This window comes from Paraflavitalea devenefica, from assembly GCF_011759375.1.
GTDB lineage: Bacteria > Bacteroidota > Bacteroidia > Chitinophagales > Chitinophagaceae > Paraflavitalea > Paraflavitalea devenefica.
In genome coordinates, this window is record NZ_JAARML010000002.1 from 1,153,427 (window position 1) to 1,211,097 (window position 57,671).

Annotated in this window: 45 protein-coding genes and 3 tRNA genes (2 of these 48 running past the window's edge); 30 read left to right on the forward strand and 18 right to left on the reverse strand. The window is 47.2% G+C overall.

The features are described from left to right. Together HB364_RS14090 and HB364_RS14095 are read right to left on the reverse strand one after the other, a co-directional pair. Window positions 1–572, reverse strand: partial view of a terpene synthase family protein gene (locus tag HB364_RS14090; RefSeq protein ID WP_167288666.1) — the 5' portion only. The gene continues 454 nt to the left of window position 1, outside the view; only the first 572 of its 1,026 coding nucleotides appear in the window; its start codon is at window positions 570–572; its stop codon lies beyond the left edge, outside the window. 144 nt (window positions 573–716) lie between these two features. After that, entirely contained in the window at window positions 717–2,474 is a 1,758-nt protein-coding gene (locus HB364_RS14095; protein ID WP_167288668.1) for a hybrid sensor histidine kinase/response regulator, read from the reverse strand. Window positions 2,475–2,775: 301 nt separating this feature from the next. On the opposite strand from HB364_RS14095, the gene HB364_RS14100 reads away from it, so the two are divergent. The 8 genes from HB364_RS14100 to HB364_RS14135 all read left to right on the forward strand — a co-directional run bounded on the left by HB364_RS14100 (window position 2,776) and on the right by HB364_RS14135 (window position 10,918). Continuing rightward, window positions 2,776–3,399: an RNA polymerase sigma factor gene (locus HB364_RS14100; protein ID WP_167288670.1), complete on the forward strand. Its 624-nt coding sequence runs from the start codon at window positions 2,776–2,778 to the stop codon at window positions 3,397–3,399. A 103-nt stretch (window positions 3,400–3,502) separates the two neighbouring features. Next, entirely contained in the window at window positions 3,503–4,516 is a 1,014-nt protein-coding gene (locus HB364_RS14105; protein WP_167288672.1) for a FecR family protein, read from the forward strand. A 101-nt stretch (window positions 4,517–4,617) separates the two neighbouring features. Next, entirely contained in the window at window positions 4,618–4,920 is a 303-nt protein-coding gene (locus tag HB364_RS14110; protein ID WP_167288674.1) for a hypothetical protein, read from the forward strand. Between the two features lie 282 nt (window positions 4,921–5,202). Then, window positions 5,203–5,727: a hypothetical protein gene (locus HB364_RS14115; RefSeq protein ID WP_167288676.1), complete on the forward strand. Its 525-nt coding sequence runs from the start codon at window positions 5,203–5,205 to the stop codon at window positions 5,725–5,727. Window positions 5,728–5,809: 82 nt separating this feature from the next. Continuing rightward, window positions 5,810–7,537 carry an O-antigen ligase family protein gene (locus tag HB364_RS14120; protein WP_167288678.1) on the forward strand — a complete coding sequence of 576 codons (1,728 nt, stop codon included), beginning with the start codon at window positions 5,810–5,812 and terminating at the stop codon, window positions 7,535–7,537. Further along, entirely contained in the window at window positions 7,534–8,820 is a 1,287-nt protein-coding gene (locus tag HB364_RS14125) for a hypothetical protein (protein ID WP_167288680.1), read from the forward strand. The genes HB364_RS14120 and HB364_RS14125 overlap by 4 nt, the downstream gene beginning before the upstream one ends. A gap of 21 nt (window positions 8,821–8,841) precedes the next feature. Next, window positions 8,842–9,471: a hypothetical protein gene (locus HB364_RS14130; RefSeq protein WP_167288682.1), complete on the forward strand. Its 630-nt coding sequence runs from the start codon at window positions 8,842–8,844 to the stop codon at window positions 9,469–9,471. Beyond that, entirely contained in the window at window positions 9,458–10,918 is a 1,461-nt protein-coding gene (locus HB364_RS14135) for a transglutaminase-like domain-containing protein (protein ID WP_167288684.1), read from the forward strand. Before HB364_RS14130 ends, HB364_RS14135 begins: the two co-directional genes overlap by 14 nt. Before the next feature lie 563 nt (window positions 10,919–11,481). On the opposite strand, the gene HB364_RS14140 is transcribed toward HB364_RS14135, so the two are convergent. The 4 genes from HB364_RS14140 to HB364_RS14155 form a co-directional block, all read right to left on the reverse strand. After that, window positions 11,482–11,567: transfer RNA gene (locus tag HB364_RS14140), tRNA-Leu, on the reverse strand. A 123-nt stretch (window positions 11,568–11,690) separates the two neighbouring features. Continuing rightward, window positions 11,691–11,763, reverse strand: a tRNA-Gly gene (locus tag HB364_RS14145). A 129-nt stretch (window positions 11,764–11,892) separates the two neighbouring features. Further along, window positions 11,893–12,099, reverse strand: coding sequence for a hypothetical protein (locus HB364_RS14150; RefSeq protein ID WP_167288686.1), 207 nt, complete (start codon window positions 12,097–12,099; stop codon window positions 11,893–11,895). A gap of 48 nt (window positions 12,100–12,147) precedes the next feature. Next, complete coding sequence (locus HB364_RS14155; RefSeq protein WP_167288688.1) at window positions 12,148–13,176, reverse strand: glycosyltransferase family 2 protein; 1,029 nt, start codon at window positions 13,174–13,176, stop codon at window positions 12,148–12,150. Between the two features lie 166 nt (window positions 13,177–13,342). Here HB364_RS14155 and HB364_RS14160 point away from each other — a divergent pair, with 166 nt between their 5' ends. After that, window positions 13,343–14,494 (forward strand): sensor histidine kinase, encoded by a 1,152-nt coding sequence (locus HB364_RS14160; RefSeq protein WP_167288690.1) that lies wholly within the window; start codon window positions 13,343–13,345, stop codon window positions 14,492–14,494. Between the two features lie 77 nt (window positions 14,495–14,571). On the opposite strand, the gene HB364_RS14165 is transcribed toward HB364_RS14160, so the two are convergent. Then, window positions 14,572–14,655: transfer RNA gene (locus HB364_RS14165), tRNA-Leu, on the reverse strand. Between the two features lie 321 nt (window positions 14,656–14,976). Here HB364_RS14165 and HB364_RS14170 point away from each other — a divergent pair. The 5 genes from HB364_RS14170 to HB364_RS14190 all read left to right on the forward strand — a co-directional run bounded on the left by HB364_RS14170 (window position 14,977) and on the right by HB364_RS14190 (window position 19,013). After that, a complete protein-coding gene (locus HB364_RS14170; protein ID WP_167288692.1) occupies window positions 14,977–15,570 on the forward strand; it encodes an NADPH-dependent F420 reductase in 594 nt (197 codons plus the stop codon). A gap of 101 nt (window positions 15,571–15,671) precedes the next feature. Further along, window positions 15,672–16,253: a Crp/Fnr family transcriptional regulator gene (locus HB364_RS14175; RefSeq protein ID WP_167288694.1), complete on the forward strand. Its 582-nt coding sequence runs from the start codon at window positions 15,672–15,674 to the stop codon at window positions 16,251–16,253. A gap of 238 nt (window positions 16,254–16,491) precedes the next feature. Next, the gene (locus HB364_RS14180; protein ID WP_167288696.1) at window positions 16,492–17,235 is read left to right on the forward strand and encodes an SDR family oxidoreductase; all 744 of its coding nucleotides are present in this window, start codon (window positions 16,492–16,494) and stop codon (window positions 17,233–17,235) included. A gap of 182 nt (window positions 17,236–17,417) precedes the next feature. Continuing rightward, window positions 17,418–18,152 (forward strand): glycoside hydrolase family 11 protein, encoded by a 735-nt coding sequence (locus HB364_RS14185; RefSeq protein WP_167288698.1) that lies wholly within the window; start codon window positions 17,418–17,420, stop codon window positions 18,150–18,152. 9 nt (window positions 18,153–18,161) lie between these two features. After that, complete coding sequence (locus HB364_RS14190) at window positions 18,162–19,013, forward strand: formylglycine-generating enzyme family protein (RefSeq protein ID WP_167288699.1); 852 nt, start codon at window positions 18,162–18,164, stop codon at window positions 19,011–19,013. A gap of 39 nt (window positions 19,014–19,052) precedes the next feature. On the opposite strand, the gene HB364_RS14195 is transcribed toward HB364_RS14190, so the two are convergent. The 4 genes from HB364_RS14195 to HB364_RS14210 form a co-directional block, all read right to left on the reverse strand. Further along, entirely contained in the window at window positions 19,053–19,508 is a 456-nt protein-coding gene (locus tag HB364_RS14195; protein ID WP_167288701.1) for a cold-shock protein, read from the reverse strand. Between the two features lie 52 nt (window positions 19,509–19,560). Beyond that, window positions 19,561–19,833 carry a short-chain dehydrogenase gene (locus HB364_RS14200; protein ID WP_167288703.1) on the reverse strand — a complete coding sequence of 91 codons (273 nt, stop codon included), beginning with the start codon at window positions 19,831–19,833 and terminating at the stop codon, window positions 19,561–19,563. A 181-nt stretch (window positions 19,834–20,014) separates the two neighbouring features. Continuing rightward, window positions 20,015–20,293 (reverse strand): hypothetical protein, encoded by a 279-nt coding sequence (locus HB364_RS14205; RefSeq protein WP_167288705.1) that lies wholly within the window; start codon window positions 20,291–20,293, stop codon window positions 20,015–20,017. A gap of 88 nt (window positions 20,294–20,381) precedes the next feature. Then, the gene (locus HB364_RS14210; RefSeq protein ID WP_167288707.1) at window positions 20,382–20,699 is read right to left on the reverse strand and encodes an RNA recognition motif domain-containing protein; all 318 of its coding nucleotides are present in this window, start codon (window positions 20,697–20,699) and stop codon (window positions 20,382–20,384) included. Between the two features lie 382 nt (window positions 20,700–21,081). Between HB364_RS14210 and HB364_RS14215 the strand changes: the two genes are divergently transcribed. Beyond that, the gene (locus tag HB364_RS14215; RefSeq protein WP_167288709.1) at window positions 21,082–21,894 is read left to right on the forward strand and encodes a class I SAM-dependent methyltransferase; all 813 of its coding nucleotides are present in this window, start codon (window positions 21,082–21,084) and stop codon (window positions 21,892–21,894) included. Between the two features lie 6 nt (window positions 21,895–21,900). On the opposite strand, the gene HB364_RS14220 is transcribed toward HB364_RS14215, so the two are convergent. Continuing rightward, complete coding sequence (locus tag HB364_RS14220) at window positions 21,901–23,001, reverse strand: glycoside hydrolase family 43 protein (RefSeq protein WP_167288711.1); 1,101 nt, start codon at window positions 22,999–23,001, stop codon at window positions 21,901–21,903. 189 nt (window positions 23,002–23,190) lie between these two features. On the opposite strand from HB364_RS14220, the gene HB364_RS14225 reads away from it, so the two are divergent. Together HB364_RS14225 and HB364_RS14230 are read left to right on the forward strand one after the other, a co-directional pair. Continuing rightward, window positions 23,191–24,279: a helix-turn-helix domain-containing protein gene (locus HB364_RS14225; RefSeq protein WP_167288713.1), complete on the forward strand. Its 1,089-nt coding sequence runs from the start codon at window positions 23,191–23,193 to the stop codon at window positions 24,277–24,279. Between the two features lie 92 nt (window positions 24,280–24,371). Next, window positions 24,372–25,520, forward strand: a complete 1,149-nt coding sequence (locus HB364_RS14230; protein WP_167288715.1) for a DUF4932 domain-containing protein — start codon at window positions 24,372–24,374, stop codon at window positions 25,518–25,520. Between the two features lie 127 nt (window positions 25,521–25,647). On the opposite strand, the gene HB364_RS14235 is transcribed toward HB364_RS14230, so the two are convergent. Continuing rightward, window positions 25,648–28,050: a TonB-dependent receptor gene (locus HB364_RS14235; RefSeq protein ID WP_167288717.1), complete on the reverse strand. Its 2,403-nt coding sequence runs from the start codon at window positions 28,048–28,050 to the stop codon at window positions 25,648–25,650. A gap of 472 nt (window positions 28,051–28,522) precedes the next feature. On the opposite strand from HB364_RS14235, the gene HB364_RS14240 reads away from it, so the two are divergent. Then, window positions 28,523–31,072: a TonB-dependent receptor gene (locus HB364_RS14240; protein WP_167288719.1), complete on the forward strand. Its 2,550-nt coding sequence runs from the start codon at window positions 28,523–28,525 to the stop codon at window positions 31,070–31,072. A gap of 233 nt (window positions 31,073–31,305) precedes the next feature. After that, entirely contained in the window at window positions 31,306–31,638 is a 333-nt protein-coding gene (locus HB364_RS14245; RefSeq protein WP_167288721.1) for an RNA recognition motif domain-containing protein, read from the forward strand. A 61-nt stretch (window positions 31,639–31,699) separates the two neighbouring features. Here the strand turns inward: HB364_RS14245 and HB364_RS14250 are convergent, their stop codons facing one another. After that, on the reverse strand, window positions 31,700–33,142 hold the full coding sequence (locus HB364_RS14250) for an alpha/beta fold hydrolase (protein ID WP_167288723.1): 1,443 nt from the start codon (window positions 33,140–33,142) through the stop codon (window positions 31,700–31,702). Between the two features lie 69 nt (window positions 33,143–33,211). Then, complete coding sequence (locus HB364_RS14255) at window positions 33,212–34,027, reverse strand: AraC family transcriptional regulator (RefSeq protein ID WP_208419953.1); 816 nt, start codon at window positions 34,025–34,027, stop codon at window positions 33,212–33,214. 123 nt (window positions 34,028–34,150) lie between these two features. Between HB364_RS14255 and HB364_RS14260 the strand changes: the two genes are divergently transcribed. From HB364_RS14260 to HB364_RS14300, 9 genes are all read left to right on the forward strand, one after another. Further along, entirely contained in the window at window positions 34,151–34,852 is a 702-nt protein-coding gene (locus tag HB364_RS14260; protein ID WP_167288725.1) for an RNA polymerase sigma factor, read from the forward strand. 61 nt (window positions 34,853–34,913) lie between these two features. Continuing rightward, a complete protein-coding gene (locus HB364_RS14265; RefSeq protein WP_167288727.1) occupies window positions 34,914–36,164 on the forward strand; it encodes a FecR family protein in 1,251 nt (416 codons plus the stop codon). Between the two features lie 258 nt (window positions 36,165–36,422). Further along, complete coding sequence (locus HB364_RS14270; RefSeq protein ID WP_167288729.1) at window positions 36,423–39,740, forward strand: SusC/RagA family TonB-linked outer membrane protein; 3,318 nt, start codon at window positions 36,423–36,425, stop codon at window positions 39,738–39,740. 11 nt (window positions 39,741–39,751) lie between these two features. Next, a complete protein-coding gene (locus HB364_RS14275) occupies window positions 39,752–41,197 on the forward strand; it encodes a RagB/SusD family nutrient uptake outer membrane protein (protein ID WP_167288731.1) in 1,446 nt (481 codons plus the stop codon). Window positions 41,198–41,296: 99 nt separating this feature from the next. Then, a complete protein-coding gene (locus HB364_RS14280) occupies window positions 41,297–42,055 on the forward strand; it encodes a DUF4397 domain-containing protein (RefSeq protein ID WP_167288733.1) in 759 nt (252 codons plus the stop codon). 38 nt (window positions 42,056–42,093) lie between these two features. Then, window positions 42,094–43,017 carry an ABC transporter ATP-binding protein gene (locus HB364_RS14285; protein ID WP_167288735.1) on the forward strand — a complete coding sequence of 308 codons (924 nt, stop codon included), beginning with the start codon at window positions 42,094–42,096 and terminating at the stop codon, window positions 43,015–43,017. An 18-nt stretch (window positions 43,018–43,035) separates the two neighbouring features. After that, complete coding sequence (locus HB364_RS14290; protein ID WP_167288737.1) at window positions 43,036–45,357, forward strand: Gldg family protein; 2,322 nt, start codon at window positions 43,036–43,038, stop codon at window positions 45,355–45,357. A gap of 12 nt (window positions 45,358–45,369) precedes the next feature. Beyond that, window positions 45,370–46,668: a MutS-related protein gene (locus HB364_RS14295; RefSeq protein WP_167288739.1), complete on the forward strand. Its 1,299-nt coding sequence runs from the start codon at window positions 45,370–45,372 to the stop codon at window positions 46,666–46,668. Window positions 46,669–46,696: 28 nt separating this feature from the next. Then, window positions 46,697–48,013 carry a MutS-related protein gene (locus HB364_RS14300; protein ID WP_167288741.1) on the forward strand — a complete coding sequence of 439 codons (1,317 nt, stop codon included), beginning with the start codon at window positions 46,697–46,699 and terminating at the stop codon, window positions 48,011–48,013. Window positions 48,014–48,016: 3 nt separating this feature from the next. Here HB364_RS14300 and HB364_RS14305 read toward each other — a convergent pair whose 3' ends face one another. The 3 genes from HB364_RS14305 to HB364_RS14315 form a co-directional block, all read right to left on the reverse strand. Continuing rightward, window positions 48,017–49,693: an alpha/beta hydrolase-fold protein gene (locus HB364_RS14305; protein ID WP_167288744.1), complete on the reverse strand. Its 1,677-nt coding sequence runs from the start codon at window positions 49,691–49,693 to the stop codon at window positions 48,017–48,019. Window positions 49,694–49,839: 146 nt separating this feature from the next. Then, window positions 49,840–52,500 carry a glycoside hydrolase family 3 C-terminal domain-containing protein gene (locus tag HB364_RS14310; RefSeq protein WP_167288746.1) on the reverse strand — a complete coding sequence of 887 codons (2,661 nt, stop codon included), beginning with the start codon at window positions 52,498–52,500 and terminating at the stop codon, window positions 49,840–49,842. Between the two features lie 139 nt (window positions 52,501–52,639). Then, complete coding sequence (locus HB364_RS14315) at window positions 52,640–53,422, reverse strand: DeoR/GlpR family DNA-binding transcription regulator (protein WP_167288748.1); 783 nt, start codon at window positions 53,420–53,422, stop codon at window positions 52,640–52,642. Window positions 53,423–53,640: 218 nt separating this feature from the next. On the opposite strand from HB364_RS14315, the gene HB364_RS14320 reads away from it, so the two are divergent. Next, on the forward strand, window positions 53,641–56,814 hold the full coding sequence (locus HB364_RS14320) for a SusC/RagA family TonB-linked outer membrane protein (RefSeq protein ID WP_167288750.1): 3,174 nt from the start codon (window positions 53,641–53,643) through the stop codon (window positions 56,812–56,814). A gap of 18 nt (window positions 56,815–56,832) precedes the next feature. Continuing rightward, window positions 56,833–57,671 carry the 5' portion of a SusD/RagB family nutrient-binding outer membrane lipoprotein gene (locus HB364_RS14325; protein WP_208419954.1) on the forward strand. It continues 709 nt past the right edge of the window, so the window shows 839 of its 1,548 coding nt (coding positions 1–839); it begins with the start codon at window positions 56,833–56,835; its stop codon lies off the right edge, out of view.

Here is a 57,671-nt window from a genome sequence, read left to right on the forward strand (position 1 = left end):
TTTGCGGCGCCCAAATATTGCCTTTTGTCCATGTAATCCCGGATACTTGGGCGGACCCCTTGTTGAACATTCGTGTGTTGCCATATGGCCGCATTAAAGATCTGTCGCATACTATTTCTAAAATTTTCCTGCCATGCAGGAGTACTCAATCTGATGATGCGCCCCCACAGTTCTTCCAACGCCAGGAAAACGGGATTGTTGGGTGTAGGTTGTGGATACGGATCCATAACACTTAAAAAAGTGTTGATCAACTGTTGAATCGCTTGAGGATCTTTTGCCATTTGGGGATTTATTTCCTCTGGATCCGTATGATCGAGCAAATCATCCAGCAAGAATAAAAGCGTGTTAAGGTCCGTAAATGCACACAGCGTCTTTAGGTCCGCATTGGGAAACATTCTGGCCACCATCCAGGCAAAACCCTGGTTTCGGTAGAATGACAGCTGTTGCTCAGAAAGTACAAGTTTAAAATGGCGCAGCCAATCCGCTGTATGTAGGTCAGCAAGATCTACGTTTTTGTTAATTAGGGATTGGAACGGCATAAATAGCCGTCCTGGAAGGATGACAGGTTGCATACTGTATCTTTTATTGGTTAAAAAATCGAATTATATCGTTGTAGATGTTTATACGATTCCTGCCGAAAGGGTTCAATTCAAAATATATACAAGATGCCTGCGGTAAGATTGCAGTAGAAAGGGGTAAATCTGATTAGAATAGGGCTATAATGAAACGTATAGGTCTAAGGCATGTTCACTGATGGCTGTGTGTAGTTCTGAATAGTTTAATGGTTTTTTTATAATATGAACGGCTCCGGCTTTTTCGATCGACCTGATTTCATCCTGGTAGGATTCACCTGTAATAACAATCACAGGTATGTGATTAATTTCCGGGATGGCGCGGATCCGGTCTAATATTTCAACGGCGTTTCCATCCGGGAGTTGTCCATCTAATAATATGATTTCGGGCTGCATGGAGATAATCTCCTGAATTCCCGGCAGCGCCAGCTCACTTTCTTTGAAAGTGCATCCCCATTTTGTAAGATATCTTTTAAGGTACAATGCATGCATGGCATTATCCTCCAAAATATAGACAGATTTATGCAATTCTGACGGTGGAGCCTTCACCCCATTGGTGGTCTCACTATCTTCAAAGGTTTTGTTTTCATCCACTGGTATGCAGGGTGTTCTTAAGATGAAGGCGGAGCCTTTACCCGGCATGCTTTTGACATCAATTGTTCCCCCCATTCTGTCGGCAAGATTTTGGGATATATGTAAACCAAGCCCTGTTCCAGGGATTAAATCGTTAGATTCAGTGACAAACTCTTTGAATAGATCGGCCAATTTTTCCGGGCCAATGCCAGGACCTTTATCTCTCACCCTGATATGCAGGAAATCTTCATCCACATTAATTGTAACGAATATCGGCTCATTTGCAGGGGAAAACTTTATGGCATTTACCAACAAATTGGAAACTATCTGGCGAAGTTTTGTTTTATCCGCATACAAGCAAACAGGCACGTTACCAACCATCCTGAATAGGATATTTATTGACTTCTTATCTGCCATTGGCTGATACCATTGACAGGTCTCTTTGACAAGCGACTCAATATAGACGGGTCCATTATTCAAAGGTGGAATAATTCCTTCTTCGATGGCAGATAACTCCAGTACGTTATTTGTAATTTCAACTGCATGTTGTGAGGCAGCATGTAAATGTTTATATACAACCCCACGACCTTTTTCGTCCAGGTCATTTTGATCCAAAAGAACCTGACTGATAGAATGTATGGCATTCATCGGCCCCTTCAGCTCGTGGTTAATTTCCCGCACATGGATCGTTTTGAATTTACTGACCCGCTGCAGGTTGTTATTGGATACCTCCAGTTGTTTTACTAATAATTTGTTATTGTAATCATAGAGGAAAATGACGATCACGTTCAAAAATAAAATCGCCCCTGCAGAAACTAATTGGAATAAAAGGTGGAGTTTTGGGTTAATCTCTATGGGCGCTATAAAACCATAGTAGGAATTTAGCTCCAGCGTGAGCATCGTTACAAAAGTTGCGGCTATGCATATCAGGCGGAAAGGCCAATTATTAAAGATGAGTAATGGGATTCCCACCAGAAAAACTGCCATAAACTGGGCATCTACAATAGAACCTAAAAGAGCGCCAAAGTAAATCACCGCCAGATTTTGGATGACGTGCCCCAAAAGCGCGGCGGCAAGGTATTGTTTTCTATAGTTGAGATATACAACCACCGCAAATAGACAGCCTTCAATTAATGCAGGAACGCCGATGGAGGTATCGTGAGAGAGCAGGGAGAAAAATGAGCCTACAACAAGTGCCATCATACCGGTGATGATACTCACTCCGTTAACAATCCTTATTTTTTTATTTTGTTCCAGATCCAAGCTGGTTGCGCCTAAGCCGATCAGATAGTAAATCCATTTATTCTGTCTCAAGGAGGGGAGACACATAACTCAAGGTTTTGGGTAGATAGAAGTGGGTTCAATTTGCTCTAATTTAATCATATAAACGGCTCGGTTTGTTAATTGATTGCTAATAGCAAATAAATTTTTCCCGGCTAAAGGTTTCATTAGAGTATAATAAAATATATTACAATTCTCATTTAATGTTTTATCTGAACTTGATCTTGCAGTTTACATCTTTGTCTGCCGGTATACACAAACATGTTTGTTAATAGTTTGTTGGTGGAAATTTTATATGAGCCATTCACCCTTGGACCGCCTTTTGGCATCTTCTTGTAAAAGCGGAATTATGAAACCAGGCTCCATTATTGCCTCCCCTGATTTGTCATTTACACTTGACGAGTTTAAAACAGGCGGGGATAGAGTATATCATTTATTGCACAAACAATTCAATTCATTCCTTCAGATCTTTACATTTAAGATTGTGAAAGAAACAGCTGCCGCCAATGACCTTGCCTCTGAATCCATCCTGAGTCTCTGGCGTAATCGCAGTAACATTCAAAATCTGGATCACCTGCGGAATTCCCTGCTCAAAATTGCCTACCATAAATCCCTTGACTATAAAAAGGCAAGTACTCGCAGAATTGAAAGAGAGTATAATTATAGCAATCAATTTAGCATCAACGAGGCGGGGCCCCTCGACTCGATGATCCGGGATGAGGCGATTAATGACCTGATTGGTAAAATAGATTCACTTCCGGCACAATGGAGAAATGTCGTAAGGATGGCATATATAGATGGCATGAAAAATAAGGAGATCGCCGAACAGTTAAAGATTTCTATCAATACGGTCAAATTTTACAAATACAATGGGATGCAGGAGTTGCGCGCTTTATATGGCATCGATCCGAAATTCCTATATCCTCTTCTATTTATAAAACAAATAATAAGATTTATTTTCTCATTTCTGTAATACTTTTTGTGATCGGTGTCGTAATAGGTAAACATCGCATATACCTTAGAATGGGTAATTCCTGATGTTAAATGCAAGTTGACCTTTACGAAGCACACGATCCATGGAAAAAGAATTTCAATACGAACCAGACTCAAGGAAGAAATTAGAATTCGGTAGCGCTACCCTTCAAAAGTGCATCCTTATTATATCCTCATTCATAATTGTCGCTACTATAATAATGATCATGCTCCTAAAGACCAAACGAAGGGCCGATACAGCATCAAAAATAGGAAAATCCTCTAGTCACCAAATAGACTACCCGCCAGGTGTTAGAAGCGCCACATTGAACCTTCAAGGAGGTAGATATATTGAGCTAAAATCTAATATATCGAAAGTTTATCAGATCGGGCAAGGTGTTACCGTAAAGGAAAAAAATGGGCATCTCATTTATGTCGTCAAGGGTAAGCAGACAAGCGGCATGCTGCAGGAGCTTGTCGTCCCATTTGGGAGTGAATATATCCTGGATATGGCTGATCATACCAATGTCTGGCTCAACTCCGGTTCAAAATTGAAATATTTTTCCATATACAACTTCGCGGTAAAATTTGTGTGGTTGGAAGGCCAGGCTCATTTTCGAATTAAGAACCCTGCCCGCCAGCAGATCCAGGTAATGGCCAACGGACTCTCCATTCAGGCTGATTGTTCTGAGTTTGCAGTAGATGCTTATCTGTCACAGTATACCAGGGTATATGCATATGATGGTAAAGTCAATATCGGAAGAGAAAATTACGTTACCACGATGTCGATTCACCAGGATACCATTCTTCAGGGAATAAACGGGTTATTTTCTTTTGTCGATGTGCAATTTACAGAAGACATACCAACGTCCGTTGATGGTTATTTTTCTTTTATTCGCTATTCACTCCGACAGATGACAGACGAGTTAACCAGGTGGTATAATGTCCATTTCGAATTTTCAGACGATTTTAATGTCAGCAATAGAATTCATAGTTTTATACCACGGGAGTATTCCCTACAGGAAATTTTGCAGTATTTGGCACGCGATGGGTTAGCCAGTTTCGAAGTTCAGAAGGGAAGGAAAGTAGTTGTAAAACCACTTAAGCGGCGTTGGTAGTTGAAGCGGTTCTTTTTTAAAAATAGAATGATTTCCTATCTTCTTAAAATTTACTGTAATTGTATAAAATGTAAGTTTCCCCTTCTTAAAAATATTGTAACATGGAACTAAACCCGGAAGAACAGGAAAAATATCAGCAAAAATTAGTTGGTGAATTAAGAACTTATGCCTTTGCGCGCTTAAAAAGCGTTAAAGAAGGTTCGGAAACGGAGGAACTTGCGGCTGCACTTTTGGAAAGATATGGGTTTGGATTGGCCAGAGCTTTTGAATTATTAGGTATCCCTTTAGGTGATTTTGTCAATTTAATCCAACAACTTATGCTGGAAATTGATCCCGAAGCACCTTTAAATAGACAAAAAAGATGGGAAGCAAAACCTGCCGGAATATCAATTCCTCAAAATTAGCCAAATAGTATATTGTAAGTATGAAATGAGTGTGATTTTGGAAACTCATTGTCTTATAAAATCTAATATGATTTCAAGAAGAAATGAAAGCATCCCAACAGGGGATTTGCCACTACTTTTGAGCATCATCAATTTGAGAGAGTGCGCAATTGTTGCAAGAACGATGTTTGGTATCCGAATTCCTCCAGGTTTGGTTTGTTATTGCTTCCGAAAATTAATTCACCAAATACAATTCTTTCCATATATTCGGTTGTTCATCTTAGTTAGTTAAATCCATCATATATGCTACGTACCCTTAGTCTGTTGATGTGCTGCTGGTTTTTCCCCAAATTCTCCCAAGGCCAAAACGCCAAGGTTGAGTGTCTTAATAAAGTAATTCCTCAAATGTTGAACCAGCGTTTACTACCATCCGATACACCTTTTATGACCAAACCCGCAGACAATGCCCGAACTCCGATCAGGGGCGCTATAATTTTTGAAAGTTCAGACAAAAGAAACGCGCTGCTTGACAAAACCGGAGCCATAAAAGTCGGATATAGTCTTAAAACGGATTCTACCATCGGGGGGATCTACCTGATGTTTCCGCCAACCGATGCCCAGGCCCAGGAACTGGAAGCGATAATGGGCGAACCATCAATTACTGCCACCCAAGGCATCGGGGAATCATTCGGGGTAATAGGATGGATTCAACCCGGTTGCTCCATCATCTTATCTATGTATGGTCCATATGACTGGCCAGTGAAGGTGCCCCAACAGCTTGTCTTGCGTTTTACATCTACCAGGGACATCAAGGACGCTGACCTGTAAAATTACTTCCGTGCGAAACTACGGTTCACAGAGGATAGAACTAGCCAGCGGGAAGCCCGACAATCTCGTATATGTAGCCCTTATGATTGGCATCATTATTTTGTTGGCCTCCCAACACCATGTATTTGGTGTTTACATGATGCCCTACTGCATTTTGGTGGTACTTATTTTATTAACCACGACTGCGCTTGCCCGAAAAATTACCAGATCATTTAACCTGACACTGTTAGATCTGTTTTTAGTTCTGGTATTTTTTACGATCTGCACTGCTCAAGTAAAAACAGATTTTACCAGCATAGATCAATTGAATGGCGTGATCTCCTTCCTTTTCTTATTTATGATTAGCAGGCAGGTTAATTGGAGTGCACAAGCGATATCTCATATAATATCATTTTTGACTGGCATCACCATTGTAGAATCGATTATAGGGATCATCCAATTTATCGGCGCTAAAGAGCAGCCTCATCTCCAATTGAAGGGTTGGTTCAATAGTTCTACCTTATTTGCTTCCTACCTTGCCCTAATAGTCACGCTGCTCGTTGGTGAGTTCAGGTATACTTCGTTATCCCTCCAGGCTACCTGGTGGAAATGGATAAGAGGCATGGGGGCTTCCATGGCAATGGTCCTGATTGCGCTTTCCCAAAGCCGTGCTGCCATTGCGGTGGCATTCCTCTCCATATGTTACAGTGCTGCCTTCACCTGGCGCCGGCAGAAAAGCAAACTGAACTGGAAATGGCCCCTAATTGCCTTATTGTCGGTGTTGATCTGCATTTTCGTCTTCTTCATGTATTCCAAGCAATCTTCCACCACAGGAAGGCTAGTCATCTGGCGGGTGTCAAAAGAGATCCTGCTTGATCATTGGAAAACCGGGATTGGGGTCGGGAGATTTCCTATGACCTATGCTGACTATAAAGAGCAACTTTTTGCAGGGGAGAATTTTACCCCCGAGCAGCAATACCTGGATGACGCCATATTATACCCCTATAACGAGGTATTATATGTTGGTATCACCTGGGGGGCAATTGCTTTATCGCTGCTCCTGTTGGGTGGCATATTATTATTGGCGCAGTTCCTCAGACCCCTAAAGGTGGCCCCAGGAAACACCAATTTTGGAGTGGGGCCATTTTTGATAGGGCTTACCGTATTGTCCTTAGTGGGGTTCCCGTTACATGATCTTAGGATCGCCCTTTTGTTGGCAATAGTGTTGGCGATCATTTCCAGCCGGGTGAAAATTGCCACTTTTCAACTGTCCCGTTCCGTAATTATCATCTACGTGATGATTGCGGCAGTGTCAATCTGGTTTTCTATCACCAAAGTGATCCCCATATATCAGTGGAAAACTTTTGATAACAGCCCTTTCCCTCATGCCAGCAAGGTGGCCTTTTATGAAAAGTCATATCCACAACTAAAATTCAATGGACATTTCTTATACCAGTATGCGCAGTCCCTGTATGCTGCTGGGGATTTTAAAAAGAGTATCGCCATTTTTCAGGAGGCAGGACGATATATTGAACATGATAAGGTGTTGATTTTTATCGGGAGTAGTTATGCAGAACTGAAAGACTATTTGCAGGCAGAACACTATTTCCTCCGTTCGTTGACCAGATATCCCAATCGATTAATGCCCAAATACCAATTGTTTAAGCTCTATGAAGAACAAGGCAAGATACCTCTTGCCCGGAAAATGGCTACCGCAATACTCAAACATAGATTAAAAGTATCTTCCCCTTGGTCCGACCAGGTGCAACAAAGCGCAAGAGCGTTTTTAATGGAAACGTCAATTTTTAACCCTCAAATACCACTTACATGAAAAGAGTCCTTTTGTATTTTAAAGCCCTTGCAGTACTTGCATTGCTTTTCACTAATTCCTGTACCAAAAGTGATCAGACCTCCAGCGCCAATAAGGAGGAGCTGGCATTGGCGAAGGAATGGTTTAATAATGAAATGTTGGATCAGGCGCAAAATGCTGATCGGAATTCGAGTCCTATTGTCCCTAAAAAATTATTATGGGAACAAGCAAAATTTTTTGAAAAAGGTGGTAATACCGTAATCCAGGTCCCCTACCAAACCACTAAAGCCAAAACCTTTGTTTTTGGGGCGGATAAAAATGCAAAGCTTCCACTGACCTTGCAGGACGATAGAAGTTTCCGATACGTAGTTTTAGTTAACAAAGGAAAGGAGAGAATCATGTTCCTGATGACGCTGTTACCGGATAAGAGTATGGCAAAAGGTGAGCATTCAACTTTTAATAATTATTTTTATGGTAATCTGAATGAAGGTTTTAGTGGAACTGTCATGTATCACACCTGGAACGAAGGATTCCTCAGAGGCTATAAGGCAAATAATGGTAAACTGTCTGCAAAAATCAACTACCCTGAATATAAAAGGGCAGCTAGAAGTGATAATAATGCAAGAACTACGTATTGCACAACAACAACGATCACTGAATATTGCCAGGATTGCACGAACTGGACGTTTAGCAATGGAGAATACTCCTACGAATTTTGCGGCAACTTATACTCCTGTGATTCATATAGCTATCAGGTTTGTGAAACCGTTGAGGATGATAATAACCCAGGTGGTGGTGGTTGGACGGAAGTACCTGAAGTAGATGCCTATACGCCTGCCACCAAGGCGATCCTTTGTGATGCGAACGTTTTTGCCGTGGCACATATCGGATCAAATTCCTGGACTGGAAACGCGCAGTATGTTGCCGCAGGGTTTCAGTATCATAAGGCTCCCTGGACCAGGTACGATGTTAATTTTTATGATTTATGCTTTACTGTTCCCAGAACTTACACGAATGTGTTGGGACAGCAGGAAGCTGTAACAGCGGCTACGGCATCTGAGATTTTTAGGAAAGGCTTTAACGAAGCCGTAGAATCTACCACAGTATGGCTAAATATGTATCCAGGTGTGATAAGGTCATATCCAGAAGTAAGAACCAAGTTGATGGAGCAACTCCGGATCAAAATGGTGGGTGAATCTAATACGAACAATCCAAACGGTTTTACCGCAACTGATGGCCCCTGTTTAGGTAATATCCCAAAAACGGTGGCTAAATATGGCCAGGAATGCGAACCACCGATTTGATAAGTAAAATAAAATAATAATATGCTACCAATAGAGGAAATTGTTGCAGAATTTTATCCAGTGGTTGCTGGAAATGTACAAACGAATGAAAAAGGATATGAACGCTGGAAAGAGCTAGTTACCAACAAGATCAAAGGTTTGATGGAACAAAAGTTTCCATATGGAAAGTTAGTGGAACGGTTAGCTGCGCTGGATGGCATAAGAAATTTTGTAGGCGAAGATGCTGAACAGTTTCCTGGATATTCAATTTCATTTGAACTGGATAGTAGGTATGAGGATTCTTTCAGCCGGGTGCGTACACTTTGGATCAATATTTCAATGTTGACAGATATAGTTACTTTTTTTGTCGAAGATCAATTGTACAGCAAAGAAATAGCCAAAGCAATGGGAGAAAAGGCAATTCCTCCTGCTAGATATTTGTATAACCATGCTGCCGCAGAAGGCAGCATGGTTATACTCTTAGGGAAAGTAAAGGAGATCTTGCAGGAAGAATTACCCATTCATGAGATAATTCCGCATATATTATTCTTTGAAAAGAGGTTCTCAACTGAATTATATCATAATCCCGTAAAAGCATATCCAACTGCATTTGACCTTCTGTTTAGTTACCGGTATGCATCCTCATATGATTTAGTGTATGCAACTATGTAAAAAAGGAATCATTCCTTGCACCCTTGTATTGCTATACATCTTTATTATTATTCATCAAAGTTCGGCTCAGGTAACAAGGACAGTTGCCCCTACTTTCACTTGGGCTAGGTGGTGGACAACCTGCATAGACCTTTGGTATTTATATTTCCAGAACGCTGGTGATTCCAGCTACCTGCCTGCTATCGATGATTATGTAAAGGATCCGGCATCAACGAACTCAACGGATTTTCTAAGGTATATTAGTATGGCCAGGATGGGATGCCATTCTTCTGTTTCTGATGACCTTTTTCGTGACTTTGTCCTTCCCCGTAAAATTGGCCGGGAATTTTACCACTCTTGGAGGGATTCGGTATTAAAGGATTTTCACCACATACGACTGCCTGTTGACCGAAAGGACTACCCGGCTGTGCTTAATACTGTTCATGAATTTGTTAGAAAACGTGTAAAGTTCTCTAGTATTTCGCGGTCCGGCCATACACTTGGTTATAACGAAATTCTGGAATTGGGTCAGGGAGACTGCACAGTTTTGGCTACAATCGGCACTTTTATCCTGAGAGGGTTGGGAGTGCCCGCAACAATAGATTTCACCTACTCCTGGGCAAATTTCGATGGCCAAATGCATTCTTGGGTTACCATACTGGAACCAGGAGGGAAGTTCACTCCATTTATGCCTGGCGATGGGATCCCTTTTGGTTATGATCCCTTTATCTTTATTAAGGATAAGATCGATGGAAAACACGACACTTATAAATTATGCGCGAAAGTATTTCGCCGCCGTTCTTTACCCAATTCTTTATATTGCCGGGAACCACTTTTTTCCCAACCCGCTACATCCATGCTCCAGGATGGACGATTCGAGGATGTGAGTGATTTATATGGTCCGGTATCTGATATTAGGATACCCTTGAATAATGTCGCTGACTATATCGGTGTCTACAATAACCATAAATGGAATCCGGTTTGGATAGCTCACAAACCTTCTGGTACAAAGGTTAAGGTATTTACAAAAATGCGAAGAGGTCTACTGTATTGCTTAATGCGGAAAGACTCAGAAGGATACCAACCTGTAGGTGCTCCATTTGTCCTTACCGGAGATGACCATATAAGGAAATTATCTCCACGTAAAACTTACGATGAAATAAAAGTGGCAGCCCTATGCTCAAACTTAAATTATCAATTGAAAGAATTTTCAAAAGTTTCAGGGAAAACCTTCCGAACCAGGATGCATGCAATTGCAATTGGCCGTTTGACCAGGAGGCCTGAAAAGGGGAACATCTATCGGATCAGCTATTGGGATGGCAAATGGAAGGATGCGGGTGAATCAACTGCTGATAGTCAACTAATTTTTGAAGATGTGCCCAGCGGATCCATTTATCGGTTGTTTGATATTAAAACAAATGAATTCAGTCGCCCCTTCACCATTGATAGTATATTCCAATACTGGTGAGTTACAACTGTATATTCAACTAACAAAGAATGCTGAGGAACCCCCAACTGCATAGTAGAATTACCGCATTTTATAGTGCCCAATTGGGTACCGAGGAAAATTGCCCCTGTCATCCATCAGCTGCTGCATCTACTCAGATTATCAGCAATACCCATTCATTTATCTATTGGTGCAATTAGCCGGTTTTTAATAAGGGCGATCCAGGAGTTCCATATATTTTGATTCATCCGATTGCATAGTTGCTCATTCGTACCTCGAAGGATTAAGCAAAATTACCTTAGGTGAAAACATCAAAAAGTCCGGTGTGTTTTGAGGATTATTGCGGAAGGTTAGCTAAATTAGCTTTACTTATTCATAGCTCTTTTACATGTATCTTAACTCTTTGCTGTAGCTGGTTTCAGTGGAAAGCGTCTGAAAATTGTCTGAAAATTTATAGGACGGGAAAATTAAAAGTAAAAAGGCCGCAATAGCTGCGACCTTTTGTACTTGAAAAACTTGGTAGTTGGCATTGAAGCGATGAATTTTTTTGTTCATCCTAAGTCTTTAAATCTCAATGCACTGTGTACCCCGAACAGGAGTTGAACCTGCACTCCCATTGCTGAGAAGAGGATTTTAAGTCCGCCGCGTCTACCGATTCCGCCATCGGGGTATTTTCAAAAAACTTTCAAATCCCACAGGATTTTAAGTCCTGCGCGTCTACCGATTCCGCCACCCGGGTGACGATTGTCGAAAAAAAAAGCAGATAACAATGCTATCTGCTTTTCTTCGTGGGAGCGGAAGACCGGGCTCGAACCGGCCACCCCGACCTTGGCAAGGTCGTGCTCTACCAAATGAGCTACTTCCGCTTTTACTCACCATAGCTTTAGCGAAGGTGAGTGATATTTTTATCTTTTAAAGAACTCGTTTTGTGATTTGGGAGTGCAAAAATAGGAAATGTATAATTCCTGCAAAATATTTTTGTGATTAATTATCACTTATTTGTACTCCGGGGTGTACTGCGTATTGGCAGGCACATTCACTTCAGGCTTGCCCTTATAACGATGTTTGTACAGGCTATAGCAGCCGCCCAATAAAAAAGCAACCAGGCAAAATGCCTGCAGGTAAAACAGGAATGAAGAAGATTGTACCCAACTACTTTTAAAATCTTTGCTGCGTTGATCTTGCTCTTGATGTTGATCCATAATCAGTTAAATGATTGCGATGCAAAAATAATGGTTCAGTTGAAAAAATCAGCTTTTATTGCTAACAATTTCTGCAAAGGTTTTTTTGCCTCCTATAAAGTGGCTGCACACCACACTTTTAGTTAAATACCCCTGCAGTTTTCTTTTTTTACCGGCCGGAAAAATACTCTCTTTCCTTTTAAAAAGCAACCACCCCACAAAAGCAATATGCGCCTTGAAAACGGCTAAAAAATAAGTGCCTTCACCCGCCAGTAACGACTTGATCGCCGAAACCGTATCCAGCCAGAAACGGTACAAGATCTTCCAGGTGGCCATGCCCGCCGGCATATTCTTGGCCATCATGATCAGGTTATTGCGGAAATTCAGGAACACCTTCCGGGCATTGCCCTTGGGCAGGGTGCCGCCGCCTACATGGTATACTACCGACTGCGGACAGGCATATATCTGGTAATCAGCCAGTTGCAGCCGCCAGCAAAAATCAATCTCCTCCTGGTGGGCAAAGAAAAAAGGGTCCAGTCCGCCCACTTCATGGTATAGTTTTGCCCTTACGAACATGGCCGCTCCCGTGGCCCAGAAAATAGGTTCCGCCGTGTCATATTGGCCATGATCAGCTTCACACACGTCAAAAATGCGCCCCCGTGCAAAAGGATAGCCCAGGTAATCCAGCCAGCCGCCCGCTGCACCGGCATATTCAAACGAGCCCCGGTCATGATACGCCAATAACTTGGGCTGGCAGGCGCCGATCGTGCGGTCGGCCTCCATCAGGGCAATCACCGGCTCTATCCAGCCCGGCGTTACTTCCACATCCGAATTCAGCAACACATAATAATCACTGCTGATCTGTTTCAGCCCTTCATTATACCCTTTGGCAAAACCGAAATTGCCGGCATTCCGTACGATCTGCACGGCCGGGTAATGCGTTTGCAGGAAAGCGATCGAGTCATCGGTAGAGGCATTATCAATCACCACGATGGCTTTATTCGTCCAGGTAGAAGCCTGTACCGAAGGCAGGAACTGCTCCAGGAACTTTCGTCCATTCCAGTTAAGGATCACTATAGAGACCAAGGGTTGCGTCATAGTAACTAATCCGGCTCCCGCAGGAGGATGCAAAGGAACGCTTTTTATAGATTCTTAGTATTTTACGGCGTATATACCATCAATTTGCATAAACTTTATCTTGCGGTTTACATAAACGGACAGCATCCCGGAAAATTAATCAATCTCATCAATAAATCTGTGTTACATGATTCGACCGCTGCTTAACTGGAGGACAGGCCTATCCATCATTGCCATTGCCATCGTCAGCGGTACCATCTTCTATTCACAGTTCCTGGCCAAAAAAATTGCCCGCGAAGAAAGGCAGAAAGTAGCACAATGGGTCGAGGCCATCAAAATGGCCATGAATGATACCACTGGCATGAGCGACAACCTCGTCAGCATCATCATATCGGAAAACAGGACCATTCCCATCATTGAAACCGACGAGAAGAACAACATTACCCAATACGTCAACCTCGATACGGCCAGCATTGCCAGTGACAGCAATTACGTCAGGAATAAGCTGCGTGAGTTCAGAAAACAGAATAATGCCATCGTATGGGCCGATCCCCGCGACAGTACCCGCACCAATCATTACTACTACGGACATACCAGTCTGCTGAACCAGGTGCGGTATTACCCGCTGGTGCAACTGCTCATCGTGAGCCTCTTCATCATCATAACTATTACGGCGCTCACCACTAGTTTCAAATCGTCTCAAAACCAGGTATGGGCGGGTATGGCCAAGGAAACGGCGCACCAGTTGGGCACACCGCTCACGTCTATCCAGGGATGGGTGGAGATGCTGAAAGACAATCCCGACAATGAGAAGATCGTGGTGGAGATGGAGAAAGATGTGAACCGTTTAAAGTTGGTATCGGACCGCTTTGGTAAAATAGGCAGTACGCCGCACCTGGAGGCGCACAATGTGGTGACGCAGGTCGCCACCATGATTGAATACATCCGGAAGAGGGCGCCGGGAAAAGTGTCTTTTGTGCTGAATACCGGTGGGGTAGCGGAGATCATCGCGCATATATCGCCGCCTTTGTTCGACTGGGTCATTGAGAACCTGTTGAAAAATGCGCTCGATGCCATGGAAGGGAAGGGGAGTATTGTGGTGCACATCAGGCAGCAGGAAGGAGAAGTCTTCATTGACGTCACCGATTCGGGCAAGGGGATTGCGCGCCAGAACATACACAAAGTTTTCAAGCCGGGCTTTACCACCAAAAAGCGCGGGTGGGGACTTGGACTGAGCCTGTCCCGGCGGATCATTGTGCAGTACCACAAGGGACAACTCTTTGTAAAGCAATCGGAAATCAACAAGGGGACTACCTTCCGGATCGTCTTAAAAAACTAAGTAGCTTTTGCTCATTTAGCAAGCAAGCTGGCGACGTTCGCCAACAAAAGAGCCCCGACGATAGTCGGGGCTTTTTGTGCCCAGGACAAGATTCGAACTTGCACGTCCTTTCGAACACCACCACCTCAAAGTGGCTTGTCTACCAGTTTCAACACCTGGGCGACCTTGCCGTTTTCCAGACCGAAGTCTGAAATTCGGGAGGCAAATGTAGGATGTTTTTGTCAGAATTCCGCCAGTCAATAAAACAAAAAAAGCCCAGCCAAAACCTTGGTAGTGTCTCAGTTGCCGGTATGACGGAAAGAAAGTACAAGCAAAAGATCAATACTTACCGCCTTGCGGCCTTCCCGGCTATTTCAAACCGAGGCACTATAAAGCCTTGACTTTTCTCAAGACCAATTCCCTTCAAAAGTCATTGGCAGGGGGGCATTCCTATTAGCATCTTTGTAAAAGAAAATAACTCATCAACTTAAAATCGTATAAAAATGAAAATCGGTATCATCGGCGCTGGCTCAATAGGAATGGCTTTCGCCAAACAAGCAACAAACGCAGGTTTTGAAGTTATACTCAGCAACAGCCGGGGACCTGCCTCGCTGACCGGAGCCGTGAAGGCATTAGGTAGTAAGGTAAAAGCCGGAACGGTAGAAGAAGCGGCGGCTGCAGAGGTTGTTTTTGTCTCTCTGCAATGGCAACACCTTCAGTCTGTACTTTCCGGCATTAAGTGGAAGGGACAGATAATCATAGATCCTGCCAATCCTATTTTACCCGGATTCAAATTAGCTGACCTGTATGGTAAAACGTCCAGCGAAGTCGTGGCCACCTGGGCCAACGGAGCCACTGTAGTAAAAGCCTTCAATACACTTACGCCATCTGTTTTAGGTTCCGATCCCCACGTACAGGGTGGCAGCAGGGTAATCTTTTATTCCGGAAACAATGAAGCGGCAAAACAAACAGTATCCGCTATCATTAAAAAGATCGGATTCGCCGGCGTTGATCTCGGCAGGCTCGATGAAGGGGGCAAACTGCAGCAATTCCCTGGCGGACCATTGCCCACATTGAATTTAGTAAAAATGGGATAAATCACCGGTTATGCTCCGCAGGTTTAAAGCTGGCTGAATAAAAAACTTTCCTAAGTTTGTTAAACATTGATTAATAGGCTGCTTTCAAAGCCCTGAATACTATGTTTGACGTTTTCAGCAAATACCTCACCGATAAAATTTCCTTAACCGGACCTGAGTTGGCCAGGATATCTTCTGTTAGCATCATCAAAAAACTGCGGCGTAAACAGTACTTGCTACAGGAAGGGGATGTATGGCGTCATTACGCCTTTGTATGCAAGGGCTGTCTTCGGATTTATCGCCTCGACGAAAAGGGCAATGAACATATACTAAAATTTTGCATTGAAAACTGGTGGGCGGGTGACCGGGAAAGCTTGTTGACAGGTAAACCTTCCCACTCTTTCATTGATGCGCTGGAGGAATCCATCGTCATCATGATCACGAAGGAGAATTTTGATAGCCTTTGTAATGAGATACCTGCTTTTAATAACCTGGTGAATGATTTGCTGAACCGCACGTACATAGCCAGTCAGGAGAGGGTACATGCAAACATCACCTATACCAGTGAAGAAAAGTACCTTGATTTCATTAATAAATACCCGGATATAACCAGCCGGGTACCACTCCACATGATAGCCTCTTATCTGGGCATCTCGGCAGAAACCTTGTCCAGGATCAGATCGCAGTATGCAAACAAAGGCTGATTGCCTCCCATCATTCAATCCTGTTTTTTCCCTCTATACAGGTATGCCTGAGCGTTCCGGTATAACAACAGCTCCTGCAGTAATCTAAACATCCGGTTTTCCGGCTGTCTTGATGGATTGACAGGTGCATAACAACACAAGTAAAAGCCTTGACTTTTCTCAAGCCTAAATGCCTTCAAATGACGTTGGAAACGGCCTCCCCGCTGATGCAATTTTGAGGGATCAAAAACTAAACAAAATGGAAACAACAAAAAAGGTGGCCCTGGTTACAGGGGGTAGCAGGGGCATCGGAGCGGCAATCGTTAAAAGATTAGCCAAAGACGGGAACAAAGTGGCATTCACTTACCTGAATGCGCCCGACAAAGCCGCCGAACTGGTTAAAGAAGTGGAGCAGGCAGGTGGTGAAGCGATTGCCATCAGAGCAGATAGCGGTGATGCCAAATCAGCCGAAAAAGTGGTGGAAGAAACCGTGAAGCAATTTGGACGACTGGACATTCTGGTGAACAGTGCCGGTGTTACTACTTTTAGTGTGGTGGACAATGCAGGCGATGATCTATCGCATCTTGACAGATTGTTTGCTGTGAATCTGAATGGAGTAGCTGCAACGGTCCGTGCGGCCACAAAGTACATCGGTGAAGGGGGAAGGATCATTTCTATCGGCTCTACTTTTGCAGACCGTCTTGCCAACATTGGTTTTGCCGATTATGCAGCATCAAAGGCGGCGGTAGCCGCTTACACCCGCGGTTGGGCCTGGGACCTTGGTAAAAAAGGGATCACGGTAAATACGGTTCAGCCAGGCCCGACAGATACGGATATGAATCCGGACGGAACTGAATTCTCTGATAAGATCAAAGCTGGATTGGCGCTGGGCAGGTATGGAAAAGCAGAAGAAATTGCTGCCGCCGTTGCATTCCTGGCTAGTCCGGATGCTTCCTTTGTAACGGGGGCCACATTAACCGTGGATGGCGGCCAAAACGCATAAGCAAATGTCCTTTTTGACAAAATGGACTATCCATGTCGGACGGTCCATTTTATTTGCCTTGTAAATGGTTGAATAGTCTAATAGTCTCATTTTAGTCTCCCCAAGGAAAACTTATAGATGCAATCGGTTACATTAATGAGCCTACTTCGTTAAATTTATAGTACTAACAAACTTTTGCCATCATGAAATTAAACACATTCCTATGGAAAGTAGCCGGGAGGCTTACTTTCGGGGCAACGATCATCACATTCGTTGCCGGTTCTTCCCTTGTAACAGGTTGTAAAAAAGACAGTTCTGCGACGCCCCAGCCAATGGGCGAACGCCTGACTGGGGTTATCCAGGACGATGTGCAAACAGACGCCCAGGGTACCATCAATGGTTGGTTCTGGTCCCTGTACCGCGAAGGCGGGTCCGCCAGCATCACCCATGGTTCCGGAGGCAATTTTGCCATCAGCTACAGCAATGTCACCGATGTGGTGGGCGGTAAAGGCTGGAGCACCGGCGCATCCAGGACCATCGGTTACAATGTCGGCGCCCTGAGCGGCAGCTACAATTTCGTCGGCATCTATGGATGGACGACCAACCCACTGATCGAATACTACGTGGCCGAGAAGGGCTCTGTGACGGGTGGCACCTATGTGAACTCCATCAGTAGTGATGGACATTCCTACAGCTTTTATAAGCAGCAGCGGGTTAACGCTCCTTCCATTATAGGCACGGCCACTTTCTGGCAGTATAAAGATACCTGGGGCGGCGCACCGACCGCGCAAAACCGCTCTGTCAACATGGCCAACCACATCAACAATTGGAGAAACAGGGGTGGCCAGGGTTTTGGTACGCACAACTACCAGATATTGGCCCTGGAAGCATGGGGCAACAGAAGTGGCTACATCAACGCAACGGTATGGCAGCAATAAGCTCATTCAATGCAGAAAGGGTTAATCGTAGTTTTAACGGCCATAACGATTATCATCAGCGCTTGCTCACAAAAAGGGCAAGCGCCTGATAACCTGGTATTGGTCAAAGGCGGGACTTTTATAAACACAAAATCCGGCTACTACGGAAAAGGTATCACTATACCCGACTTTTATATCGGTCCGTATGAAGTAACGCAAAAAGAATGGGTGAAGGTAATGGGAAATAATCCTTCCGCCTTCAAAGGCGACAGCTTGCCGGTAGAAACGGTAAGTTGGTATGACTGTATTGAGTACTGTAATAAAAGAAGTAGTAAAGAAGGCTTAAAGCCATATTATCAAATAGACAAGGATAAAAAAGACCCGGATAATACGAATGAGCTCGACGACCTCAAATGGACAGTAACGATCAATGAGGAAGCCAATGGTTACCGGTTGCCCACAGAAGTGGAGTGGGAATATGCGGCAGGTGGAGGCCAACTGAGCAAGCATTACGCCTATAGTGGAAGCAACAAGGTAGATGAAGTAGCCTGGTATTGGAAAAACGCGGGCAACCAATACTTAACAGGAGCCTGGTCATGGCCGGTGCTGGTGAAAAACAACAATAAGACAAAACGGGTTGGTGGCAGAGCTCCCAACGAACTGGGGCTTTATGACATGTCGGGCAATGTAAGAGAATGGTGCTGGGATGTGCAGGAGCGAAAGGGCGTGGATGTCCCGCAGGGACAGATCTGGAAGGGTGGTGGCTGGATGGGCGCCGACTTTTGCTGTGAGCCCTCTTTCCGGGCCCGCCACGAAGCAAATGGCAAGGGGCCTGATCAGGGTTTTCGGGTGTGCCGCGGCACAAAGCCCCCTGCACAATAGTACAGAAGGGGCATAATGCATTTAGTGGCGGCTGCTTCTTTAACCCTTTACCACTTGCACATTTACGGCAACAGGGCCTTTAGGGCCTTTGGCTGCTTCAAACGTAACCAAATCATTTTCTTTGATGGGACCGGATAGGTCATTCACGTGCACAAACAGGCGTTCATGCGTTTCTGTATCATTAATGAAGCCAAACCCTTTATGGTCATTGAAAAAGGCTACTTTACCGGTTCTTTCCGCTGGTTGCGCTCTGTCTTCCTGTTTGGGAACACTGATCTGTATTTCTTCCGCAGAGAATGATCGCCTTTTCCGGGGATCGGGAGGCGTGGAGGTGATATTGCCGTTTTCATCAAGATAAGCGATCATATCGTCAAGGCTTTTAACCTTGTCTTTATTATTCTTCCGCTCCTTCATCTTTTCCTGTTTATCCTGCTGCTTCTTTATCCGCTGCTTTTCTCTTTCTTTTTTATTAAATGTTTCCTGGGATCTAGCCATATTTTATATTTAGTGATTCCTGTCGGGCAGGATTATTGATTACATAAAAGCCTTATTGAGCGTCTTCCAGCAGTTTCGCAACGGCTAATTTGGTGATCTCCGTGCCGTTGAAAATACGGGCAAGGCCTGTATCCTTCGAGTGCAAATAATTCTTGACATTCGACTCGTTCACGATCCGCCAGAAGTTCTTCGACTTCAGATCATCGTAATCGGCCGTTTTCACGAAAATACCAGTAAAAGCATTCCTTGTTCTGAAGCTGACTTTAACAGGATTACGGTCAAACTCATTCTTTTGCAGGAAACTATCAATCTGTTCATTCGTCATATATAAAAATTAGATGTTAACGGATTAATTCAAGTCCAAACTTATGATCTCACCTTACAAGTATTGAGCAGCGGGAAAATCAAATTAATTGCAGGAAGGAAATATAAGTACGCAAAGATACGAATTCTTTGGCTGAGGAGGTGAATTTAAAATTCAGGCAGTAGTATAAGCATAGGACAGATCAACCCGCATAATAGAGATAAATGCCTTTTAACCAATTGAATACGGTTAATTCACTCTTCATTTCGACGGGTAATTGTGTATAGATCAGCTCTTCCATTCTCCGGCTGTCTGTAAGGGAAGTAAGGCCAATGGATTGGCAAAAGCAATTAATGATAAACAATACCTGGATGCCATTACGGGGGTCAAATACACGGCGGCTGGGCGATCCGGTATACAGCGAAGCAGTATGAGGTAGCCAGTCATATTGATAGGCCATGTGTTCTTTTAAATATTGCATACATTTTATTTACCGGATAAACACTACGCTATCAGGGAACCGGAAAACAAATAAGTCCGCAATTGCTGCGGACTTATCCTATCTTTTATTACCATTTGCGTTTGGAATAGCCGCCATCATTTTTGAAAGGGCTGTTGCCGCCGCCACCGCCGGATGACCTTTCCGGTTTAGGCCTGGCTTCTGATACTTTTAATTGTCTGCCATCAATAGAAGTCTGATCCAGTTCCTTAATAGCTGCATTGGCTGCATTGGCATCTTCCATCTCCACGAAACCAAATCCTTTGGAGCGGCCGGTTTCCCTGTCATTAATCACTTTGGCGGAAGTAACGGCGCCATAAGGCGTAAACAAATTCTTTAACTCTTCATCCTGGATAGTAAAGGCCAGGTTAGATACATAAATGTTCATGTGTAAACTTTTTAAAATAATATCTGAGTAAGGCAAGAAGTAAGGAATAAAAATGCAGGTGTATTAGCAGATTAATGACAATACTGGATGCGAGGCTCAAACGAATATATCGAAGGTAAGCTTATTAAGCCATACTGTCACGTTTATTTTCAGTGGTAGGTTGTTGGGAGTGGCTTTTAACTATTTGTTGGGCATAAAGGGTTGATTAGTTGCTGTATTATGGATTTTATTGGTTATCTTCCTGTACTAATCAAGCGCTGAGCTTGCTGGTAATAACCACTCTACGGACTGTATTGCATCATGTATTATCCTTTGTAAATCCGACAGCCTGGCGGCCATTATATACAATATTGGCACATTTTATTCATTCAAAAATCATCGTATGGTAGCAAAAGCATTTTTGTCTTTGACGGAATATCCCGCCTTCAGAAGAATTATCTGGAAGCCTGTTTATGAAGGCCTGGCCAGGCATTTCAAAATAAGCGACTGGCATTTCATGAACTATGGTTATGATCCCGTAACAGAGCAAAATGCAGTAACCCTGCACCCAAAAGATGAGATCAACCGGTATCCTATACAGCTCTATCATTTCCTGGCGCAAAAGACCACTATTAAAGACAAGCAGGTGTTGGAAGTAGGCAGCGGCCGGGGTGGGGGCGCCAGCTACATCAGCAGGTACCTGAGTCCCGCCAGGATGACAGGCATGGACATAGCCAAAAATGCCATCCGGCTGGCAAAGCAGCACCACCGGGAACATAACCTCGATTTCATGCAGGGCAATGCAGAAAAGCTGCCTTTTGACAATGAAACTTTTGATGTGGTCATCAACGTGGAAAGCTCTCACGCGTATGGTTCTGTACCGCGCTTCCTGGCTGAAGTAAAACGGGTATTGAGGCCGGGCGGTGTTTTTTTATGCACTGACCTGCGTGGTCCGGAAGGCATGGTCAAACTGAAAGGCCATTTTGAATTAAGCGGGCTGCAGATGATCTCAGAAGAAAACATCACCAGCAATGTGGTAAATGCCATCGAAAAAGAAGATGGCATCAAACAAAAACGGATTAAAGAGCATATAGCAGCCTGGATGAGGCCCGCCTTCGCCCAGTTTGCCGGCACAAAAGGCTCCCGTATCCATAAAGACCTGCAGACAAATGCCCTGATCTATTACAGTTTTGTATTGCAAAAAATGAGCGCCTGACAGCGTTTACTTACGTGCCGACAAAGTCTGGATCGTACCATCTTCGTTATACTGGAGTGGCGCTACTTTTACATTGCGTAAATGTGTTTTGCCGGATAATTGTACATCGTGGTAAAACAGGTACCACTTACCATCTTTCTCTACGATCGAATGGTGATTCGTCCAGCCATCAACAGGTTTCAGGAGAATGCCTTTGTACGTAAAGGGACCATACGGACTGTCGCCGGTGGCATAGCAAATATTGTGAGTATCACCGGTAGAGTAGGAGAAATAATACTTGCCTTTATATTTATGCAGCCAGGCCGCTTCAAAAAAGCGTTTGTCATTATCCTTTTCAAAATAGGTATTGCCTTTCTCATCAACGAGCTTTACCTCCTTCACCGGCTCTGCAAAACTTTTCATATCAGGGCTCAGCCGGGCCACACGGGGTAAAATAGCAGGTTCTTCAGGCTTGCACAGGCTGCCGGCAGCATCGTACTTATTATTATTCCAGCGTTGCAACTGTCCGCCCCAGATGCCGCCGAAATACAGGTAATACTTGCCGTCATCATCTTTAAATACACAAGGGTCAATGCTATAGCTGCCTTTGAGGGGGTCTTTTTCTGCCACAAAGGGGCCCTCCGGCTTGCTGCTGCTGGCCACGCCAATGCGGAAAACATCCTGCTTATCCTTCACGGGGAAATAGAGGTAATACGTATTGTTGGCAAATGCAGCATCCGGCGCCCACAACTGGCGGCCGGCCCAGGGAATATTTTTAATATCCAGGGCCACACCGTGGTCCGTTACAGGTCCACCGATGGAGTCCATCGAAAGAATATGATAATCCATCATGTTGAAATGGTCGCCATTGTCATTCTCCGGGGTGCCGGTGGCGGTATCGTGTGAAGGGTAAATATAAAACCGGCCATTGAATACATGGGCCGAAGGATCAGCAGTATAAATATGGCTCACCAGGGGCTGGGAAAGATAATCATTCGTTTTGGCGGCGCTGCTATCGGTGTTGGCAGGTTCCGCAGTGGCCGGGGTTTCAGCGTTATTGCATCTGGTAAAAACAAGGGATAACACGAGCGCAGCTGTGTAAAATGACAAGCTTTTCGGGAGAAACATAGATATAGTTTAAAAGTAATCGTTTGTATAGGCTATAAAGCTAAAGGAAAAACTTTTTATAATAAAAAGAATGTAATCGGTTGCATTATGGCTGAAATGTGTAATTCCTCCCGGTAATTTGGGCAATTCAAAATATTGGCCAATAGTTACGATGGCCGGTAAATTCATCCTATTTACTATTTTAGGGGAATGGCGGATATGATGAAAACCTGGCAAACGGGTATACTGTTGGTAGCTGCCGTGCAAGGTATACTCCTGAGCCTGGCATTATTATGGCCCGGTCATAAAAAACATGCTTCCCGGTACTTCCTGGGATTGGTGCTGCTTGTTTTTTCATTAGAGCTGTTGAATGCCTGGGGCATACAGGTGCATTATCATCAAACTAAAAACCTGCTGCCCTTTTGGTTGGTAGAGTCTTACTTGCTGATACCTCCTTCCTGTTGGTTCTTTATCCGCTGCAATACGGACCCTGCCTTTAAGTTCCAAAAGAAACACCTGCTTTTCTATGCTCCTGCAGCGATAGAGATCGTGGCAGAAACCACCCAATACATCCGCTACAGTTTCGGTACACCCGTAATCAATTTAATACATATAAAAGCCTGGTGGTTTTTTACAGAGATCTTCCCGGTATTGTGGATGGGAGGAGTGCTGGTAATAGGTGCACAAAAGCTTATTACCCTGGCCCGCCAAAAGGCTTCGCCTGCTACCTTCACTGGCCTGCATCCTGCCAAGCTCCTTTCCATCTTTATCTTACTTACCTTATTGACTGTTCTGTGGGTGGCCGATGCCATACTGCAGTTACCGGTATTTACTGCTGTGGAATTGATCCTGGTCCTGTTGCTGTTTACCCTGAGTTTCCTGTCTTACACGCAGGCTGCTTTCTTTGACGTAGTGAAAGGGACGAAAATGAAATTGCCTGCTCAACCGGTTTTTACTGCTTATAATGACACCCTTCAATTAAACAGGCTGCAAGGGGCATTCGAGCAAACAGGTTTACATAGGAAACCTAAACTGACCCTGGAAGAACTGGCCGGGGAACTGGACCTGCCGGTACGGTACGTTTCCTACCTCATCAACACCTATCATGCGGCCAACTTTCATCATTTTATCAATACCTGGCGGGTGCAGGAAGTGATCCGGAAGATCAATGATCCGGCAGAACGCCATAAAACACTCCTGGCCCTGGCGCTTGAATCAGGTTTCAGTTCCAAATCGGCTTTCAACCAGGTGTTCAAGACCCACACGGGCAAGTCGCCCTCCCAATATGTTAGCAAATAAGTCCCAAAAGCTGATCATTGGACCTGTACTTCCCTGTCCGTCGTGCTTACCATACGGCCAAATACGTTCTTTGCCGGTAAAAAAGCGTCTGTATGAAACAGTCAATGTTAGCTTGCATTTGCTGCATCCTTATGAACGGCCCCGCTCTTGCTCAACCTTTCCGGGCTGATACCCGGAAGCACCCCATCGGGGTGCAGTTTTATAAGAACATAGAATTCCTTGGATTTACTTTTTTTACCGGTTACCTGGCGCCAGGGTATGAGCACGACACGGTCCCGATGCCCGGTGGTATCAAAAAGCAGGATTGGTTTGCCTATGATTTCTCCCTGTACAAAAAGTACCGGTCATTTGCCAATGACCCCGACCTGGGCATCATTGCCCGGTTTGCCGAAGCGCATGAAGGCTTTGCGCTCGGAAAGTTGCTCATTCACCTCGATGAATTTCCCCGGGCAGTCATCAGGCCGGATATAGAGGATCAGTACCTGCGCCCTTTTATGGAAGGACAGAAAGATAGTGCCGCCACCAGGCAGGCAGTAGTGCAGTTCATAGAAGCGGGCAACAGGTTGTATAAGCGGATGAACTTTGATGCCTACTTCCGGGAAAACGCCCGCTTGTATGAGCAGGCCCTCAAGGAGATCAGGAGCGTACTGCCGGAACCCCGGCTGGTGGCCACTATGGAAAAATTCTACCGGCAGCAGTTTCACCGGTATATGCTCGTGCCCAGTCTGACGATCCCCGCCGGTATGGCCTTTGGCATCCATTACACGACGGCAGGTAACGCCACCATCCTGAACCTGTTTGGGCCGTTTGCCCGCCAGCAATTTGCAGATACGGCTTCCCTCAACATGGGCTTTGCCAATGAAGATCATATACGGGAACTCAGTACCCATGAGTTTGGTCACTCTTTCTCTAATCCTATTATCGCACAGATCCCGCCTCACCTGGTAAAAGAAACAGCTCACCTGTTTGTTCCGGTAAAAGAAGCCATGGAAAACCAGGGATACAATACCTGGTCCGGCTGCGTATACGAATACTTTGTGCGGGCAGGGGAGGTGGTCATTGCCCGGAAGCTGGGAAAACACGAGGTGGCAGAAAGGCTACAAAAACACTATATGCAGGATCGAAAATTTAGCTACCTGCCACTGATCATAGAGGAACTGGAAAAATATGACCGTGATCCGCGTATGACCTATCAGCAGGCTGTTATCAATGCTATGGAGCGATTGAAAACCCAACAATAATGACATAAACAAAAGTGGCGCCCCCGTCCAGGAGCGCCACTTTGTTCATAGTGATCAGATAAATGGTTAACGCTAATAGCTGTGCTAACTGCTAAAAGCTAATGCCTAACAGCTAACACCTAATGTCTTAAAACTTATACGTTATACCCAGGCGCAGGTTTCTGGGGGCCTCACTTTGCCAGTAATAACTATTCAGCCAGTCATAATAACTGCCGCTGTACAGGTATTCGTCGAGGATATTGAATACATTCAGGGCGAGCTTGATCTTGTCTTTTTCCCAGAACAAACCACCATCCAGTTTGAAATAATTGGGCAACTCCTGGTTATTGTGCGTAGCGCTCCAATCGGAAGTAGCCCTGTCCAGCAGCCAGGTAAAGCCACCGGAAATGCCGGCGCCTTTTAACACCCCGTTGGATACTTTATAATTCAGCCAACTGTTCACCGTATGCTTGGAGTAACCAGGCACTACATCGCCCACTTTAAAACTAACGCCCGGTGTAGCCTCGGTTACCTTGCCATCGGTATAGGCATAATTGGCCACTACATTCAACCCTTTAATAACGGTACCCCGCAGGTCCAGTTCAACACCTTCGGCCCTTTTTTGTCCCAGCACAACACTATGGCCGGAGGTGGGTGCTTCATTGGGATCGGCGGTCAGTTCATTGTTCTTGATAATGCGGTAGATGGAGGCGGTGGTGCTCCAGCGTCCGTTGAACCAATCCCGCTTAATGCCAAATTCAATATTGCCGCCTGTGATGGGACGCACCTTACTGCCATCTTTGATCCGGCCGGCTTGCGGAACAAAGGCTTCATCATAAAGCCCATAAACAGAAGTATTCCTGTCAATGGATACACTCAGGCCAAGACGGGGGGTAACACGTTTGGCTTCCTCCTTCGCTCCGCCCCAGGCAGATTGCTGCACATGCGTAAAGCGGCCTGCCAGCGTAAGCCGTACAGTATTATCAAAAAAGCCCAGCTCATCCGAAAGATAAAGGCCGGAATAGCGCTGATTAATAGTGCCGCCTCCCAGGACAGCCCTTGTTTCAATACCCTGGCTGCGGTCCCAAACAGGAAACCCATTCACCGGTATGCCATAATAGGGAGCAGTAGGATCAAATTCAGCCCCCACTGAATCCAGCGGGTGTGATTGCGACCAATCAGCAAAATATTCTTTGTTGCCCAGATCAAGGCCTGCCAGTATCCGGTGATTGATGCTGCCGGTAGTAACATTACCATTCAGGAATACCTGGGCCAGTGTCATTTCACTTTTGGCATCCCAGATGCCTACACTCCTGATCATCTTGCCATCCGCGTTTACGGCGGCAGGCCACAGGCTGGTGCCTTTCTGCTGGTAATTATAATAAGCGGCTTGCGCGGTCAGCTTCCAGTCGTTGCTCAGTTCATGCTGCAGGTTCACCGTGAAGCTGTGGTCACTGATCGTAGTGGGTTCCAGGCCCGGTTGCATGGCGGTGAAATCACGGGGCAGGGCAGTGTATCCTACGGGACTGAAAACATAATAAGAGCCTACGTCCGACATTTTTGCATATTGCAGGTTGTACTCTACCGTCAGCTTTGTTTTCTCATCTACCTGGTAAGAAATGACCGGCGCAAAAGTATAGCGGTTATTGTATTCATAGTCGCGAAACGACTTCTTATTCTGTGCCGCCAGGTTGAGGCGATACAGCAGTTTGCCGTTACTGTTCAGTTTGCCATCGAGGTCGAGGGAAGCACGGTACAGGTCAAAACTTCCTACTGTGAAAGAGGCTTCGCCCTTGGTTTGACCAGTAGGCTTTTTGGTCACTACATTATACAGGCCACTGGGATCGCCATTGGCGAGCATGAAACCGGCCGGACCTTTTACAAACTCAATATGATCTACAATGCTCATGTCTTCGGTGAGGGGCCCCCAGTAGGAGCTTACTACATTAAACCCGTTGCGGAAAGCCTGTATCTGGGAGCCACGCATGTGGATATTGGCATACAGATCGCCCCAATGTTCCATGCGAACAGCGCCGCTGATATTGCGGATAACGCCATCGCTCATGCTGATCACCTGCTGATCGGCCAGGTTGGCACTGGTAACCACCTGTATATTTTGTGGCACTTCCAGCAGCGGTTCATTTAAACGCAGGGAAGAAGAACCCTTCCGGGCATTGTAATTATTCTTATTGGTGGTAACGATCACCTCCTGCAACTGCTGGTTCGAAACATTCATCGGTACATCTACTGTAACCGTTTTATTTTCTTCTACGGTAACGCTTTTAACAGCGCTTTCATAGCCTACCAGGGTTACGGCTATCTCATAATTGCCTGGCTTTACATTCTTAATAAGGAAATATCCCTTTTCATCTGTAGAGACTGTCTTTTTGAAACCTTTCAATTGTACGGTTACCCAGGCGGCGGGTCTTTCATCGCTGGTAGTAATATGGCCTTTAATGGTGCCTGTGCCTTGCTGTGCCCAAACCGGTACAGTTAGCAACAGGAAAAGACCCACCAGCAGTAGCGTAGTGCTGCGTATTAATTGTATCATCACGACTTATTTTTCTGGCCGCAAAGTAGACCACCTGGCAGATGTGGGGCCGGGCAACCGGGAAATTCTGTTTACGCAAGTGGGAAATAAACAATGCGGGACAGGGCGGGCATAACGCTCAGGGAATGAAATCCTCTTCCAGTACTAAAGCCTGCGCCTTCAGTCGCAGCACCCTTTTCCTGATTCTCCTGATCGCATAGATCATAACCGGTAATAAAGCAATGGCCCCGGTTAGCCAACCGTAAACAGGGTAGTAAATGACTGATAAGGATAATGTACAGGGATGCATTAACGATATATATCCACTAAAATAGTAGACTTTAATCAATTTATAAAATATATTACCTACTAAATTAGTAGACTAAATGAAATCTGTTCTATATTTACAGCGGGATATATCTCCGGATATACCAGGACTACTGTCTGTTACCCTGCCATTCACAATTGAACTTTAACCCGGAATAAGCTAATTATGAGAAAATTATTAACCTCCCTTGCATTCATCCTATTGTCTGTTATTATAGCCTCTGCCCAGGGCACGGTGACCGGTGCTGTAAAAGATAGTGTAGGCAATCCCATTGTGGGTGCCACAGTAGTTGTTAAAGGTGGTAATAGCTATGCCATTGCCGATGGTAGCGGACAATTCAGTATTACCACTAAAAAGATACCACCCTTTACGCTGCGTATTACAGCGGTTGGGTTTGCTGCCAAAGAAGTGGAGATTGCCGGCCTGGGCAGTCAGGTGGCCGTTGTGCTGTCGCACGATAACAGCCTCACAGAAGTTGTGATCACTTCCCGCCGCCGTATTGAAACAGCGCAGGATGTGCCTATTCCCATCTCTGTAGTGGGAGGCGCCCAGGTAGAAGCTACCGGCAACTTCAATGTGAACCGTTTAAAAGAACTGGTGCCTACCGTACAATTGTATTCCTCCAATCCGCGGAACACGACATTGAATGTGCGTGGTCTCGGTTCTACATTCGGCCTCACCAATGATGGTATTGATCCCGGTGTAGGTTTCTATGTGGATGGTGTTTACTATGCCCGTCCGGCCGCTACTACGCTCGACTTCATTGATGTAGAGCGGATTGAGGTATTGCGTGGGCCGCAGGGAACCCTGTTTGGTAAAAACACTACGGCCGGCGCTTTCAACATCACCACCCGTAAAGCCAGCTTTACGCCCGGCGCTTCCTTCGAGGCCAGCTATGGCAACTATGGATACCTGCAGGCCAAGGCTTCTGTTACCGGGCCGCTCATTAATAAAAAACTGGCAGGACGCCTGTCTTTTTCCGGCACACAACGTGATGGCTTGCTCTACAATGTAGCCACACAGAAACATACGAATGACCTCAATAACCTCGGCGTGCGCGGCCAATTGCTGTTTACGCCTACCGACAAAACTTCCATTACCCTTGCGGGCGATCTTTCGCGTCAGCGGCCCGACGGCTATGCACAAGTAGTAGCAGGGGTGGTGGTCACCAAGCGGGCAGCTTACCGGCAATTTGATCAGATCATCAAAGACCTCAATTATCAACTGCCCAGCCGGAATGCTTTTGATCGGATCATTGATCACAATACCACCTGGCGTTCGGGCAATGACCTCGGTGGTGTTTCGCTCAATGTGGATGTAAAGATTGGTAATGGTACCCTGACTTCTACCTCGGCCTGGCGCTACTGGAACTGGGACCCTTCCAACGATCGTGACTTCACCGGCCTGGCTGTATTGAGCTTATCACAGGCCACTTCAAAACACCAGAACTGGTCGCAGGAGATCCGTTATGCAGGTAATTTCTCTTCCAGGCTGAGCGGCGTTATTGGTGTTTTTGCCATTGGGCAGGACCTCAAGACCGATCCTTACCATATAGAAGAATCCGGCTCGGCACAGTGGCGTTTTTCACAAAGCACTACCAGTGATAAATGGAAAACACCCGGCCTCTTTGATGGATTCGGCATCAGGACCGTATCCAGGCTGAAGACTTTTGGCGGCGCCATCTTCGGCCAGATTGATTGGGCCATCACGGACCGCCTGCATGTATTGCCCGGCCTCCGGTTCAATTACGACAAGAAAGAAGTAGATTATGACCGGAAAACGTACGGCGGCCTGCAAACCGACGATCCTTCCCTGATCGCCCTAAAGAACCTCGTATATACCAACCAGGCCTTTACAGCCGATGTGGATGAGAACAACCTGTCGGGTCAACTGACCGTTACCTATAAAGCCACTAACAACATCAATGCTTTTGCCACTTACTCCACCAGCTACAAACCGGTGGGCGTGAACCTGGGTGGTTTACCTACGTCCAACGGCGAGGTAATGACCGAACTGGCGCAGATCAAACCTGAATATGTAACCCATTTTGAAGTGGGATTAAAAACCAAACCAACGCCCAATTCCATCGTGAACATCGTATTCCATCACACAGATGTGAAAGATTATCAAACGCAGGTGCAAACGGCAGAGGTGGGTGTGAACCGTGGTTACCTGGCCAATGCAGAGAAAGTACGGGTGTTTGGCGTTGAGTTGGATGCCAACATCACCCTTGGCCAGTATTTGTCCTTATACGGTGCAGCAGCTTATACTGAAGCGGAATATGTTTCCTTTAAGAATGCGCCTGTTCCCCTCGAAGAGACCGGTGGAGCATCAGCCTTCAAAGATATCTCCGGCGGCGATCTGCCCGGTATCTCCAAATGGGCAGGTTCACTCGGCGGAGAAGTTACGACCGGCCTGTCGAAAGCGCTTGGACATAGCGGTAAATACTTCCTTGGGTTCGATACCTATTTCCGTTCTTCATTTTCGTCCAGTCCTTCTCCCTCTCAGTACCTGAATATTCCGGGTTATGCGTTGGTCAACGGCCGCATTGGCTTCCGGGCATTGAATGGCCTTTCCTTTTTTGTATGGGGCCGCAACCTGCTGAACAGGGATTACTACGAACAACTGCTGCCGGCGGCCGGTAATGCAGGCCACTATGCAGGGGTGTTGGGCGATCAAAGGACCTATGGTATTACTTTACGTTATTCATTATAAGAACGTTTATTCCACCGCCTTTTTAGTGCTTATAACATACATTTTCCTGTCATATTCCCTGCCTGTTCAGGGTTTGTGAATATTTTAGTTATTTATAGCAAAAGAAACCTTATCTTTATAGGGTAATCGAGCTTTGCATCAGTAATCGTTAATTATCCTGCATTAGAACTTCGCATTTTAATTAGTCTCTTACTCCGTGCTTTCTCATTGTTTTTAATTTTAATTATTAAGAAATGAACATTTACGTTTCAAACTTAAGTTTCAACGTGCAGGATGAAGACTTAAGGGAATTTTTTGCTCCTTATGGAGAAGTAACTTCAGCCAAAATTATTACCGACAGGGAAACCGGCACCTCCCGTGGATTTGGATTTGTGGAAATGTCCGATGACGCAGCCTCTAAGAAGGCTATTGCTGAATTGGATGGCGCTACGGTAGAAGGCAGGACCATCAAAGTAATGGAAGCCAAGCCAAAAGAAGACAGGCCCCGCAGTAACAACCCTTTCCGCAACAGTGGCGGCGGCGGTGGTTACAACAATGGTAACAGCTACAATAAGAACAGGTATTAATATATTTGTCTTTATTCTGAGAAAGCCCCGCCAAAAGCGGGGCTTTTTTATGGAGATACAGCTACTCCACCATCACTTCTTTAAATGGCGACACCAGTTTCTTATACGGCGCTTCAAAAAATAGCTTCACAAAGTCAATCCCTTTCATAGCTACCCTGGCCCCATGACCATTATTGTGCACGATCAGCACCTGCGCATTGGGCATCGTACGTTGAATGAGCCTGTTATAGAAGGGTGGGCACCAGGGATCTGCATCCCCCGCTGCCAGCAGGGCCGGCACGTTGGAGTACACCGGTGTTTTAGCAACAGGCGGTTCCGGCTTCACCTGCCAGCAATCACATATAGCATGGTTTACATTATTGAAAGGATGACCCGCCAGCCAGGGTAGCAGGGTATCCTGTTTTTTGACCAGGGCCTTATTGGCATACGCAATCTGTTCTGAACAATAGATACTGTACCGCATACCGGCGGATAATGAGTTGTTATCGTTGAAAATGCCATTCAGTTTTTCTTTCACATAGGGCGCATGATTGCCATTGATCAGTTCATTCATCACGAAGGGTACTGTTTTTAACTGCCAGTTATTAATACGGTCAATCACTGCATCAATCAGCTCATTTTTGGTGTATTGGATGGTAAGGGTATCAGTGCTCCCTTTTTCCAAATAGCGTATACTAAAGCGCTTGCCGGCAATAGCCGTGAAATATTGACGGAACCGTTCTCTTAGTCCGGCATACCGGGGATCATGCGTGGAATCAGTTTCGCAATTATCAAACACTTTATTCAGGGCTTCGTTGAAACTGAACAACGCATGTTCTTCATAATTCACATAACCGGGCAGGGGAGAGTTCAGGAATAATGCTTTGACGGCTTCGGGGTGGTTGCGGGCTACCGTAAGCATCAGTCCGCCGCTGTAAGAAATGCCAAATAACCGGAGGGAATCCAACTTTAGCGCTTTGCGCAGGTCGTTAATATCAGCAGCGCTTTCGATCGTAGTATAAGCAGAAAGGTCAATGCCCTGCGCTGCCAGTCGCTTCCGGCATTCTTTTACTGCTATTAGCTGCAGACTGTCTTTGGAGAGGTTCTCCCGGTAAGCCCTTTTCACGGCTGTTGCCACTTCGGGACAATCCAGGCAGGGCTGTGACTTTTTAGTGCCCCGCTGGTCAAAAATGAGGAAGCCGCCAAACTGAAAGAAATCAGAGTTATACCGCAGGCTGTCAAAATTACCAATCGTACTATAGCCGGGGCCACCGGTCGTGTACAATAGCACATTCTTCGTGGAATCCATCCCCGGCTTGCGGGCAAATACAAAAGGTACTTTGATGGTGCGGCCGCCCGGCTTCTGCCGGTTCTCCGGCACCACCAGGTAACCACAGCGGGTGATCAATCCCGGTGCTGTTTTGATCATACAGTCGCAGGGTTCAATCCTGGGTACATAACCCTGAGCAAAAGAGGAAATACTTAAGCCGATCAATAGAAGGGCAAAGAGAACAAGTGTTTTCATGTGCTATTACTTTTCTGCTGGCAAATTAATAGAGGCGGCTAAGGTAGGAAAGGTAAAAAACGGACAATCTTATAAACCGGCAGTAGTAATCCGCCGGCCGGTAAACCTGACTACATCTTTATAGAAATGGCTCATATCGTAATAACCATAAGCAGCGGGGGAAAATGCTGTTTTATGGGTGATATAGTCAGTCAGGGCTGTCCTGGCCCGCATAGTGGCAAAGAAATGTTTGGGGCTGGCGCCAATCACCTGGGTGAAATACCGGTAGAAGGTTTTCTCCGTCATATATTGCCGGCTGGCCAGCTCATAGTTATTCAATTGCATGCCCGATGCACAGAAGGCCTCAATCGTGTCCTGCACACATTGCAGGTAATGCAGCCTTTCGCGATTGTGCAGCAGCTTGTCCAGTAGAAAGCTTTCCAGTAAGCGCATCCTGCTGTCAAAATTATCCAGCCGTTTCAGTTTGTGCAACAGTGTATCGGGGATTACCTCGTTTACATTGATCACAGCAGCACCGATCTTTCTTTGGGGGATACCGAAGATGGCTTCAAAGCCACCGGGATTGAACTTCACCGTGAATATATTATCGGTGGGCAGGTTACGTCTTTCCACAATCGCGCTCCTTAATAATAGCACATCGGTATCTTCATCAACCAGGTGCACCTGGTCTCCCTGCTTCAGGTGATAAGGAGTGCCCAAATTGAGCCAGATGGTAGGCGTGTAGCTGGGGAACATCTTTACTGTGAAAGGGGCTTCCCCTACATAATGACGCATGGCCTCCGGCGAAGTCTCGGAGAAAAATTCAATATGCGCCGCCAGTTCAGGACAGGGCAGTTTAAACTGGTACAGCTTCCGGATATTGTCGAAGATTTCTACCATACTCATCTACAGACAACAAAACAACGGAATTGTTTCGACATAAAATAATAGCCGGCGCCCGCCTCGAACCATGAATGACAATCCAAACAAAGAAATGGACACCCGTCCGGGAAGAAAAATGTAAACCCCTTGATATTTATAAAGATAGGGATAGCACAGGAAGGGCATCCCATAGAAAACCAGTATATTGCCAACAACCGTAAACTGCTCCTTTTGCCGCCGCACCCAAACAACAACAATCCGGTTGCCCGGATGCCCGATGAAGTTACGTTGGTAAGTCTCGCCGCCGGTGGAGACCAATTGGCATACGGCCGTCTGTATACTTACTATTATCCCCAGTTGTACAATTCGCTCTCCTTCATGGCGCAATCACATGAGGATGCACAGGAGATCATCCATGAAACCTTCCTCAAGATCTGGAAGGGCAGGGATACGCTCGCCTTTGTCCGGTCGTTCGAAGACTATGCTTATACGATCGCCAAAAACCTGCTCTTTAACCAACTCAAAAGAAAAAAGATCAACCAACGGGTCATGCAATCCCTTTCTGATCAATCCATCAGGAACACAGGCTCATCACCCGACCAGGAATACCTGTACAAGCAATATTATCAAACAGCCATTGCTGCTATCAACCAGCTCTCTGCGCAGAAGCAGCGGATATTTCTGTTGCGTACACAGGAGGGCCTGTCGCTGGAGGAGATCGCTCAGGAAATGGGCATTAGTGTTTCGGCTGTAAAAAAGCACCTGTATGCGGCCTTTGATTCGGTGAAAGAAGCCCTCCGGCAAAACACAGGCGACGCGTTGGTCCTGCTTCTATTATTTTTTTATTAAAAAAAGTAGCACTTCGGGGTATCCGTTTTATTTCCTCAGTTGTCAGTAACAAGCCGAATATATGGAAGATGCAAAAATCATAGTGCTGATGCAAGGCTACCAGGCCGGTACGCTCTCCGAAGAAGAGGCCATTGCCTTCTTTCAATGGTATAGCCAGGCCAGCCTGGAAGAGTTTAACCGCATCTTTTCCCAATACAACGGGCCGGACGCATTGCCGGCCTACCCGGATATGCCCGATGAATTCAGGATGCAACTGGAGCAGGCCATTCGCGATCATGAAGCGAATGAGCAGCAGGCGCGTGTGGTGCCACTATTCCGCCGTTACCGGTGGGGATGGGCGGCCGCCATTATCCTGTTAATAGGAGTGGGGGGATATCTCTTCTATCAAAGCCGGCAACCCGATGCAGCAGCCATCGTGAACAAATACCAGCCCAATGATGCAGCGCCGGGCACAACGAAAGCCGTATTGACACTATCAGATGGCCGCCAGGTTACCATCGACACGGCCCAGTCTGGCCAATTGGCGGTACAGGGCAAAACGATCGTGGAGCATGATCAGGGTGCTATTACTTACAACGGTAAAGGACAGGAGAAAACACCAAAATCAGCTCAGCAACCACTCTACAATACCCTCACTACCGGTCGGGGCGAGCAATCGCCTCCGCTGGTATTATCCGATGGGACCAAAGTATGGCTCAATGCTCTTTCTTCCATCCGCTTTCCGGTTGCTTTTACAGGCAACGTCCGGCAGGTGGAGATCACCGGCGAAGCTTATTTCGAAGTGGCGTCGGCGCTCTCTCCTGTTGAAGAAAGCAAAAAGATTGCTTTTATCGTCAACATAGTGACCCCTTCAGGAGATGGGGCGGCCGTAGAAGTAGTAGGCACACAATTTAACATCAATGCCTATCCCGATGAAATAGCTATAAAAACTACGCTGCTGGAAGGAAAGGTGAAAGTGTCACTTACCCAACCACAAACTACCAACTCGCAACCACAAACTTTACTTCCCGGCCAGCAAGCCCAGATTGTCAATAATCAATTATCAATAATCAATAATCCCAACATAGACCAGACCATTGCCTGGAAGAGAGGACTATTTGATTTTAACCGCGCCAGCCTGCAAACCGTGTTGAGACAATTGTCGAGGTGGTATGACATAGAAGTGAAATTTGAGGGCAATATACCGGCGCAAACCTTTCGCGGGAAGATGACGAGAGATCTGAACCTTTCCCAGGTAATCCAGGCCTTACAGGAAGTAGATGTCAAATTTCGAATAGAGGGTAAAACATTAATTGTTACTGCCCCTCAGTAATAGATCAATCAATACCACTAAACCTTTTCCCTGTTTTTAAGTTGCCAAACAAAAAACCGGATCCCGCTCGCAACGGGATCCGGCCGAAGTCTGGGTAACCATTTATTAAATAAAGTCCCGGCAGGACTGCTTATTCAATTCAATCACCCAAAACTTGTCCCGAAGTAATCGGGGCCATGCAAATGTATGCAATGTAAGGCTCTGTTTCGCCGGCAGGCGTGGAAAAGTCGCCACGGCTTCACCAAAACTCTGTTAGTGATGAAACTAACATCAATCTTATTATTGGGCGTCTGTTTACAAGTCTCGGCCCATGTACATGCTCAAACGGTCAGCTTTTCGGGGAAGAACGTACCCCTGGAAAAAGTATTTGCCGCTGTTGAAAAACAAACAGGGTATGTGTTCTTCTTCGATGAGGCGATACTCAAAGATGCCCGGCCTGTTACCATCAGCGTAGAAAATGATCCGCTGCCGGTATTCCTGAACCGGGTGCTGGACGCGCAGCCGTTTAAGTTTTCTTTTCAGAACAAGACCATCATCATTTCACGCCGTGAGATCATGCCGGCCCGGACAGACACGATACCCCGAGTATCGGCTCCGCCCGTTTTAACGGGCTTCGTGATGGACATGGGTGGTTCGCCGCTGGCAGGAGCGTCTGTTACGATCAAAGCAACCGGTAAAAGCACCATTACCGATGGCAGGGGCGTATTCTCTATGCCAATGCCTGCCGCAAAAAGCAAGGTCATCTTCAGTTATGTAGGGTATAAAACCCGGGAGATAATACTGGCGGAAGATCAGCAGCAAGTAATCATCCAGTTGGCGGTAGCCGTCAATGTGCTGGATGAAGAAGTGGTGCAGGCGTATGGAAGCACAAGCCAGCGACTCTCGGTGGCTAATATTGTAAAAATATCCGGAGAGGAGATACAAAAACAGCCGGTCATGAATCCCCTGCAAGCCCTCAATGGAAGGCTGCCTGGCGTATCCATAACACCTGTCAACGGATACATCAGCGCCCCGGTGAAAGTGGAAGTAAGAGGCCGGAATACAATTAATCCGTTGCTGGTCGCTGATCCCCTGTATGTAATTGACGGGGTACCGCTGACCATTCTCGACATCAATGTTTCCTTTAGCCCCAGCAGCTATAAGAACGGGTCTACCGGTTTCTTCCAGGCAGGCCTGATATCTAATACCCAGGGACAAAGCCCGCTGTTCAGCATCAACCCGGCGGATATCGAGAGCATCTCCGTACTGAAGGATGCAGCCGCCACCGCCATTTATGGTTCACGAGGCGCCAATGGCGTGATCCTCATCACCACCAAAAGAACAAAGCCCGGGAAGACCAGGTTGAATATCAATGTGCAGCAGGCTATCAGCACAGCTCCCCGCCATTGGGACATGCTCAATACTTCAGAATACCTGCAAATGCGCCGGGAGGCCCTGAAAAATGACGGCCTGGCCCCCACCGTTGCCAATATACCCGAACTGGCCTGGGATACGACACGGTATACAGACTGGCAGAAGGAATTGTGGGGTGTAGCGAAGAGTACAGGGGTAAACATCGGTTTATCGGGTGGTGACCGTAATACCTCTTTTAACCTCGGAGCAGGCTACGACGAGAGCCAGGACATTACCACCATCAGTGGAAAAAACCAACGGGTCAGCATCTCTACCACCATCTCCCACCGTAGTCCTGACCAGAAATTAACGGTTGATCTCAAGGCCTTGTACGGCTATACCTATGTGAAGGCTATTAGCAATCCCAACGCGATCGAGCTTGCACCCAACGCGCCGTCTATTTTTAATGAAAAAGGCGACCTGAATTATGCAGAATGGAATGACGCCGGGTTAGGCAATGAATTTCCCTTTTCCTCCCTGCTTACTCCTTCCATCAACAGCGCCAATTTCATTAATGCGGGCTTGCGTATCAGTTACAACCTTTTCAAGGGATTCAACCTGAGTGTCAATGCCGGTTACAACAATACCCAATCCAACACGAACACGTTTAATCCCATGGCTGCCCAGAATCCTGCCGGCTTCCGTTCAGGGATTGCCAGTTTTGGCAACGCCAGTGGGAATAACTGGAACATCGATCCCCAGGTGAATTATACCTGTTATATCGGAAGTGGCAGGCTGGAGCTCCTGGCCGGCGGTTCCTATCAAAGTACAGCCTCCAGGGGAACTACGCTGGTGGGGCTCGGCTATACCAACGATATTTTGCTGCAATCCATTTCCAATGCTGCTTTTTTCAGTTCCGGGCAACAGGCCTCCCAGAAGAAATATGCCAGTATACGCGGACGGGTCAACTATAACTGGCTCAATAAATACATCCTGGAGCTCACCGGCAACCGCGATGGTTCTTCCCACTTTGGTCCCGGCAGGCAGTTTGGTAATTTCTGGTCGGCTGGCGCAGCGTGGATCGCTTCGGAGGAGGCATGGGCAAAACGACTGCTGCCTTCCTGGTGGAGCCTTTTCAAGCTCAATGCCAGTTATGGTGTAACGGGTGGCGATGGGGGCGGCGCTTACCAGTACCTTTCCCAATGGAGAGTGCCTGTAATATATGGTGCAGCGCCTAATTATAATGGCATTGTGCCTATGACGCCCTACAATGCCATGAACCAGGATTACCAATGGCAGGAGAACCGGAAAATCAATGCCGACCTTTCACTCGGATTCCTCGATGACAAGGTCATCCTCACTGTTTCCTGGTACCGTAACCGCTGTAACAACCAGTTGACAAGTATTCCTACGCCTGCTTATACCGGCTTCACCTCGGTAGTGGGCAATTCGCCCGCCAATGTAGAGAACACCGGATGGGAAGGCAGTATCAGTGCAAGACTGGTAGAAACGAAAGCTTTTTCCTGGACGTTCGGCTTTAATATCGGTATTAACCGGAATAAACTGCTGAGTTATCCCGACTTTGAATTCTCTCCCTATTACACGAGCCAAAAAATAGGCGCCTCCCTCAATACCATTTACCTGTTTCACTACCTCGGCATCAATCCGCAGACCGGTGCGCGCAGCTATGAAGATTACAACCATGATGGCGTGATCAGCCAGTCCCCGGGCGCACCGCCGGCTACAGGTATGGATGACAGGTATGTTCCGATGGACATTACCCCGAAATACATTGGTGGGTTCTCTCACCAGTTTTCCTATAAGCGCTTTATGCTAAGCTTGTCGGGTACTTTCAAAAAACAAATGGGGGCATTGCCTTATTCGGGCATCGCAGGAGCGAGGGGTAATATACCACAGGATGTTTTCAATAGCCACTGGCAACAGCCGGGCGATCAAACCATCTATCCAAGGTTCACCACCTTCTCCGTACTAAGCAACACCCGGTTTGGCCAATCAGATGGTGCTTACGTCGACGCCTCTTTCCTGCGGTTAACCTCCCTGGAATTTGCTTATTCATTACCCGAAAAAGTCTGTAAAAAACTACGCATGCAGGGGCTCAGTCTCTCGCTCAATATGAGCAATGCATTGACCATTACCGGTTATCCGGGTATTGACCCGGATGTTACATTCGGAAGCATGCCGACACCAAGAGTCATTGCAGGCAGGATATCCTTTAACTTTTAACGCTAATCTATATGCCCAGTCAGTCAAGAACGAACCTACTTATAGGCTTCAGCATGATCATTGGCCTGTGCCAGTTGTCGTGCAGGAAAATGGTCACCGTGCCGCAACCGATCAACAGCATTACGACCACCCAAATGTTTGAAAGCGATGACCAGGCAAAAACCGCCATGGCCGGCGTTTATACCCTGATGATCAACGGTGGGTTGAATTTCAGCAATGGCTACACCACCCTTCTTACAGGCATGTCGTCTGATGAACTATTCTATTATGGAGCGGGCGATGCGCACATCTTTTCCTTTACCCCCAACCGGTTATTGTACAACAATAGTTATACCAGCGATGTATGGACCAGTGCTTATAAGACCATTTACAATGCGAACGCAGTGATTGAAGGGATTGCAGCTTCAACTGCCTATACACTCACCGATCCGGTGCGGAAAAGGCTTACGGCCGAGGCGCAGTTTATAAGGGCGTTTTGTTATTTCTACCTCGCCAACCTGTATGGTGATGTGCCGCTGGTGCTCACGGTAGACTTCAATAAAACCCGCTACATGACCAGGACGCCGGTAAACCAGGTATATGAGCAAATTGTCAAGGACCTTACAGCAGCGCAGTCGGTATTGGAGCCGGAGCCTGCTGAGGAAAGGATCACCCCCGGTAAATGGAGCGCTACGGCGATGCTGGCAAGAGTATACCTCTATACCCGCGACTATGCCAAAGCCGCTGCACAGGCAACCGCCGTTATTGACAACGCTTCGTTGTTCAGCCTGGAAAGCAATCCGAATAACGCATTCCTGATCGCCAGCAAGGAAGCCATCTGGCAATTAAAGCAGGGCATCACGGACCCTACTTACCTGAATATGACCACGGAGGCCTATAATTTATGGCCCTCTCTCTGGCCGAATGGAATAGCGAGATATTGCCTTACAGAATCCCTGTTGAATGCCTTTGAGCCGGGCGACAGCCGCCGCAATGCCTGGCTAAACAGCTCTACCAATAATGGCGCCGGCCTTTATTATTATCCTTATAAATACAAGCTGGGGCGCCACAATGGTGCACAAAACGTAGCCTCCACGGAGTACTATATGGTGCTTCGCCTGGCGGAGATGTATTTGATCCGTGCTGAAGCTGCAGCAAATGGCGCCACCGGTGGCGCCGCTGCCGCGATTAGTGACCTGAATGTGATCCGTACACGGGCTGGACTGACGGCATTACCTGCTTCCTTAACCGACGAGCAGGTAATGGCCGCCATCGCCCAGGAAAGGCGGGTGGAATTGTTTGCTGAATGGGGGCACCGCTGGCTCGACCTGAAACGGACCGGCAAGGCGCATGACGTACTCTCTGCTATGCCTGCCAAGCAGCCCTGGGAAGGCGACTATCAATTACTCTATCCCATCCCGGATAAGGAGATACGGATCAACCCCCGGCTACAGCAAAACCCGGATTACTTGAATTAATAAAAAGGCTAGTGGTGAATGGCAAGTAGCGAGCGGGACGAGTAGGTCCACTAGCCACTAGCTATTCACTACTAGCCCTAAAAAAGCAAATCATCATTTATGAGAAATATACTTTTTAGATATTTGCCAGCATGGGTGCTCATAGGCACAGTGTTGTCCTGTTCCAAACAAACGGCCACGCCTACAGCATCCCTGACACTGATCAATGCCATACCAGGCAGCACACCTTCCCTGGTGACCAACTTCAGTGGCGCCTCCCCAATCACGTGGTATAAAAATGCGCTAAAGCTGGTATATGGTACGTCTACCAATACCAACCTGGCATTGGCCTACCAGGGCGAACAAAAGCTGGCCATCTACCGTTTCCCCGATACCACCGCCCACAGTACGCCCTTATTCAATCTTGACCTGCATTTGCAGCCGGGCAATATCTATAGCCTCTTCCTGACGGGCACACTCACGGAGCCGGATACCTTGTTTACTACCGATGTCATTCCCTACTATCCTTCTTCCGACAGCAGTGTAGGGATCAGGTTTGTCAATCTTTCACCTGGCAGCAGTCCTGTTAGTATCAACATCGCCGGTATGCCGGATGGTTCGGAAGTGGGCAGCCTGACCTATAAAGGCATCACCGGTTTCAAAAAGTATCCGGCTACTGCCGCCAGTGCCAGCAAATACCCGTTTGAGTTCCGGGATGCGGCCACCGGTACCCTGTTGGGGAGTTTTGATGTGACCGGAATAAACGGGCTTGCCAGCAACACACGGCGCTTCCGGAATTTCACCTTGGCCTTTATGGGGTTGCCTGCCGACGCCACCACCCGGAAAATAATACTGATCGAAGCTTTCTTCGCCAATTAAGTAACCTCTGATACAAATTCTTAATCATAAAACTTACAATGCCTACTATATTAAAGGTTGAGCGGCTCTCGCACAAATACAGTAGTAACTGGGCTATCCATGATATCAATTTTGAAATCGGTCAGCATGGCGCCGTAGGTCTCCTGGGATCAAACGGCGCCGGCAAGTCTACTACCATGAACATCATGTGTGGTGTATTGAACCAAACAGAAGGTCATGTATACATCCAGGGCGTGGACATCCGGAAAGAACCGGAGCTGGCCAAGCGGGAGATCGGCTTCCTGCCACAGAATCCGCCTTTATATACAGATCTTACCATTGACGAATACCTCACCTATTGTGCGGAATTACGGCTCATGGCAAAAGATAAGATCAAAGGAGCGGTAGAAGAAGCCAAAGAGCGTTGTGGTATTGCGCACTTCAGCACCCGGCTTATTCGTAACCTGTCGGGCGGTTACCGTCAGCGGGTAGGCATTGCACAGGCCATCATCCATAAACCCACACTGGTGGTGATGGACGAGCCGACCAATGGACTGGACCCTAACCAGTTGATAGAGGTGAGAAAACTCATCAAAGAGATCGCCCGGGACCATGTAGTGCTGATCTCTTCCCACATACTGTCGGAAATACACCTGGTTTGTAAAGACGTGATCATGATCGAGGCAGGAAGGATCGTATTCTCAGATTCCATGAACGCCTTCAACGACTATATACAACCGCATAGCTTGTTGATCCGGATGGAAAACCCGCCCACCGCAGCCGAACTGCTGACTGTGCCCGGTGTTACGAAAGTGGAATTCCTGACCGACCGGCAGGTGCGGGTTTACTTCAGCAGCGACGAAGAAATTTCAGAAAGGCTGGTGGCTGCCAGTGTGCAACACGGGTGGAGGCTCCGGGAGATTAGCCTGGACAAGGGCCTGCTCGATGACGTTTTCAAACAACTATCCAATCAACCGCATTAATAAATCTTATTTACCCAGATGAAGCTGACATTCAAAATTGCGAAGACAGAGCTTCGTAATCTCTTTTACTCTCCGGTAGCCTGGTTCCTGGCGATTGCCTTTATGGTGCAGTGTGGCTATTTCTATACCAATGCCTTATACGGTACTGCCAAATGGCAGGATCTCCTGCTCCGGAACAGGCCCGACTTCAAGGACTTTGGTCCTGTTTCCTTAACCAACAGGATCTTCCTGGACCGCGATGGCATCTTTACCATAGCCCTGCAGAATCTATTCTTATTTGTACCCTTGCTTACCATGGGGCTGATCAGCCGGGAGATCAACAATGGCACCATCAAGCTACTGTATTCCTCTCCCGTTAAAATACGCCAGATCGTATTGGGAAAATACCTGGCCATTATGCTGTACAACCTGCTCCTGTTGCTCATTGTCGGCACTTTTATGGTAGCAGGGGCTTTCAATATCCGGTCGGTGGATTATGGGCTTCTTTTATCGGCAGCAGTGGGTTTCTATTTGCTCGTATGCACTTATTCAGCCATCGGATTGTTCATGTCCAGCCTCACCACTTACCAGATCGTATCGGCCATCGGCAGCTTTATCCTCATTTTCGTCCTGAGCCGTATTGGTGGCCTGTGGCAGAAAATTGATTTTGTAAGAGACCTTACCTGGTTCCTCTCACTCTCGGGAAGAACGGGAAAAATGTTAGAGGGACTGCTCATCTCCAGGGATATCATCTACTTTGTGGTCATCGTGTATATGTTCCTGGCGTTTACATTACTCAAACTGGGAGGGGCGCGGGAATCCAAGCCCTGGTATGTGAAGGCGAGGGGGTATGCAGTTGTAATGGTAGTGGCATTAGGGATTGGTTATCTCAGCTCACGGCCTATGTTTACAGGCTATTGGGACCTGACTGCCACGCAGGACAATACCATCCATCCCAACACCCAGCAGATCATTAAAGAACTGGGCAAAGAGCCGATGGAAGTGACGCTCTATACCAACATGACCGGCAACGGAGTAGACAGAGGGTTACCGGAAAATCGCAATGCCTACTTATCGGGTTTGTGGGATCCCTATATTCGTTTTAAGCCAGATATAAAGTTTAACTACGTCTATTACTATGATTATGACAGCAGCATAGATGGTGGTGCGTTGCGTAAAAACTTCCCCCGCAAGAGCGTTAAGCAGATAGCGGAACAACTGGCGGATGTATATGATGTCAACCTTTCCCGGTTCCAAACGCCGCAGGCCATCCATAAAAAGATTGACCTGCTGCCGGAAAATTACCGGCTGGTCATGCAGTTAAAGTACAAAGGACAGACCACTTTCCTCCGCACTTATGACGACAATATATTCTGGCCGTTCGAACAACATGTGGCCGCATCGCTTAAACGGTTGTTACAGGCTAAAATGCCGAAGATACTTTTTGTGACCGGCGACCTGGAGCGCAGCGTTTACAAAAACGGCGAACGGGAATATAGTCTGCACACGATTGCCAAAGGCTTCCGTTTCTCCCTGATGAACCTGGGTTTTGATGCAGATTCGATCTCATTAAATACCAGCAACATTCCTCCGGATGTAACGGCGCTGGTGCTGGCCGATCCTAAAACAGCACTGAGCGATACCGCATTGGCGAAGATCAAACAGTATATTGATCAGGGCGGCAACATGCTGATACTGGGTGAGCCAGGCAAACAGCAGATGTTGAATCCCCTGTTGCAGCAACTGGGCGTTCAGTTGATGGATGGCATCCTGGTAGAGCCCTCCAAAGACGAGATGCCGCACATGGTGACGCCTTATATAACACCAGCCGGAAGTAACCTCGCAGATGAGCGGGAATTGCTGCAGCTAAGAAAGAGAGTCGACACTTTGAAGGTGCTTATGCCGGGCGCCACCGCCATCGCTTACGCTTCCCAGGGAGCTTTTACCATCAACCGTTTGTTGATGACCACCGGGAAAACCTGGCTAAAGGCAGGCAAACTGGTAACAGATTCCGTACCTCCTGTGTATAGCCCGGAAGAAGGCGATATCAAAGGAGCATTCCCCACCGCCATTGCATTGACCCGGCAGGTGAAGGACCGGCAACAGCGCATTATTGTTTGCAGCGATGCCGATCTCCTGAGCAATCTGCGGCAGGGTGGTGGTTTCCTGGGCAGGGCACTCTATAGCTGGCTGGATGAAGGAAAGTTTCCCATCTATACGCCCAAGCCCGATCCAAAAGATAACAAACTGAAGGTTACGTCGGCGGGCGTGAAAACACTGCAGACAGTATTTGTTTGGGTGCTCCCGGCCCTGATGCTACTATTGGGCGCTATACTCTTAATCAGGCGTAAAAGAAAATAAAACAGGATAACCATGGCGCTCCATACAGACGAGCAAACGATCAGCGATTTAGGCATATTTGGCAGGCGCAACAGCGGCGGCATCTTTGAGCTGTACAACCAAACACATACCCGCGGCGGAGAAACGATCCTGAAAGAGATGTTCCTGCGTCCTTTGGCAGATAGGGACGCCATCACCCAACGCAGCAGTATCATCGGCCACTTTGCCCGGTTGAACAAGCCCTTTCCTTTCCCCGCAGCCGTGATAGATACCGCGGAGAAGTACATAAAGGAGGCGGAGGAACAGGCGAAAAATGCCCGTCACCAGCACCCGCCCGGTGAGAAGGAAATACAACAGGGCGTGTTATCAGTGATAGAGTTGCTGCACCACAGCAGGGAGTTCATAGAAGCGCAGGCCGTTAAAGACATAGCTGCTTACGCAGCAGAGCGGGAAGCCATGGCATCGCTGCTGGCCCATCCGGCATTTGAACCTGCCCTCCGTGAAAAAGGAAAAGGCAAGCTGCCGTATACGGCCGTTGCCGCGTATGACAACCTCTTCAGGGTGCGCGAATACCCCAAAATAGAGCAATTGCTGAAGCATATCTATCATCTTGATGTATACCTGTCGGTGGCAAAAGTGGCTATTGAACGTAAATTCATTTTTCCCCAAACCCTGGAGAAAGGACAGTGTGTATTAAAACTGGAAGGTGTGTATCACCCGGAACTGAAAGAGCCCGTTAGCAACACTATGTTGATGAACCCCGGTCGGCATGTTATATTCCTGACCGGGGCCAACATGGCCGGTAAATCTACCTTCCTGCGTTCGGTGAGCACAGCGGTGTACCTGGCGCACATGGGCTTTCCCGTAGCGGCTGCCGCCATGGAGTTTTCGGTGATGGACGGCATTTATACCACCATCAACCTGCCCGATAACCTCGGTATTGGCGCGAGTCATTTTTATGCTGAAGTGTTACGGGTAAAAAAGGTAGCTACAGAGTTAAGTCAGGGCAAGTCATTATTTGTTGTATTTGATGAGCTATTCCGCGGCACCAATGTAAAAGATGCGCAGGAGGCTACGGTGGCCATCACCCATGCCTTCGCCCGGAAAAAGACCAGTATGTTCATCATCTCTTCCCACATCGTGGAGGCCGGGGAAGCACTGAAGCAACGAAATGACATTGGCTTCCTCTACCTGCCTACACGCATGAATGGTCACAAGCCTGAATACACCTATACGCTGGAGCAGGGTATCACCGATGACCGGCATGGCATGATCATCATCAGGAACGAAGGTATTCTCGATACGCTGAAAAATGGGCGCAAAGCCGGTTAATCACCAGCATTAAAAAAGTACAACAACCATGAGCTTTAGTATAGATGCGCAAACACTGGAAGAGCTGAACCTGTTGGGCAAATTCAGACAGGGATCGGTATACAGCCTGTTCAACCAGGTAAAAACGCGGGGCGGTGAGCAGTTACTCGACAGTATGTTCCGTACACCGCTGGACAATGCCGCTGCCATCAATGAGCGTAGCAGCACCTTGCAATTCTTTCAGCAGGCGCAGCTCGTTTTCCCTTTCGATGCACAGGAGATCAGCGCCATGCGGGAATACCTCGATGCAGGAACAGGCAACAATGTACTGGTTACTTTGTCTGGCACGGTGATTAAGAAAGTGCTGGCCGGCTTAACCCGCGATGAGCGGTACCGGAAAATGATACAGGGCCTGCAGGCAACCATCGTTACCCTGAGCAAATGTTATGCTTTGCTGGAAATGATCCAATTTCCTGCGGGTGCCTATAGGACCCGTATAGAGGCCGTCAGGAAATTATTGTCCGATAAGCAACTGGAGAAGTTGCGCAACATAGACATCTATACAGCGCTGCCGGTAAAAGACATCGCTTTTTACGAACACATACTGAAAGGAAAGCTCCAGGAGGATATGGAACGTATTTTATCCTTCATTTACGAACTGGATGTATATATCGCCGTGAGTGATGTGGCAGGTGCCCGGGGGTTCATGTACGCACAGGCATTCCCGCCGGAGAAAAATATCCTGCAGGCCAGGGGACTTTATCATCCCGGTATAAAAAACGCTGTGGGTAATGACCTGTCACTGCATCAACAGCGAAATGTGATGTTCTTAACAGGGGCCAATATGGCGGGTAAGTCTACCTGGATGAAATCGGTAGGTATCGCCCTCTACCTGGCGCATATGGGATTCCCGGTGGCGGCTGCAAGCATGGATTTTTCAGTCCGGGAAGGGCTGTACTCTTCTATCAACGTAGCGGATAACATCAGCCTCGGCTACAGTCATTTTTATGCAGAAGTGATAAGGGTAAAGCAGGCGGCAGAAGCTACCAGCAGTGGTAAAAGATTACTATTGATGTTCGACGAGTTATTCAAGGGCACCAACGTAAAAGATGCTTATGATGGTACGCTGGCGGTAACGGAGGCATTTGCCGAATACAGGGAATGTTTGTTCATCGTATCCACACATATTATTGAAGTAGGGGAGGTGTTGAAGGGCCATAGCAATATTCACTGCGTGTACATGCCTACAGTGATGGAAGGCGCGCATCCCCGTTATACCTACAAGCTGCAGGAGGGTATTACGGAAGACCGCCAGGGCATGATGATCATACGCAATGAGGGAATACTGGAGCTGATAGGGGAATAGAAGCTATCGTACTACCACATCCACCTTATCAATCCATATCGTTTTCCTGTCGGCAGTGGCGTTGAAATGATCCAGGATAAAAGCCTTATTATACTGCACTTTCCCTTTGAAAGCTTCTTTGCCATTCACCCGAACGATCACCGGGCGGGTGATATCAACCATATCAGGGGAAATGCGAATGCGTAGGCTTTTTACCTGTGATGTTTCCAGGCTAAAAATATTGTTGGCATACTGTGCTTTTACAGCGCCTGAGCGGCGGGGAAAACTAAAAGCATACGCCAGTGTATCCAGCGTGATCAGACTGTCCTTGTCATTATAATTTTTCCATTCGTGAATCGTGAAGTTCAAGGAATCGTGCCAGGGTGCACGATGGCCTGTCGTGTCCAGTCCGGTTATCTGCAACCAGTCGCAGGTGCCATAGCGTGTATCATCGCATTCCCAGTACAGTTCGGTAGCCAACGGATTGCGTTGCGTGGTGGTTACGCGGTGGAAGATGGTTTTATACGCCCCTTCGGAGGTATCAAATGCCGGGAACCAATGCGGGAAACCATTAAAGCGGTAGTCTTGGTAATCGGCGCCGATCCTGCGCATCAGGGCGCTGAGCGTATCATTGGCCGCAGGTGGAAAATAATAATCTTCATCGGTGGAAACATTCATGAACGAGCGGTTCAGGATATTCCGGATAAACGTACCACCGGTAAACACCTTGGGTTTGGTATTGAAACCAAAAAAGCCGGCAAAGGGTGCAGGTTGCTTCAGGAGATAGGCAAAAGAACCGGAAGCGCCATTGGAATGACCGCTGATGAATATACGGTTATCGTCAACATTGAAAAGCTGTTTTACCCGGCGCAGGATTTCCGGCACCATGAAGAAACCGCTATCGGGGGTCATCCAGTTGTACCGGCGGTTGCCATTGGGGTACACCATGATCACGTTATTGGCCGTAGCATATTGGGTATAAAAACGGTTCCAGCCTTCGCCCCAACTGGCATCGGTATAATCCGGAAAGCTGGTAGTGTTTCTGACGCCACCATGTAGGAAGAACAGCAATGGATAAGATTGCTTCGGATTATAATGAAGAGGCAGATATACCAGGTAAGGTGTGGTTACAGAATCATGCAGCGGCAGGCTCATGGACACGGCCTGCTTGCCGATAGCCGGGAACTGATTATAGGCGCGTATCTTTTGATAGATGGCCTGGCCATTGTCAGTAGCATTGATCGGTATACGCTTGTCCATGGCTTGTTTTTCCAGGCCTTGCTGATACTGCAACAGGGCGCGGATAAAAGCTGTCTTATTATGGGTTGCTTTTTGTAGCAGTTGCTTCCATCGTTCGTCATGGACCAGGTTGGCAAACTCATTATTGGCATACCTGCCGAGCACAATGCCCCATTCCTGTTTGTCAACGGCTTGTTCAAGGTAGTTGAAAGCCGCCTCTTTTTTCTCCAGCACACCGGCCAGGTAGCCTGCTTTGTACAAGGAAACACCATCTTTTTCGCGGGGAAACCGGGAGAAGGCCTTTTCATACAAGTCGAGGGCTTTTTGTTGCATAGCCTGCCTGGTGGCGCTGTCGGTGGCCTGCCGCATGATCGTCCAGGCGCTGTCTGTAAGCTGCTGGTAGGATTGTCCCTGGACATATACGGTGAAAAGCAGGCAGATAAAAGGCAATAGACTTTTCATGGTGCTTCATTCCGGCTTTTATAAGCCGGCTACACCGCAAAGAAAGGAGGGAGGCAACAGAAAAAATTGTACTAATCGGACAGCCTCTATGCTTGTCACCCAAACAGCCTTCTTACGTACTCGCATTGCCGACTGCCGATTGCCGCTCACTCCACCGTCAGCGTCTCCTTCAGTCGCAGGTCTCTCGAAGAAGCTCCGATCATGATCCTGAAATCGCCGGGCTCTACTACTGTTTTCAATTCCTTGTTCAGCATCTGTAGCAGGGCAGGGGTGATGGAAAAGCTCACTTCTTTGGTTTCACCCGGCTCCAGGTGGATGCGTTGAAAACCTTTTAACTCCAGCACGGGCCTTGACACAGAAGCCAGCAGGTCCCTGATATACAATTGCACCACTTCATCACCCGCCAGCTTGCCGGTATTCTTAATCGTGCATCGTGCTGTGGTGGAGGCGCCCGCTCCAATCACCTTTTTATCCAGCCGCAGGTTGCTGTATTCGAAATGGGTATAGCTCAGGCCAAAGCCAAAGGGGAACAAAGGCTGGCCACTCAAATTATAATAATCATCGCCCCGGCCGGTAGGCTTGTGGTTATACACCAGGGGCAGTTGCGCTTCGTGCACCGGGAAAGTGATGGGCAGCCGGCCTGCCGGGTTATAATCGCCAAACAGCACATCTGCCACCGCATGGCCGCCTTCTTCACCGGGATACCAGGCATCCACAATGCCTTGTACACGAGGCATCCAGTTGCTCATCGTAATGGCGCTGCCGCCGATCAGCACCACTACCACGGGTTTGCCGGTGGCAGCTACCGCTTTGATCAGTTCTTCCTGGTAGCCGGGTAAGCCCAGCATGGCCCTGTCCTGGAATTCCCCTTCGTGTATGCCGGCTGTGATAACAGCTACATCGGCTTTTTGGGCAGCAGCCACTGCTTCCTGTATCTTTTTAGCGCGGTCATTCACTACGCCGGCATTCCATACCAGCTTCAAGTGGGCATTGCCGGCCGGTTCAAAAAACTCAACCCGGATAGGATATTGTTTTCCTTTTTCCAAAAACACATTACCGGTTAAAGTTTGATAAGTCTGTTTTTTCCAGTTGTCCACTACCAGCTTATTATTCACATACAGCCGGTAGCCGTCATTGCCTTCGAGTCCTATCTTAAAAGTGCCGGTTTGGGGCGATTGGATAGTACCTGTCCACCGGGCCGAATAAAAATCAAGGTTAATTGTCGGGTCAGGAGCGTACAATGTCCAGCGGAAATCAATGGCCCCATCTGTCCTCGTCACTACAGGCGTTCCACTTAAAGTAAGATTGTTGAAATATTCAGCTTGCAAGCCCGGCTTATTATTATGCGAGAGATATTTTCCTGGTACCACTACATACTCATCTGCTTGGATGCCGGCTCCTGCAGCATACAATACTTTAATGACATTGCCGGCCCTTTGTTGAATGCCATCCAGTATATTGATCTTGCCATTGCCGGGTCCACTATAGCCACCCAGTCTGGCTGCTTTGGCTTCTTCCCCGATCACGGCGATGGTCTTTACGGAAGACCGGAAGGGTAAAACGTTTTTATCATTCTTCAGCAATACCAGCGATGCCTGCGCTGCTTTCCTGGCCAGTGCTTTGTGTGCCGTGTTATGGAGCAGTTGTGCGGCGGCGGCTTCCGGTACATAAGGGTTTTCAAAAAGCCCCAGTTCAAACTTCGCCTTCAGTACCCTGGCTACGGCTTCATTCACGCGGTTGCTGTCGGCCCGGCCATCGAGGAAAGAAGGGATGAATAACTTGTAATGGTCATAACTCGTTTGGAAGATCACATCCAGTCCGTTGTTGATGGAATTCTTACCCGCATCGGCATAATCAGTAGCGGTATAATGCAATACAATATCGCCTCCCACAGCGCTGGCATCGGAAATCACAAAGCCCTGGAAGTTCCATTCCTTCTTCAGCTTTTCCTGTAATAACCAACTGTTGGAAGAGCAGGAGCGCCCATCCAGTGAATTATAGGCTGTCATTACCGAGCGGGAACCACCTCTTTCAAAACAGGCTTTGAAGGGAGGGAGATAAATCTCTTCCAGCAGGCGTTCATTGAAATGGATAGGGTAGCTGTCGCGTCCGCCATCGCCTACATTCGCCAGGAAATGTTTGGGCGTAGTAATAATATTGGTTTGCTCAAAGGGCGATACAAAGGCGACACCCATCTCTGAAGTGAGGAAGGGATCTTCCCCATACGTTTCTTCTGTCCGGCCCCAGCGTACATCACTGGCAATATTCACTACCGGCGTTAATATCTGGCGGATGCCGCGGGCCTTGGTTTCTGTAGCAATGGCCGTGGATACCTGCCGCATCAGCGTCGTATCCCAGGTAGCAGCTAATCCAATAGCCTGCGGAAAGGAAGTAGCGCCATCACGCACCAGGCCATGCAGGGCTTCATCAAAAGCAATAATGGGAATACCCAGCCTGCTGCTGTCAACAAAATACTTTTGCATCCGGTTGATCTTTTGCACCAGTGTCAACGCATTTTCGGTAGTCCTGTAACTCAGCAACTGGCCACCGGCATCGCCTTGTGCGCCCGCGCTCACCTGGAAACCGAAAATACCATGCCGGTATTGCTGGGGAGCAGCTTTGTCCAGGTCGCCGGGGATCATGAACAATTGCCAGAACTTTTCTTCAATCGTCATCCTGCCCAGCAGGTCCTTCACCCGTTCATCAACAGGCCGGCGGGCATCTTTATAAGGCAATATAGTTTGTGAAAAGACAGAGAGGCTGGTGCACAAAAAGAAAATAGCTAAAAGCAGTGGGGATGTTCTCATACCAGTTGGTCACAAGTTTAAATGATCAGTAAAAGCTCACAGGAAGGTACCAAAAATCACAGGCAGGCAGAACACATGATAACAGGCAGCAAAAATAACATGCCATTACATATATTGATCAAAAACTTTATAGATACACCTATAATATCGTCAGGTCCTTCATCCTGTATCCCTGCAACACGTCACTTTCCGGCGGCAGTTCTGTAACCAGGTAATCAATATCCGCCACATCGGCAATCTTCATCTGCATCACCGAGTTCAGCTTTTCAGAAATAGTGAGTACCGCTACTTTCTCAGCGGCTTTGATCATCGCTTTCTTTACCTGGATCGTTTCCCAGTCAGAGTCGGTAAGGCCACCTTCGGCATCAATGGCATTGATCCCTACAATACAAAGGTCTGCTTTAATATTGGCCAGGTATTCAAACACTTCACCGCTTACTGTCATTTGACTGTAGGCAGAGATCTGCCCGCCGATCATGATCGTTTTGATCATGGGCTTGTCCAGCAACTCCACGGCGGTGAGAGGATTCACCGTAAGGAAAGTAGCCCGTAAGGTATTGGGGATCTTTTTAACAAACTCCCGGATGGTAGTGCCGCCGCCGATCAGCACGATCATATCATCCTTCAGCAGGCTGACGGTTTTATCGGCAATCACCAGTTTATTATTGCGGGAATAAGTCTTTGAGTCATCGCCAATATGGTAGGCGGCCGACATGGCCCCGCCCTTGATCCGGATAAGCTGTCCCTCTTCCGCCAGTTCATTCACATCGCGCCGGATGGTATCTTCCGAGACATCGATCAGCTTTACCAGGTCGGCAAATAGCAGGCGTGTATGAATATTTACCTGTTTAATGATCAATTGTTTCCTTTCCTTCTTTTGCAGTGCCACGGGCATAGGTGGCTGTTGCTGGTTATCTGACATGCGCTTAAGTTTCGGGCAAAACCTGGGTTCTGGAACCTATCAGGCCTTTGCAATTTTTGCAATTATACAACATTTATGGGATTGTATTTCGGCCTTTATTTGGCAGTATTTGCAAAATATAGGAATATTTTCTGCATATTATTTGCAGTATTTGTAAAATTTGCATAGGTTTGGCTAGGCTTTGCAATTTGTTAACGCTCTACCAATAACTAACGCTCATGACGAAAATTCCATCAACGAAGCTCCTTCTATTAGGCGCAGTCTTCCACCTGGCTGCCGCACTTGCCGGCTTTGGACAGGCTGCCGGCGATCCGGTTCCTGTAACCGGTACGGTGAAAAGTGGCAATGATGCCGTACCAGGCGCCACGGTAACATTGGCCGCCAACAAAAGGGTAGTGACCACCACCGACAATGCCGGCTTTTTTTCCCTCAAGGTTCCTGCTGCCAACAAACAAGGTAATATAGAACTGATCATCAGCTCTATTGGATTTGCGACCCGTACGGTTGCTGTAGCGGCAGGTCAAACCACCGTAGATATTCAGTTGCAAAAAGACAGCGGGGCCGTACTGACTGATGTGGTGGTAACTGCTTTGGGTATCAAAAAATCAAGGAAGTCCGTTACTTATGCCATGACAGAAGTGGATGGTAGTGAATTTACCCAGGCCCGTGAGAACAATGTGGCCAATGCATTGACCGGTAAAATTGCAGGCGTAAATGCTACCGGTTTGTCTACCGGTCCGGGCGGGTCCAGCAGGGTCATCATCAGGGGTAATGGTTCCCTTACCGGTAATAGCCAACCGCTGTATGTGATCAATGGTATGCCCATCGATAACAGCACGCCAGGCGGAAGCTCAACGCCCAATGGATTTGGGCTTAAGCAGGCCACTGACCGTGGCGACGGTATTGCTGCCATCAACCCGGATGATATAGAGTCCATCTCTGTATTAAAAGGCGGAGCAGCGGCAGCCCTGTATGGTTCACGCGGCGCCAACGGTGTCATCCTCATCACCACCAAGAAGGGCCGGGCGCAGAAGGGCATTGGTGTGGAATACAATGGTACGCTCACCATGGAAAAAGTAGCCATGTTTCCCGATTATCAATATGAGTATGGACAGGGTGATGGTGGTGTGAAGCCCACTGATATATCAGCGGCGCAAACTACAGGACGGCGTTCCTTCGGGGCGAAGATTGACGGTTCAACCGATTATATGGCTGCTGATGGAAAGACGCATCCTTATGTAGCGCAAAAAGACAACCTGAAACATTTCTATCAAACAGGTACTACGTTTACCAATACTGTAGCCCTCTCTGGTGGCAATGATGCCATTATTTACCGGTTTTCTTTATCCGACCTGAATGCCAAGAGCATATTACCTACCAATACCTATAACCGGAAAACAGCCAACCTGAACCTTTCCGCCAAACTCAGTGACCGCCTGAGGCTGGAATCGGTCATACAATACAATATCGAAAAAGGCAATAACCGGCCGATTGCCGGTGATGCCCTGGGCAATCCCAACTGGACGCCTTATGAAGTAGCCAACACGGTTGATATACGTTGGCTGAGCCCCGGTTATGATGCCAGCGGCAATGAGATCCTGTGGAATGATGCAGGTATCGTAACCAACAGTTACTTCGTTATTAATAAGTTTAAACAAACCGATACGAAGAACCGGTTCATCGGGCAGGCAACTATTTCCTATGATGTCCTAAAGAACCTGACAGTGAAGGGGACGATTACCAGGGATTTCTACAATTACAACTTCTCCAGCGTATTGCCTACCGGTACACAATACATACCGCTGGGACAATATGAGGGCATCAAATCAGATGTATCGGAAACCAACAGCATGATCACCGGTACCTATAAAACAACATTCAAGAATCAAATAGGTCTCACCGTATTGGCAGGCGCCAATACCCGCCGGTACAAAACGGATGAGTTCAACTTTTTCGGGCAAGGGTTTACAACACCTTACTTTTACAGCTTTTCCAATCTCTCCACTTCATCTGCAACCCCTGTTGCCAACAATATTAAAACCAACTCTGTATTCGGGTCCATTGACCTGGATTACAAGGGGCTGCTGTTCCTGACTGCCACGGGCCGCCAGGACTGGTTCTCTACCCTGAGCCCCGCCAACAACAAGGTCTTCTATCCAAGTGTGGGGACCAGTTTCATTCTTTCTGATGCGGTGAACCTGCCGGCTGTTTTCGATCAGGTGAAACTGAGAGCTTCCTGGGCGCAGGTAGGTGGCGGCGGTCCTGATCCTTATGCCATCAATCTTTCGTACAGCAGTGTGCCCAGCGCCAGTTCGGTACCCCTGCAGAATGTTAGCCCGGCTTCTTCTGTTAACATTCCTAATGTCAATTCCATTACCAATACCAGCCTTAAGCCCTTTACTTCTACCACCATTGAAGTGGGTTTTAATACGCAGCTCTTCGGCGGCCGTTTGGGAGTTGATGTTGCCGTATATGATCGTAAATCATCGGATGACATCGTAACCGTGCCGATCTCTGTAGCCTCCGGTTACAACTATGCCATCCTCAACTCCGGCGAGTTGAGTAATAAAGGGATAGAATTCCTCCTGGATGTCACACCTATAAAGAAGAAGGGTTTTAGCTGGAATACGAGCTTCAACTTTGCCTACAATAAGAGCGAAGTGTTGAAACTGGCGGATGGCATCAGCACCTTCTCGCTGGGTAACTCTGCCAACGGTAATGCCTTTATCAACAACCAGGTGGGCAATACCTACGGCGCTATCTATGGTTTCCGTAAGCTGCGGGATGCCGCAGGTAATATCATCTTCGATCCCAATTCCAACCTGCCCATGCAAACCAACAACAACCAGGAGTTGGGCAAAGGTGTACCACCGCTTACCATGGGCTTTAGCAATGAGTTCAGGTACAAAAACTTCACGTTGGATATATTGGTAGATGGTAAATTCGGCAACAGCATCTTTTCTGTAATGGAAGTATACGCTACCCGTTTGGGTCTGCTGAAAACAACCTTGCCGGGTAGGGAGAATGGCCTCTTGCTGGAAGGGGTGACACAAGCGGGCGCTAAATATTCCTATACTGTGCCGGTAGCCAACCTGCGCGCCGCTTATTACAACAACCTGAACAGGTATACCGAACTCTTCGTGCATGATGCCAGCTTCGTAAAACTGCGCCAGGTGATCCTCTCTTACCGTTTGCCCGACAGCTTCCTGAAATCAATAGGTGTACAGTCGGCCAGTGTATCGCTGGTGGGTCGTAACCTGCTGACGCTTTACAAGCAAACAGACAACTTCGATCCCGAGCAAAGTTTAACGAATGGTGCTGCACAGGGTATTGAGTCTATCGGCTTACCCCGCACCCGTTCTTTCGGTGTGAACCTTGCCTTCAAATTTTAATCACTTAAAGCAATCGTGATGAAACTATCCATGCTAAAATATACCGGCTTCTTACCATTGGCGTTTTTTGCCGCTCTGCTGCCATCCTGTGAAAAGGATTTTGAGGAGATCAATACGAATCCCAACGCGGTAACAACGCCCACTCCGCAATACATATTCAGCAAAGCCTTGTATGATGGCGCTGCCAACAGCGCCAATACCGGCAAGCTTTTGTTCGGCACCATGCAGTATACCACCAGTTACAATGATGTGGAAGGCTTTGGGTCCAAGTATACGGCCTCGCAGGTCAATCTGTCTTCTGCCTTTTTTACGGTTGCCTTTCCCAACCAGATCAATGAGATCGGTGAGGTGATCAAGGCAGTGAAAGATGATCCGGCCAAGGTCAACCTGTATGCAGTAGCGCGCATCTGGCGCGTGTACTGCTTCAGCCGCCTCACCGATGTGTACGGCGATATTCCTTATTCCGAAGCAGGGCAGGGGTATAACCTTTCTATCTTCCAGCCCAAATACGATGCGCAAAGCGCCATCTATGCCGATATGCTGAAGGAACTGGAAGAAGCTGCTACCAGTCTCAACGCTTCCAATACCACTACCTTCGGTGTTTCCGATCTTATATACCAGGGCAATACCGGGCAATGGAAAAAATTTGCTTATTCATTAATGCTGCGGTTGGGCATGCGGCTCACTAAAAGAGATGCCGCAGTTGCACAAACCTGGGTAACCAAGGCCATTGCCGGCGGGGTGATCAGGGAGTATGCAGACATTGCCAAAATGAGCTATACTTCATCGGGCCAGAACATCAATAAGAATCCCATTGCCTGGCAATTGCTGAATGATAACTACATCCGGGCTGATGG

Excerpts from the sequence above, each read along its gene's own strand:
- HB364_RS14095 (WP_167288668.1), bottom strand. The coding sequence starts at position 2,474 with ATGTGTCTCCCCTCCTTGAGACAGAATAAATGGATTTACTATCTGATC.
- HB364_RS14100 (WP_167288670.1), top strand. The coding sequence starts at position 2,776 with ATGAAACCAGGCTCCATTATTGCCTCCCCTGATTTGTCATTTACACTT.
- HB364_RS14105 (WP_167288672.1), top strand. The coding sequence starts at position 3,503 with ATGGAAAAAGAATTTCAATACGAACCAGACTCAAGGAAGAAATTAGAA.
- HB364_RS14110 (WP_167288674.1), top strand. The coding sequence starts at position 4,618 with ATGGAACTAAACCCGGAAGAACAGGAAAAATATCAGCAAAAATTAGTT.
- HB364_RS14115 (WP_167288676.1), top strand. The coding sequence starts at position 5,203 with ATGCTACGTACCCTTAGTCTGTTGATGTGCTGCTGGTTTTTCCCCAAA.
- HB364_RS14120 (WP_167288678.1), top strand. The coding sequence starts at position 5,810 with ATGATTGGCATCATTATTTTGTTGGCCTCCCAACACCATGTATTTGGT.
- HB364_RS14125 (WP_167288680.1), top strand. The coding sequence starts at position 7,534 with ATGAAAAGAGTCCTTTTGTATTTTAAAGCCCTTGCAGTACTTGCATTG.
- HB364_RS14130 (WP_167288682.1), top strand. The coding sequence starts at position 8,842 with ATGCTACCAATAGAGGAAATTGTTGCAGAATTTTATCCAGTGGTTGCT.
- HB364_RS14135 (WP_167288684.1), top strand. The coding sequence starts at position 9,458 with ATGCAACTATGTAAAAAAGGAATCATTCCTTGCACCCTTGTATTGCTA.
- HB364_RS14150 (WP_167288686.1), bottom strand. The coding sequence starts at position 12,099 with ATGGATCAACATCAAGAGCAAGATCAACGCAGCAAAGATTTTAAAAGT.
- HB364_RS14155 (WP_167288688.1), bottom strand. The coding sequence starts at position 13,176 with ATGACGCAACCCTTGGTCTCTATAGTGATCCTTAACTGGAATGGACGA.
- HB364_RS14160 (WP_167288690.1), top strand. The coding sequence starts at position 13,343 with ATGATTCGACCGCTGCTTAACTGGAGGACAGGCCTATCCATCATTGCC.
- HB364_RS14170 (WP_167288692.1), top strand. The coding sequence starts at position 14,977 with ATGAAAATCGGTATCATCGGCGCTGGCTCAATAGGAATGGCTTTCGCC.
- HB364_RS14175 (WP_167288694.1), top strand. The coding sequence starts at position 15,672 with ATGTTTGACGTTTTCAGCAAATACCTCACCGATAAAATTTCCTTAACC.
- HB364_RS14180 (WP_167288696.1), top strand. The coding sequence starts at position 16,492 with ATGGAAACAACAAAAAAGGTGGCCCTGGTTACAGGGGGTAGCAGGGGC.
- HB364_RS14185 (WP_167288698.1), top strand. The coding sequence starts at position 17,418 with ATGAAATTAAACACATTCCTATGGAAAGTAGCCGGGAGGCTTACTTTC.
- HB364_RS14190 (WP_167288699.1), top strand. The coding sequence starts at position 18,162 with ATGCAGAAAGGGTTAATCGTAGTTTTAACGGCCATAACGATTATCATC.
- HB364_RS14195 (WP_167288701.1), bottom strand. The coding sequence starts at position 19,508 with ATGGCTAGATCCCAGGAAACATTTAATAAAAAAGAAAGAGAAAAGCAG.
- HB364_RS14200 (WP_167288703.1), bottom strand. The coding sequence starts at position 19,833 with ATGACGAATGAACAGATTGATAGTTTCCTGCAAAAGAATGAGTTTGAC.
- HB364_RS14205 (WP_167288705.1), bottom strand. The coding sequence starts at position 20,293 with ATGCAATATTTAAAAGAACACATGGCCTATCAATATGACTGGCTACCT.
- HB364_RS14210 (WP_167288707.1), bottom strand. The coding sequence starts at position 20,699 with ATGAACATTTATGTATCTAACCTGGCCTTTACTATCCAGGATGAAGAG.
- HB364_RS14215 (WP_167288709.1), top strand. The coding sequence starts at position 21,082 with ATGGTAGCAAAAGCATTTTTGTCTTTGACGGAATATCCCGCCTTCAGA.
- HB364_RS14220 (WP_167288711.1), bottom strand. The coding sequence starts at position 23,001 with ATGTTTCTCCCGAAAAGCTTGTCATTTTACACAGCTGCGCTCGTGTTA.
- HB364_RS14225 (WP_167288713.1), top strand. The coding sequence starts at position 23,191 with ATGGCGGATATGATGAAAACCTGGCAAACGGGTATACTGTTGGTAGCT.
- HB364_RS14230 (WP_167288715.1), top strand. The coding sequence starts at position 24,372 with ATGAAACAGTCAATGTTAGCTTGCATTTGCTGCATCCTTATGAACGGC.
- HB364_RS14235 (WP_167288717.1), bottom strand. The coding sequence starts at position 28,050 with ATGATACAATTAATACGCAGCACTACGCTACTGCTGGTGGGTCTTTTC.
- HB364_RS14240 (WP_167288719.1), top strand. The coding sequence starts at position 28,523 with ATGAGAAAATTATTAACCTCCCTTGCATTCATCCTATTGTCTGTTATT.
- HB364_RS14245 (WP_167288721.1), top strand. The coding sequence starts at position 31,306 with ATGAACATTTACGTTTCAAACTTAAGTTTCAACGTGCAGGATGAAGAC.
- HB364_RS14250 (WP_167288723.1), bottom strand. The coding sequence starts at position 33,142 with ATGAAAACACTTGTTCTCTTTGCCCTTCTATTGATCGGCTTAAGTATT.
- HB364_RS14255 (WP_208419953.1), bottom strand. The coding sequence starts at position 34,027 with ATGAGTATGGTAGAAATCTTCGACAATATCCGGAAGCTGTACCAGTTT.
- HB364_RS14265 (WP_167288727.1), top strand. The coding sequence starts at position 34,914 with ATGGAAGATGCAAAAATCATAGTGCTGATGCAAGGCTACCAGGCCGGT.
- HB364_RS14270 (WP_167288729.1), top strand. The coding sequence starts at position 36,423 with ATGAAACTAACATCAATCTTATTATTGGGCGTCTGTTTACAAGTCTCG.
- HB364_RS14275 (WP_167288731.1), top strand. The coding sequence starts at position 39,752 with ATGCCCAGTCAGTCAAGAACGAACCTACTTATAGGCTTCAGCATGATC.
- HB364_RS14280 (WP_167288733.1), top strand. The coding sequence starts at position 41,297 with ATGAGAAATATACTTTTTAGATATTTGCCAGCATGGGTGCTCATAGGC.
- HB364_RS14285 (WP_167288735.1), top strand. The coding sequence starts at position 42,094 with ATGCCTACTATATTAAAGGTTGAGCGGCTCTCGCACAAATACAGTAGT.
- HB364_RS14290 (WP_167288737.1), top strand. The coding sequence starts at position 43,036 with ATGAAGCTGACATTCAAAATTGCGAAGACAGAGCTTCGTAATCTCTTT.
- HB364_RS14295 (WP_167288739.1), top strand. The coding sequence starts at position 45,370 with ATGGCGCTCCATACAGACGAGCAAACGATCAGCGATTTAGGCATATTT.
- HB364_RS14300 (WP_167288741.1), top strand. The coding sequence starts at position 46,697 with ATGAGCTTTAGTATAGATGCGCAAACACTGGAAGAGCTGAACCTGTTG.
- HB364_RS14305 (WP_167288744.1), bottom strand. The coding sequence starts at position 49,693 with ATGAAAAGTCTATTGCCTTTTATCTGCCTGCTTTTCACCGTATATGTC.
- HB364_RS14310 (WP_167288746.1), bottom strand. The coding sequence starts at position 52,500 with ATGAGAACATCCCCACTGCTTTTAGCTATTTTCTTTTTGTGCACCAGC.
- HB364_RS14315 (WP_167288748.1), bottom strand. The coding sequence starts at position 53,422 with ATGTCAGATAACCAGCAACAGCCACCTATGCCCGTGGCACTGCAAAAG.
- HB364_RS14320 (WP_167288750.1), top strand. The coding sequence starts at position 53,641 with ATGACGAAAATTCCATCAACGAAGCTCCTTCTATTAGGCGCAGTCTTC.